Origin of the sequence: Xenorhabdus aichiensis, from assembly GCF_028598775.1 — a bacterium.
Lineage (GTDB): Bacteria > Pseudomonadota > Gammaproteobacteria > Enterobacterales > Enterobacteriaceae > Xenorhabdus > Xenorhabdus bovienii.
The window spans coordinates 1-57,062 of record NZ_JAQRFO010000026.1; the positions used below are offsets into that span (position 1 = coordinate 1).

Consider the following 57,062-nt stretch of genomic DNA (forward strand, 5'->3'; position numbering starts at 1 on the left):
GCCAAGCGCAGAGGAATAAGTTAATTAATTTACTGAATGTCATAGAACGAAACATTAACACCACCACCGCTTGCCTTGTTGCAGTCAGATATCAAGGAAAATAATCGCTATGGACAAAAACAGTATCGCTTCAGTCTTATCCGATTTGAAAAACAAAGCATCCAAAAATATTGAGAAGGAAAAAAGTAAAGTCACTCACCCTGTTAACGTTCCCAATTGTTCGGGAAAAGTGGGTGATCCGGGCGTGAAATGCAACCAAAAATTCAGTCATCAGGTCAAATTATTGCCGATTGATAATCAGGTTAATGTGAGTAATGTTCCTTATGCATTTATTTCCATCCCCGCCAGAGGGTTTGGTAAGACAAATGGAAAAGGTGAAACCGACCGTATCATGACCCGCCAGCCCGAAGAAGTGACCGTACTGGTCGGCAAATTAGCTAAAAGTTATGAAAGAAGGGGCGGGAATTTTGGTTCATTAAAGGAACTTGAAGAAAGAAAGATCAGCCTGATTACGAATACCAATGATCCAACCACTGAAAAACCTTATATCAGTGGTTATGATTATATTGCCGTGATAGGTGCCAGAACAGCGCCCCATGAACTTAGCTTGGGAGCAGCTAAGAGAACAATTACGAATCAGGAATTCTTTACAGAATCACCTGGAAATCAGTACCGTTTTATTAATTCTGGATTACATCAGTTGCCGCTTTTCCCTAAGGCAAGTCAAGATCATGCTGTGCAACGTATTATGGTGGTATTTCAACAGGGATACACACAAAAGGATATTGAGAGGATTAATGATTACACAAAGAAATTAGGCGGACGTATTATTTATGTGAAAAACAAACAAGGACTTATTGACTTTCTAAATCAGAGAAAAGAAAAGAAAAGACTTATTAAGGAGATGGTGATCTTCAGTCATGGCATCATTGATTATGCCACTTTTCATTATAAAGGGGAGAATGTAGAGGACGGGTTGTTTGGACCAAAGGAGATTGAAAAGGTCTATGAGTCGGTATTTGATTTCGATGCTAAAATAACGACTTATGCTTGCCGGGCGGGTATTTCAATTGATAACGGGTGGCCTGGAGATTTTACAGGGATACCTGATGCAGGACAGATTAAAAGTCCCGCACAACGAATGGCAAATACCTGGGATGTTGAGGTCAAAGCTTTTGAAAAACGTTCTACATATGTGGGCATTTATGGAGCTGAAGAGGAAAAAAAATATAATTCAATAATTGATAAGTATGAGGCTGCTAATAGAGCTTATAAATATGCATTGGCTAAAGGGAATAAAAATGCCAAACCACCAGAAAAACCTAATGATTATGATATAATGAAAAAGCGAGTTGAGGGTGTTAAGACAAGAGAATATAACGAAGATCATGGTGGTGGCCCTATTGAACCGAATGGTTCTTGGCGATTGCCGGGGACAGGAGATTCACCAAAAGGATTGAAAAATGGTCTACAAGATTATAAACCAATAGAGTGGACTTTATGAGTTTGCTAAAACAAAAAATCATCACAATAGTGTCTATTGTAGTAGTCTTAATTTTATTTTTTTTAGGGGGTTATCATATGTATATACAAAAATATCAGATGTATGTTAGGGTTACTTCATATGATGAGAATTCGTCTGAATTTCCTAGCAAAAAAGTTTGGTTCGATGCCAGTGAATGGCTAAAATCATCACAATATATTAAAGTCCATGATACCTATCTAATTAATAATAAATTTATACCTATTAAAAATCTGAATACTCTGAATATCACAATGACATTACAGGATGAAATTGATAGTTCAAGAAAATTCTCTGAACTCAATGTATTGAAAGATATGGAAGCTATAAAATTCTTACATTTAATGCAAGATAAAATGAACTATGAATATATATACACAAAGTTTGACAAAGAATCATTGAAACCAGTGTTAGATTTCTTTTTAATTAAATTTCCTTATAAAGAAAAAAAATATGAACTATTAGTGATGAGAAGGATATATGAAAATGAGTATGTATACGATCATTACGATTCTGTTTACAGGGAAGGTGAATGGCATAAGTACAATAAAGATATCATGACATACAGAGATTATCTTGTAGGAAAAATTGATTCATACAAACAATAAATTTTAAAAACTATAGTTGCTGGTATTTTCAATATGATGAAAAATATATTTTACCAGCGGCTATAAGTATTAGCTTTTATGATCGGAGATATCATAACTATGACAATAGAATTTAATGAAGACCAATGGAATATTCTAAAAAAACATTCATTCAATGCTTATATTGATGAATTGGTAAAACATTGTAATGAATCTTATCCCTATCTTGAAATAAAATTAGGTAAAGATGGCTTAAGAACAGCACTGGAAAACGCAGTAGAAAAATCTAAAAACGATAGATTTGATCAACGTGGTGCCGTTCAGTTTTATATTGATATGCTTATTTTGTTTGGTACGGAATTTCAGGCTGACCCGCAATACACATGGATAAAAACAATCCTTGATAATCACTCCCATCTTGGGCAATTAGAAAAGACAAGTCTGCTTTATCATGAAGTCACTCGATATTTGAATGAAGTACATGGCGAACAAGATGAATACCTGAAAACCAGTATACTTAAATTTCAAAATATCAATATTGAACGCTTAAATGTTCAATGGAATACCTATGAAAGTAATGTAGATGCGTTGTTGAAATCTCTGTATCCGCAAAAATATCAATATATTAAACAGAATGATATTAAAAAACTTATCCAATTTGGCGTTGAAAAATCGAATCAGTATGGCATAAAAAATGCTAATTTCTCGGCGTTTTTAACCTTAATAATGTTTTTATTAGGGCATAAGTTTGATCAGGATATTTTCTTGTCTCACTTAAATATAAGGTTATTCAATCAATATTATTCTGATATTGATTTACTAATCATAGAAATGGAAAAGAAAACTAAATATTATTTTAAAATATTTCTTCAATAACATAGAAATATTGTAGAAAATTGCGGAGAAATAAATATGTCAAATAAACCAGTTATCCTGTTAAACGATACAACCGATCATGGTGGTAAAGTGATCACCGCCATTGATGGTTATGTTTATCAGGGCATTCCTATTGCAGGCAAAGGTGATTTAGTTACTTGCCCAAAATGTGAAGATACATTTCCGATAGTAGAGGGGAGCGATTCTTTAAAGTATCAGGGCAAACAGATTGCCTTGGAAGGTATGAGTACAGCCTGCGGGGCAAAACTGATTGCCAGTCAGAATAAACTGCGTGCCTGACATTAACATAAAATTACACAAGCGGAAGTTAGCCTGACTCTCCGCTTAACTCTCATTGTAGCTTGCTTTATTTCGTCTAACTTGAGAACGATACAACTCAGATCATAATGAACGTTCAATTAGAAGTGTGCCGAGACAATAAAAAAAAGCCCCGAAAACGTAAGAAGAGGAATGATTAATGCGTGATAAAGATTTTGAGTATTTTATAAAGAAATAGGGAGAAGCAACTCAACATAGATTTGTACCTACCGAATCTATAGAGAAATGGCTGGAAAAGTTACCCAGACAGCTATTGTATTACTGGAAAATAGAAGGCTGGAACAATTATCAAAATGGCTTATTCAGTATTGTACATCCTGACGATTATGAAGATATTGTTGATATGTGGCTGGAATACACACCCTTTGAGTCAATGGATTCATATCATGTTATCGCCAGAAGCGGTTTTGGTGAGCTTTATCCCTGTGGACAAAGACTGACAAAATATTATCAATATAATATATCTTTAATACTATTTTCTATGATAAAGAAGACTCTTCCAAGAAAATAAAAAAAGAGTTGGATTTTGATATTTCCACTTCTTTCTCAAGTAAAAATACAGATTCACTTGACCTAACCGGAGAATCAAAAACAGGTGTTTTTTCAAAAGCCATAGAAAATTATGGTCTATTGAATGAATATGAAATATTTGGTTTTGAACCCGCCATTGTCTTAATTGATGAAATTAAACTTGAAAATGTGATAAAATTGAATATACATATTCATTTGGATATTTTTCGACAATTTTCTGAACCTGATTGAACCTGATATACATGAATTTTAGTCATACCATCATATATAATTAATTTCCTTCTTCAAATGACTGTTTATACAGCCACTTGAATAGCATTACACAAATATAAATATTAATCCAGCTGTAATCGACATCGTCATAGACCCAAAGATGATACGGGTTAAAACCGTATCATCTTTGGGTCTAAACTGCCACTGATTTAATCAAATAATTTAATGACTATATTATCTTATTTTTTTCTGTATTTCTTTATTTTTAATAAAATCATTTTCCTTGCATCATACGTAGACAGTAAAGACTGGATATTTTTTATTAAATACAAAATAAATACAAACAAAAACGCTGTCGTTATACCAAATAACCATCTTTGTTCCTTTATTAATCTATCTATATATTTCAAAGGTTTTTCACTATAAAAAGAATCACATATTACATTTATTGTTTCAGTAGTGACCTTATTCAATATTAAATCCTTTTGGCTACACGTTTCAGGAGTAACAATCCATACGTTTTTTCTTTTGGCAAATAAACTATATTCTATAGCTTCATTTTTATTAAACCAAAACCACCCGTCATCATTTATTTTTATCAAACCAGCTGGTTTTAATGCTATAGTCAGAAATATTAGTAACCATATAAAAATAGAGAATAAAAATAAAAAAATGATAACTGGGTGAAATTTCTCAACCTTTTTTATTTTTAATCTTTCTATATCTAGATTACTTCCAAGCTTTGATATAATTTTGAAATCCAATTCATATTTATCTATCCAAGATTCAAACTTTTCTTTTTGATTTATAGATACAGCATTTGTATTATAGAAAAAATTAAATTCCTCTATCTCAATTATTTTATTAATCAGGTTATTTTCAGATCTCTCTTTATGTTTAATAACAAACAACCACAATCTATTAAATATAGAAAATCCTGACCTTGATTTAATTCTTATATATAAACATGCTACTACAAAAAATATAAATGACAATACAATCGAGTTTTTTACAATTGAAAACACCGACTCAAAATGAACATTCATGATTTATATATCCCCTTGTTGTTAATACCACCATAGTTAGTTAATACCATGCAGTTACAGATTTATCATATATGAAAATACAAGGCAACATAATATGTAACTAACATGTTATAAGACATTTCGCATCAATAAAATGAAAAGATAAAGCAGATATTATGAATGGACATATTCCAAAAACTCATAAATTCAATCTCTATGACCCATACTAAATATAATCAAAAAAAGCTTACTATGTGACATAATTATAGTAAGCTTTTTACAAAGCGAATTTTTTATTAAAATTTGTTTGCCTACTCAAAAAATAGATTAAAAAAATCAGGTAGGAGTCACACATGCTGGTAACGATATTGACAATTACCGATAACTTCCGAACACGGATTAAGATGTATCTACGTTACATGAACCAGATATGGTAGCTAGCGGAAGGTCAGTACCACCTGTTGTCCTGCTTCATCGTTTCCCGTCAGTCTCACACCATCAGAACGTTGCTGTACGATCACCGGATACAGTGATCGCAGGGGAGTCACTCTGCCCGTATTATCTGCGGTGATAATGCGAAATTTCGCCCCACTCCAGAAAACTGAAGGTCCACGGGTACCAAAGAATTTCAGGTTGGCATTACCGCCCTGACTGTCAACGGCGACGGTATCGGCAACACGTAATGGCGGGATAAATTCCACCGTTGGTGAGATAACCTCCTAGTCATTAATAATGGCTGTTATTGAAGCTGTGCCTGCCTTCTGGCTGATCAGTGCCGCGCGGGCTTCTCCATTTTCATCGGTTTCAATCTGAGCGTCTGCAAAGTGACCGTTATCTGAACGCCACCAGATAGGAATACCGGCAGCGGGCTGTCCGGTCAGGTTTTTCACCGTCACCGTTAATGTGACGCTATCCTGGCCATTGGCAATAATGCGGGTTTTATCTGCACACAGGTTTGATGTCAGCACGTCATCAAACCATATTCTGCTGTGAATGCTGAATGGCGAAATGTTACCTGATCTGATGTATCCGGATACCTTAATTATCGACAACGAAGCGCTCACACTTTCCATGACCTATCGTTACCACGCTGAAATGGACGAGTCCATCCGGTTGATGGAAGCCCGGTTTGAGATGAATCCGGATGCTCCCCTGGTCAGGGTCGATTTAGGCGATGGCAAGGAGTTGCACTATGGCTGATAACTATTTCGCCCGAACAGCAACGCAATGGATGGTCGTCAGCATTGTGCCGGATGTGTGCAAAACGCCGATGGGTGCATCAACGCCGCCCATTCCCTATCCGGTGGTGGCCAAACTGGCGGAAAGCTCTGTGCCGGTCAAATCCGTGCGGGCAAACGGCAAACCCATGGTGGTTTTCGCACAAAGTTTTGTGCCGCAGACACTGGGCGACCAGCCCGGCGTCGCCAATGGCATCAAAAGCGGCACCGTGGGAGGCAAGTGCCATCCTAAAGAGCACTCAAAAAGTGTCCGGGCAGGCAATAAACTTCTGCTGCGGCACGGTGACAAATTCTGGATGAACGGCGCATAAGGAGACGGTTATGGCAAAAAAACCAAAAAAACACCGCCCACGGTGAGTGATAAACCCTTGCTGGAACAAAAGGCGCGCAATGATGCCCCGACGGGGGAAGGCAACACGATAGGTGAAATTGTCGGACAACCGCCTCAGGTCACGAAAGCGCCCGGTGAAGCAAGTCCGATACTCAAGCCCGGCCCACAGAACGAAAAAAATTTCGCCAGTCAGGTGTATGACAGCGCGAAAAACGTGGTTGTTGAGGCAGGGAAAAGCGCTGCTGAAATGGGTAAAGGCGCGGCAAAAGATACCTGGAATTTTGGGGTTGATATCGCGGAACTTGCGTATCCGGCTGCCCAACTGGAGGCGGCACGTGCCATGGAAGACGCGGCAAGGTGGCATGATATTTTTGGCAATAAAGGGCAGGCAAAGGTGTTATCGGAAGCCGCTGAAGAGGCCAGAGGAAGAGCAGCCACCGGTAATCTTGATGAACTCAGGGTGACATTAGACAATCCGGAGCAGGAACTCGGTGCGGTACTGGCTGATCTGAACCCGAAAGGAGCGGTTAAAGGTGTCGTTAAAGGCATAGTCGGGGGCGTTAAGAATATAGGTAAAGCAATTGAAAAAGTGACCGCCAAAGAGGGAAAGAAAAAAACAGTGAATAAGGTTGAAAAACCGAAGGAGAGCGCAGGCAAGCCTAACGAGCCAGAAAAAAAAGGCGGGAAAGTTAAGGGGGCTAAACTAACTAAAGTTCCGTGTTTTAATCCTTATAACAGCAAACGCTATAAGCGATTAAAAACAGAGAAAGAACGTCAGGCATTCCTGAAAGAATATTCTGCACAACTGCGCAGACAGCAGGATGCCATTAATAATATGTCGCCTGAAGAGTTTAAAATTGCACGGGATGCTTATAAGAAGAATAAGCGGAATAGCTTGGCAGGGAAAGCACAGGAAGACTTTAGAGACAGTGCGAAAGGTGAAATAAAAATAAATATATTTAACAGCCAGATAAAAAAAGGAACCTCAGTAAAAGAAGCTAAAATAATATCACAAAACAAAGCAGACGAGATATTCGATGGATTGGCTGCACTGCACGAACCAGACATGGTTGCAGGTGGTTATGGTCAATATGCACCTAAGAAGATGGGTGATACTGGAATTAACAGTGCCATAGGAGGTAGCTGGAGAGGAAAACGAATAAAATCATTAGATAATGCTGCTAAAGAGGCAATTGACAGCGGGTTAGGTGACGCTAAAATGAACGTTCAATTAGAGTTATGTCGGGGTAAGGGGAAAAAATAATGCGAGATGAATTTTTTGAATGCTTCATTGACGATTTGGGAGAAGCAACCCAACATAGGCCTGTACCATCTGAATCTATAGATAAATGGGTGGGAAAACTTCCGGGACAATTATTGTATTACTGGAAACATGAAGGATGGAATAGTTATCAAGATGGTATGTTTAGTATTGTCAATCCTGACGATTATGAAGATATTGTTGATATGTGGTTAGAAGATACCCCTTTCGAATCAATGGACTCTTACCACGTCATCGCCAGAAGTGGTTTTGGTAAACTTTACCTCTGCGGCGAACAAACCGGAATTAATTTAACACTTGATTGTGTTTTTAATACCTTTTTTTATTCTCCCCAAAGAGCTTATAAAAAAGAAAAGAAAGAATTAGATCACGATATATCTTCTTTTTTTGCTGTGAAATCAATCGACGATATTGATTTAAAAGGCAGCGCAAAAACAGGTATTTTTTCCAAATCCGTAGAAAAATACGGCCTATTAGGAGAGCACGAAATATTTGGTTTTGAACCCGCCATTGTTTTAGGCGGCGAAATCAAACTTGAAAATGTCAGGAAATTAGATATGCACATCCACCTCGATATTCTTCGCCAATTCGATGATCCTGATATATTTGAAATTTGATTTTCTATTTCGCTGATATTTATCTATTGACTAAGGTGGCTGTATAAAAAGCCACTTATTTTCTTATGTTAGAATTATGTCGGGGTAAGGGGAAAAATAATGCGTGATGATAATTTCGGTTACTTTATTGAAGAATTTGGAGAGGCTACTCAGCATATAACAGTACCCTTTGGAGCAATAGAAAAATGGAGAGGTAGGCTACCTGATAATTTACTTAATTATTGAAAATTTGAAGGTTAGAACAACTATCAGAATGGTTTATTCAGTATAGTAACTCCCGATGATTATGAAGGTATTGTCGATATGTGGCTGCTTAATACAGCCACCTGCCTCATCTATAATAGATAAATGCTACCCACCACACGCAAATGCCAGCCGATGCCAGGCATTTCGCATCCAGCTATCCGATTCTGCCCAGAATGCCCATTTTGTCTGCGCATCCATTGAACCAGAACTGGCAGAAAGATAATCCGTGGAAACCACATAAAATTCCCTCACCCAGCCTTCATAGTGATAAAAATTTCCCCATTCTTCATAAAGCCGTTCAAGTGCATATTTGGGCGCAATCTGGCTGCCGAGTGATTGGCAAATTTGCGTTGCATTAAAATAAAAATCTTTCGTTATGCCTGAACGCTCGAACCAGGTATCGCTTGTTAAGGTCAGTACCACCTGCTGCCCTGCTTCATCGGTACCTGTCAGTCTCACACCATCAGGACGTTGCTGTACGACCACCGTATCACCGGATACCGTGACTGCCGGAGAATCACTCTGCCAGTTCACCCGGCCTGTATTATCGGCGATGATGATGCGGAATTTCGCGCCACGCCAGAAAACTGAAGGCCCCCGGGTGCCAAAGGATTTCTGGTTGGCATTACCGCCCTGACTGTCAACGGCAACGGTATCGGCAATACGTAATGGCGGGATAAATTCCACCGTTGGCGAGATAACTTCCTGGTCATCAATAATGGTTGTTACTGAAGCTGTGCCTGCCTTCTGGCTGCTCAGTGTCGCACGGGCTTCACCGTTTTCATCGGTTTCAATCTGAGCGTCTGTAAAGTGACCGTTGTCCGAGCGCCACCAGACAGGGATACCGACGGCGGGTTGTCCGGTCAGGTTTTTCACCGTCACGGTCAATATGACGCTATCCTGACCATTGGCAATCATGCGGGTTTTATCTGCATGCAGGGTTGATGTCAGCACGTCATCAAACCAGAGCGCCGGGGCAGTCACCGTCTTATCATCAACCTGAATCCATACCCGATGTTCACCGGCAACAGTGCTGGTCAGTTGAATTTGTGTCACCCCTTGCGAGTCGGTTCGGGTCTCTGCTGATGACAGGACACCGCTGTCGGTGTGCCAGATGACAGCCTGGTTTTCAACCGGTAACCCCAGCGCATCTTCAACAATCGCGGTCAGCACGATAGCTTCCTGCCCGTTTCCGTTGGCGTGGGTTTTATCCGCGATGATAACGGATTGCAACTGACGTTTAAACGTGACCCCGTCCGCCGTGATGATGGTACCTGATATGTCAGCGCGGACACGGGCGACACCGGCTTTCCGGCTGATAACCCGTGCCCGGGCTTTTCCCCTGCTGTCGGTGATAACCTGTTCATCGCCAATCTGTCCATGATCTGTTGACCACACGATTTCCCTCCCCACCATCGGCTGGTCAGCCGCATCACGCACGTCAACCGTGCAAAGCACACTGTCCTGTCCATCAGCAATGGCCGTACTTTTGTCACAGGTCAACGTGTGGGTCAGTGCAGGTAAAAATTCAACCGGTGATGCCATAAGCGTTTCTTCACCGATAGTCACCGACACCTCTGCGATACCAGAGGGTAAACTGACTAATGCGGCGGTGGCCTGCCCGTGATTATTGGTTGTTGACGACAAGGTCAGGAACTTGCCCCGGCTGGTTTGCCACTTAACGGACTGTTGAGGAACGGGAACGCCAGCAGCACCCTTTACGGTGACGGTAAACGTCACTGCATCCTGACCATTGGCTCTGACCTGTGTTTTGTCTGCGGTGATAACAAGTTTCAATACCGCGCTGAAGTGCACCGGCAGGGCCACGGTGACATTATCACCGACCGAGACCTGTACGCTATGCTCCCCATCATAATGGCTGCTCAACAACACCGCCGCCAGTCCCTGTGCATCGGTTTTCTGTGTGGTTTGTGAAAGTTTGCCTTTGTCACTTGACCAGCTCACCGTTTGATCGGGAACAGGTTCACCGTCACGATCTTTCACCATCACGGTATACATCACACTGTCCTGACCGTCCGCCCTTGCCTGCGTCCGGTTTGCGGTAACCTGCACATGGGTTTCCGTCGGCTGGATAAAAAGGGTGGTTTCCGATGGCCGGGAACGATTGCCGTGCCTGTCAATGGCAATACCGGAAAGCCGGATTATTTTATCGGCTGCTTTTGGCAAAAGCAGCCTAACTTTGTCAGGCGTCTGGTGAATAATTTTACCGCCCGCTTGCTGTAATTCATCAGCCCGGAGTTCTAAACGCGCAAGGGGATATTTGGAGGTAATTCGTGGCGTAAAGGTGATGATTTTGCCTGCATCGCCTTTAAGCTGAACGGGAAAGTCCAATGTTATCAGCGTCTGCTTGCGGTAGTCCAGCACCATATTATGCTCCCGGTTGACAAAATCTGTCCGTCTGAATGTCAGGCTGCGTAACGGCGCGACTGCGTTGGGATCAAGCTGTTGTGCCAGGGGGACGCCCAGCTGGTAATTAAGTGCCAGCGTAAAACGGTTATCCCGGTGATCCTGCTTCCCGTGCCGAAAATCCGCGCCCAATGTAACTAACGGCACCGGCGTGTATGTCAGCCCGGCCGTCAGGCTGTAGGGGTTGTACTGACGTCTGCTGTCACCGAATAAATCCACTTGCTGCCCGTAGTATTGTTCAAACACCACCTGCCCGCCCCAGTGCGGCAACACGGGTAACCCGCCTTCTACCCGGATATCCCAGCCATTGGCGGGACGCGCATCATAATCGGTGACTTTTCGGGACGTTTTCCAGCCGGATAAGCGCCGGTAAAGGTTGGCAGAGAGTTTGAAGTTATCGCGCCACGCTTCTGCCCCGATACTGTAGCGATGATGTTGAGCTGGCCACTCAGCATCCCAGAACGTATTAGCCCCCCAGAGCCAGTTATCAGCCAGATAGCGGTATCCCATACCAAGATGGGTGGTCGTCTGACCGTGCCCGGCTTTAACTCCCCACTGGCTGAATGCGGTATAGCCCGGGGTGGTATACCACGGCAGCATCCAATCCAGCACGGCTTCTTTTAACGAAAAAGCGTGATCAAAAGGGAGTGATATCCGGGCATTGCCTAATTGGTTGAGCCACGGGGTTAATGTGGCAGTGACTGCCGATGACAGCTGCTGAGCAGCGATTGATTGTGCGGCGTCGGTGGGGGATTGCGATTGGTGAAGTTGCTGCCCTAATTGTGAGGCGATGTCAGCCAGTTTGTGGGCAGAAAGATTACCTTCGTTTTTCTGTTCTGACGTGGCCTGCCCCTGAAAACTAAGCAATAGACTCAACAGGCCGATAATCAGAAAATTCGCGTTATTGGACAGAGAGAATTGGAATTTTTGCAACACTGACTGTTACCCTTTTCATTGATGATGAAAAAGGTAACATGCCGAAAAAACAGCTCAGCTACTGCGTTTAATTCTTTTTCTCATTGTAAAAATTACATAATTATAAACAAGGAGATAATTAATGAATAGTTTAGAAATGTATCAGGAAGTCAATAATGATAAATGATGATGAACTTTATTCAGAAATTGGTCGTATATTATATGAAGCGGCTCCTGATGATGCACAGACGATTTTACTGGATGCAGAGTTATCTCCCGGAAATGATCATGTGAAGTTTCTATATGACTATATTGATGAAAGTGGGTGTAAAAAGTGGTATTTACCCCCATCACCAAAAACAGATAGAGAGCTTATAGAAAATTTAGCAATGCTGCGTAAATACTACGTAGAAAATAACCTGACTAATGATCATCCCTCATGGTCTGGCTGTTTGGTCACTGTTGATCTTAAGAAGATGAAAATTAATATAGAATTCAAATACGAAGATTGATCTGAAAACACTTCCATCCATCGCATAAAGTTATTCCTTAAATACAGACAGCAAAAGGTAAATGATGAGTTTAGACGATAAAATATATGCTGAAATAGGTCAGTTACTATACAATTCAGCGCCTGATGATGCAAAAAAAATCATAATGGATACAGAATTATCTCCTGAGGGAGATTGCTGTCAGTTTAAATATGATTATATTAACTCAGCTGATGAGATGAATTGGTTTTCCCCTCAAGAGAACGATGGGTTAACAAATGAAAGAATTAGAGAATTGTTAGTTTCACTCAGGCAATTTTTTGTAGAAAACATCCATTTGAAGCAACCGCCGCATTGGTCAGGCTGTATAGTGACCGTGGATGTGGAAAAAATGAAGCTCAATGTCGACTTCAAATACGAAGACTAACCTGAACGCTATCCCGGCCATCGTGCTGGGATAGCGCATCAACCTGCCACCATTGGCATTATTACTCAATGAGCTAAATGTAATGTTCAGTGTTCTACAGAATTAACCTTCAATCCCCGCGTAACATCCATTTTTCTGGCCACCCATACCGCAGCTTCCAGTTCACTGCACTGATGTTCCCGCATCAATGCCCGCCGTTCGGCTTTTTCTTCTTTTTCTGTCATGCCCAGCGCCAGATACAGGCTCGGGGGTACAACCCGGAATAAGGCTTCGATTTTCTTTGCCAGCACCACGCCTTCGGTATAACAACGGGGTAATTTACTGGCAGAGAGCAGCACCGCTTTCTGCTCTTCAGTCAGCTTCTTAAAGCGGGCGATTTGCTCCACCTCATCGGGTGGCATGGTCAGACACAGCCACCATTCGGCCATATTCAGCATCTTTTCGGCGGTGTCAGGATAGTCCGCTAAGTTTTGTGTGGCGAGCCACAGCCAGGCGCCGAGTTTACGCCACATTTTGACCACTTTAGTCATATAGGGTGATAACAGTGGATTGGTGGTGGTGATATGCCCTTCATCAATCACCAGTTGCAGTTCGCGATCCTGATATTGATCCCGTTCAGCCAGGTTATTGACTTTGTTAATCAGCGAGACCATCGCCAGTGCCATCTGCGCCGAGTAATTCTCCCGCGCCAGTGTCCCCAAATCAATCAAGGTGACATCCACTTCCGGCCACGGCGTACCGGGACGGTTAAATAATTCTCCCTCAAACCCCTGTGTAAACATCGACATGGCGCTGGCCATTTCATCCGCCCGTGCCCGCCGGTGTGCAGTAATTAAAGGCTGACCGTGCTCATCCTGCTGGTGATGACGGGCGATGGCATAAAGCGCATTTTGTAAGTCTGACGCCACCATCTGGCCGGACTCGTCAAAGCTGGTCTGTGCCGCCTGCATAATGGCCTCACGAATTAAACCCCGATCAGAGCGGGTCAGACGCTCTTCCTCTCTTTTCTCACCGCCGGTGATCATCAGTCGGGCGGCAATTTCCATTTCGCCCAGAATATCGCGCTGTTCATCAGCTTCCTCTTCCTGTTGTTCATCGGTATCAGGAATATCAGCTTCGTTAATGCGCAATTGCTCAGGACTGAGTTGCAGCAGTTGATGGGCATCGGCAAACAGTGCCAGACTGACGCCACAACCCGGTCTGATACCGATTTTATTGACCGTCAGCCCCAGACTTTCATAGTAATCGGCCAGCAAGCCAAAACTGTTTCCCGCCTCCACAATAAACAGACGCGGCCGGTGTACTGCCATTAACTGGATCAACGAGGCGCACAGTGTGGCGGATTTCCCCGCGCCGGTCGGACCAAACAGCAGTAAATGGGCATTCTGGGTGCGATCCTGTTTGTTCATCGGATCAAAGGTCAGCAGTGCCCCGCCCCGGTTAAAGAAACTGAACCCCGGATGCCCGGTGCCGGTCGAACGGCCTGTCACCGGCAATAACCCGGCCAGATGCTGTACCCAGGTCAGGCGGCTGTACCAGTGTTTTTTGTCTTTCTGCGGGTTAAAGCACATCGGCAGTGCCCGTAAGTAGGCATTCAGCGGTGACACACTGAATTCCGGCCGGACGGGCTGTAATCCTGCTGTCAGCAGGGTGGAGGATAATTGATGCACCCGGTGGTTTATATCATCCAGATCCTTGCCCCTCACCAGAAAGGCCAGCGCACTGCGGTACAATTTATGCCGCCGCCCCAGAAGTTCCTTCACTTCCTGCACATCCTGCCGGACGCGCAGCGATTCAGTATTTTCTCCCACCGCATTTTTCGACAGCCGGGTAAAGTCCTCTTCCAGTCTGTCCTGTGCCTGCGCCACAATGGTCAGCGAAACCACCGTCCCTGCCGGCATCATGTCCATCAGGGCATTGATATTGTCGCCCCGTTTCACTTCGCCTGTCAGTGTTCCCGGTTCCGGCGGACGGCGCAGACGCTCAACCAGCACCGCTTTATGCGGCAACCCGTCAAACCACCAGACGCCCGCGTCGGGATCAGACACCGGCGGGGTGAACCACAGGCTTTCGGCAAAGTCATTACTGACGGGGAGATCCGATTGTGTAGGGGCTTCATAACTGACGGTACGGTAAAAATCGGCTTTTGCCATCCCCCAATCCGGCACCGGATTAAAATGACGCAGCAACCAACGGTGGATCTGCCCGCCATGTTGTCGGCGGGCAATCACACCGGCAGAAGCCAGTGATGAAACCAGCCGCTCGCAGACCTGATTGAGCGCAGCCACCGCCGATAAGGTCAGATGGTTGACAGGGGATCTGCGCCCGTCAGGCAGCCACCGGTAAACCACCATGCGGGTCTGGCGCTGCTGGCCCCGCCACGGTTGCCCGGTGATTAAGCTGTCCTGAAATATCCCGTCAGGCCGGGCAATGCTGTTCAGGTGATGCTCAGATTCCGCCAGAAAGGCGTCAGTAAACAGTGTTCCCTGTGCCCAGGGTTTCACATAGCCCCGCAAGGTGTTGAGATAGTCAGCAGGATCATCTTCATCCTGACAAAAAAACTGCACCACCCACGGCGAAATATCATCTTCTTCCAGACTGTCCTGGATCGCATCTTCCAGTTGATCCCGGATTTCAGTCAACCGCTCAGCGGGACGGCCTTCGGTAGCAATGGATTCAATCTGATAGACCGCGCCGACGGAAATCCCGTCATCCAGCAGCAGGCATTGTTCTTTTTCCAGATATTCCACCCAGGGCAGGTAATCAATAATAGAAGGATTGGCCTGATAAATGGCGGCTTCATCCGCTTCACACAGCTTGCCGGGGCGGTTCAGTGCCTTGAGTTTTTCCATTACAGTGCCTCCGTGCGTTCACCCGGCAGGGCATACTGTACCTGCTGATAAAACGGGAATACTGTACTGTAACCCGGTATCGGCGTATTGCCAGCGACCAGATGCGGAAAAACATACATCACCATATCGGGATTGGGTAAGCGGGGAAATTGCTGGCTGATTTCCTGCGCTGCCGAACGGCTGTAATGATAAGGTTCTTCCAGTGCCCTGAGCCGTTCAGATACAGTTAAAGAACGGCGCAGTGTTTCCCTTGCCGATTCGGTGGCATGACCTGCCTTATTCCCCTGCCACATTGCCAGTACTGTCTGCTTTCCGGCAGGGAGTAAGGCGTCTTTCGAAGTGGTACATCCGACTAATAGCCCTGCCAACCCCAATAGCCAATAATATTTTATTTTCCGCATACGGCAGCCTCCGGGGTGCCAAGGACGGTAAACGTGGCAAATTCCGGGTGTACCGCCAGCTCTGATAAGGTAAAAGGCAAAGGTACCCACTGTTCAGGCGCCATGCTGACTTTACCGTCAACCACTGCCTGCCACTGGGTTTCGGTCAGGCGGAAGACAGTAAAATCACCGTCACTCAACGGCTGACATTTTCTGTCGGTTGAGAGATACAACCGACACTCTTTTTTGCGCACCGCACGCCAGTAAAGCTGCACCCGTGCGGGTTCAGTCAGTGACATCACCGACACTTGCAGGCAATACGGGGAACCCGCACTGAATATCCACTGAGAAGGGGTCTTTTCCATTAATCTAATGCTTCCTGATTATCACGTTGGGCTGGCTCACTCACGCCGTAGCGCACCTTACGTCCTTCCGTTTCATAATCAATCGCCAGGCGTTGTGTGATATGCACCACAACACGGGCACCGGGCGGGACGTAAACCGCATCAAACGTCTGGTTGTAGCGCTGTTTGAGCCATTCACTCATGTCATTCATGCCACCTGACATCGCTTTGCCTAATGCGGCCTGTCCGGCATTGCCCGTTAACGCGGTCGTGATACCGCCTGTGCCGTTGGTCTGGGCGGTACGCTGACTTTCACTCAGGGCATCGCCGGCCGAATTCATGGCCGAGAGCGCAAACAATGTCGGCAGATAAGTGGCGGCGTTGGATTTGCGTTCACCGCTGATACAGGGAATGCCGTTTTCATCGGACAGCCAGCCGATGCCGTTCGCACTGCCGTGGGTGTTTTGCCCTGCCCCCGGCAAGGTACGCACCGTGCCGTCCTGAAAGACAACCGTGATGGAATTAACCTGACCACGCACGCAGGAGAGTGTCCAGTCACCACTGGCCGAGCCGGACACCACCGCCCCTTCCACCTCCGGCAGTTCAATGCCGTTGGCCGTCAGGTTGTCTTTACCGATAAGAATTTTGAAAGGATAAGGGTCGGTCACTGTCCCATTTACAGGGACACGGCCTAATAATGCGGTCATGGCCTGACTACCGACTAACGTGGCATTTTCAGGCAGGGTATAGATTGGCTGTTCATTTTCTTCCTTTGATGGGTTTTGAAGCGATGGGCTTTGGGGTTTATTTTGCCCGGTAGCAGGTTGTTCACTTAAAAAAGAGGCCGGGAACTGCGCCGTGGCTTTTCCACTGCCGGGGGTTTGTATGTCTGCGGGCTTTTCATCGGCGGGTGTTATCCAGATAAGTTCATTCTGCCCTGTGCCTGAATTGGCAGAATACGGAATACTTCCCGACCCAAGTGGTATCGGACTGTCCGGCGCAGACAAAGGCGTTGAATTCAGCCGTTCTGTCAGTAAATCAATCTGTGCCAGCAATCCCTGCTGTTCATCCTGTAATTCACGCCGGCGCTGTTCATCGTCCTGCCGGATAGCTGCCACCGCTGCGTCTATCTGACCGGCGACATCCTGACGCTGATTTTTTAACTGGTCATTTTCTTTCAGGATATCGGCATTCTGCTGACCTAAGCGTTGCTGCTCTGACCGCACTTTATTGAGTGTTCCCACCAGCGTACGCAAGGTATCTTCCGGCGTATCACCGCCGACACCCAGCGCCTGTAACTCCTCCGGTGACAACGTGGACAGAACATTATTCTGGGGTGTGTTGGGTGCGGTACTGTCTGTTGAGCTGCAACTTTTGATGCCGATAAACCCGCCGACCATCAGCACCACCGGCACCAGGATTTTCACCAGACTGTTGGATTTAACCTGCATGACGGCCTCCCGGTTTCACCGTTACCGGCTCAGGGATAAAGGCATTATCCGGCTGTCCTCGGATCACAAGATACAGCACTGTGGTATCTTCCGGTGTCCCTGCTTTGCCCAGCCAGCGATGCTGAAACGTCGCTGCCACAAACTGCCCCTGCAAAGCCCGTGGGTCGAGCGTGATGTTGCGTTTAGCCGTATTACGCAGTTTCAGGGCTACCACTGTGTAATTTTGCACACCCCAGCCGACCAGCGGGGAAACCGCAATCGGTTCTGAAGGGTAGAGTGTCGTGATGGATCCGGGTAAATGCAGATTGACCGGGTGGATCCCCGTAACCGGCTCGACGGTACGCAGCGGGGCATAAAGCTGCTGAGCGGCATAGCGGGTTAATATCACAGGCGCGGGAGCCGAACGTGCTGATTTTCTCTGATGCGGTGACCCCTCTTTTGGAGCAGAATTTTTTTCATCCGGATAAAGAATGCGGACGGGTTCCGTTGACCCCATTTTGGTGGCGGTAATATCCAGTAAGATAATTTCGCCGTTTTCACTGTCCTGCAATTGCAGACGGGTAGACGGAAAAGATTGGCTGGCTTTCAGGTAAATCGCCCCGCCTGCGCTCTGCACCCGCAGTTTATCGCTGAGTGACGGAGACAAACCAACACGGACATTTCTGTCTGCGAAAATAATCCGCTCCTGTCCTACTTTGAGGGCAATGGATAACGGAATGCGTTCCCATTTCACCAGTTCATCGGCCTTTGCCCCGAGGCTGAACAACAAAAGGCTGACCAACCCCAGCCAAAAACAGGCAGAAGAGCAAGATTGATATCTTTTCATTGGAACACGCCCTTTTTCTCTTCCACAGGTTGCGGCATGGCTTCCAGACGCTGCGGCATGGCTTCCAGACGCTGCGGCATCCCGTCGTAACAATCCAGTGCCAGCCCGAAAGGATTACGCTCCGCATCGCCCTCCCAGCGCACCACTTTCAGGGGATAGCGCACCAGCGCCCGTTTGACAGATTCGGCGTGATAATATTCATCAGCCACCAAATCCAGCCGCACCACCCAGTTATCCCGGTTACGCACCGTCACACTTTTCGTCCCGTAGCCCCGGCCGGGGATCTCATACACCACCCGCACCCGATCAAGCAGCTCACCACTGTCGGCCCGGGTTTTGGCATCCGCCTGCAAAAAATCCTGACAGGCGGGGGTCAGATAAGACGACAAGGCCGCAATTTTAGCCGGGTAGTCCTGTGCCCCATTTTTCGGCCAGGCGTTCAGTTGCTGGAAAAGATAAAACGCAAAACTGTAGACACTCGGCGCAGGCACTTCCCACCACGGGCGGGTGCTGCCGCTGCGTAAGTCCGGCGGATTATGGATGGTGAGACTACGCGGTGAGGCCATCCAGCCCGTGAGCGTAATCAGCAAGACCAGTATCAGCACCCCGCAGGCAAGCCGCAGGGTCAGGATATGCTGGTCACGGTTTTTCAGCGCATGACGAAATCGGCTCATCGCAGGCTCCCGTTACGATGAGTCAGCCTGCTTCGACGCAACGACCAGCCCTGAGCCGCAATAATCAATGCCGGATCACCGATACCCATTCGCCGCTTTTTCTCTTCCAGCTTCAGCCAGAGATAATGTTCCGGTTTGCCGCGCTTAAGCTGAGCGAGCCAGCGGCCGCCGAAACTAATCAATAACAAGGGCATGAACAGCATACCCGTCGGTATCATGACCCAACCAGCTAACGGGATAAAAGGAAGGCTCACCATCAACCCGAATGCCAGCCCCAGCAAAGCGGCCAGCCCCATTTCCGGTGTGGTGAATCCGCGAAATACGACCGGTTCGGCATTTAAGCGATCGGGTAAAAACGGGATCGTCTGCATCAGCAGTACCTCAAAAGATAATGCCGGCCGATTTCGCCAGCAGCCAAATCACCGCAACCAATAGCACCACGCCGACCACGATGATCGAGCCAAACTGTGTCCAGGTGGCTTTGCCGTCCCGCACTTCCGAAAAGGTTTCAACCGCCGCCGAAGCGACCTTAAAGAACGCCACTGCTGAGAGGATCAGCCCGCCAATCACGATGCCATCCTGGGCATAACCTTTCACCTGTCCCAGTAATCCGCCTCCGCCACCACTTTTTGGCGGTTCGATAGCCGGCAAATCGGCCCAGGCGGATTCACAGGAAAAACCGAACAGCAAAAGAAAGGTGCTTATTCTGGTTATCAGGTTCGTGCTGATACGACGACAGACAGTAAAAATTGACTTCATATTCAATCCATTCCTTGTTCATTATGTTCGTTGCATCAGCTGGCAAACATCCAGACCGCAACCACCAGTAAGATGGCGGTTCGCATAGCAAACTGGCTGATGGTCTGGTTACGTACTTTTTCATTCGCCCAGCCGTTCCAGACATCCACCGCGGCCCAGGCCGCCCAGAGAAACAGGGTGGCCAGGAAAAATCCGACGCAAACCAGATACAGAAAAGTGATATCAAAATGCCCCGAGGCCACGGTAAAGGCAGTGCGTTGTGCCTCCGTCATTACGGGCGTTCCTGACGGTAATGACCGGATAACACGTTTGATTCCTGCTGCTGGGCGCGGGAAGGGGTCAGGTAGTGATCAATACCGGCTTTGATGGTGTCGAGATCCGCTTTGATACGGAGGTAATCAAAGTAATAACGAGGACGTGTTGAGATGTCAGCCTGCTTTTCAGCGAGGCTTGCGCGCTCCAGTGCTATCTGTACCTGCTCAATCAAACGCTTTGCACTCGCCAGTTCGTCTTTCTCGGCAGCCTGCGCAAGCGGTACACACAATAGGATTAGACTCAGCAGACAGGCAGAACGGGACAGGGAAAAGCAACCGTGCATAAACATTCACCTCGTTACGGATTTCAGGATGCCGAGGATGCGGGGTTTTTTAGGGCAGATCAGCAATAAACCCTTTATGCTTTGATGAAAATTAGCTAAATAGTCTGGCTAACTTATTCAGCCAAAACTTAATAATGAAGGAAAACACATGCTGCGGATTGATTTAAGCGTCCCTGATGAGGAATACGAGCAGGCACGGAAGCTGGGTGCGCACTGGGATGCCGTCGAACAAATCTGGTATATCGACAACAGCATTGACCCGACGCCGTTTATCAACTGGCTGCCGTTCTACAATGTCCATGCAGAATACTGGTATCTCGCCCAGACTCAGACAGCCTGCCCGCACTGTCAGGAAAACACCACCGTCACGGCCTGTATGCTGCCTGCCGGACATAAGCTGCTGGAAGCGGACAGCGACGATGAACCCAACACAGAAATTGACTATACCGAGCAGGACAGACCGGCGTTCTTGTTTTATCTCGCCGATCTTCCTACCCTCATGCGTAACGTGCTGCCTGGCTTTCACCACCGCCTTCGCAAAGTCGTCAGCCAGCCGCTACAACGGCAGCACTGGATAAACCACTGCGAACACTGTGATGCGCCGCTGGATGATACCGAACTGTTTACCGAAATTGGCGGCGCGTTTTTTCCAGCATCTAAGGAGCAGGCCGCAAGGATTCAGTTACACCGTATCGATCAGCCGTTTGTCGGGTATTGTGAAGATATTTCGCATCATCACTACCATTTTGACCCGAAGCAGGATAACCGTATCTGTAAAGCGTGTGACTGGTTTGAATGGATGACGCAGGTGGTGAATGCACCGTCAAAATACCAGCATTAGCCTGAAAGACTGACGCGCCGCGGGGCGGCTTGTCTGCTGACGCTGGAGTGCAAAACAAAAAATGTTTTGCACTCCAGCATCCAGCGCACATCGTCGAGTAGCGAGCACGTATTACTACGCACCCGCCCTCTAAGAACCGTACGAGCGACTTTCACCGCATACGGCTCAAGCCTTTATAAACCTGCTTAGCAGGCCAGCGTGTTGACCGAAAATTCGCGCTCATGAACCTCATTATGGCAAGAAGGATGGAGTAATACTCTGTTTCCGATGACATCTCTGCCGCCCCGATGGCGAGGCACCAGATTGTGCTCCTGCCAGCCTGTTTCTTGAGTGATTGGCATTTTACACAACGCACAACGTCCCTGTTGTTCGCGATAAAGAATGAATATTTGCCGACGATACCGGAGCTTATTCATCATCCGTTTCGTCCGCAACATTTCACCCTCTTGTTCCCATGCCGGATCAAATGGATTGTACTTCCCCTTCACCTTTAAATGGCGTCGTATCGGGATACTTGAGATATCATACAGTACCCCTTCCCTCGTTCCACTTTCTGCGTCAGAGGCGAAGACCCAGTCCCGGTTACCTATGGTGTGAAAATAGCGATCTTTCACCCATTGAGCTCCTTTCTTCTGATGTCTCCGTCTGGCCCATTGCCAGAGCATAAACCAGATCTGTGCATTCACTTTATGAAGCGTCGATTTGGCTACCACGGGTTGATGGTACTGTGCCCAGCCTTTCAGTAGGCGGTTAAGAATGTGGATAAGATTCACCTGCTTCGCCGCCCGATTGGCCGTGATTGTCTCCTTAACTTTTTGACAGAATGCTTGCACATTCTTCTTGGCGGGTTTGATCAGAAGCTTTCCGTCGTATTTGCGAAAATTCCACCCCAGAAAATCAAAACCCGTATCTATATGTGTAATGTGTGTTTTTTCCTTAGACAACGTCAATCCCCGTTCGGACAGAAAGCCTTCAATCCAGGGTTTAACCTGCTCTTCCAGCCTTTCTTTCGAACGGCAGGTGACTACAAAGTCATCTGCATACCGCACTACATTGATCTTGTTTATCCGGGCGCGTTCCTTGCCGATGTGTTTCTTAAGCAAGGCTTCTAATCCATCCAGAACCATATTCGCCAGTGTTGGGGAGATAATCCCACCCTGTGGGGTTCCTTCCTCTGTTGCTGCCAGATCCCCCTGATACACGACACCTGATTTTAACCAGTTGCACAGCACATTCTTATCCATAGGGATATGTTCGAGCAGCCACTCATGGTTGATATGATCAAAACACCCTTTAATATCCGCTTCCAATACCCATTGTGGAGAACGTTTTTTCGACAGGCAACAAAACAATTGTGCCATTGCGTCTGCCGTTGAGCGTTCTGCTCTGAAACCATAGCTGTTTGGATCACCGGTTGTTTCTGCCACAGGAGATAATGCCAGCAGATACAACGCCTGCGTAGCGCGATCTTTCAGGGTAGGAATGCCCAGAGGGCGATGTTTACCCTTTGATTTTGGGATGAAAACCCGACGAAGAGGACTCGCCTGATAACCCCGGCGTTTTAACGTCTGGGCGGCTTTCCACTTCGCTTCTGGTGTTGACCATAATTTTCTGTCAACGCCGGGGGTTCGTTTGCCGCGACTTTCAGTCACTCGCCGAACCGCCAGAAATTTGGCGGTTCGGGAGCGAACCAACATCCGTTGCAACGCTTTCACTTTGCGCCAGTTGTTGGCCTTACACGCTTTCGCAATCCGGATCTGTAGTGCTCTCACCGTTTGTTCAACATGACACCAATCGATATCGTGCCAGCAGAGTAAACCGTGGGAAAGCGCAGACACTGATGTTGCCGAGTGCGCTACCATGCTGCTTTCCTCCATTATCGTCAGAGTGTTACAGGTTTCATGCGATTAAAGACCAGATGGAAGTGGGCTCACTTTCGCGTCAGGTGATGTTTCAACCCGTATTCTGGCTATTACGACCAGACCTTCGCTTTCTCCATCCTCCTTTACCCGCACCGTCAATAGCATTCCTTACGGTTTGCCTGCCCCGAAGGCAACGATACGGGCTTACCGTGTTCCTCACCAATTACACGACTGGGTTAGGATCTGCCTATTCACCGGTGGCTTTGATGACGACGTGCTCCCACTATAAACAAGAGCAACCAGCCACATACCCTTTTGGTCAGTGCCTGACAGCAGCTTTGGCACATCAAAATTAACGATGTTTATCAGCAATTCACTTACATTATCCCTACCAGTCAGCCTTGCGCCTTACCCCGATGCTGCTTCGAGGATCGCAATCACCCCCTCACAGGGATGATCACACCTAACGGTGGCTACTTTCCAGAGGAGCTTCAGACAAAACCGTTACCCGTAATGCCTGTCCTCTTGGGCTACTGTTGGTCGTACAACAGGTCAATCTTCATTCTGATATTGAATGTTTGACAATAACTGGCGAAGCTTATAATTTATTTCAAATCAACGTATCCAATTGTTTTATAATTGAAATAAATCTTCACGTCGCACCTTTATATATTTCTTAAACATCGACGCTGTTATCACCACCGCCATGCCCAATACTATCGCCGCCAGCAATAATATCACTGTAAGGTAGATCACATCCAGCTAGGACAAATACAACACACAAGTATCGTACAGACCTGTTTAATTCCCCGTTTAGCGTGATAGTAAACAAAACTGGATTCATCTCCCGCGCCATAACGTCGTAAATTCCACTGCTTCAGCTCATCCACCAACTCGACCAAAATCGCTAATATAAACAAGCAGCACCAATTTAAAAGATAAAAGGTATAGATTATGAAAGATGTTCAGAGAATAAATGAGCAATATAAAATGAAATATTAAATAGAGGCGAGCTATGGGATATTTACAATGACCTTAACATAGCAAATATATCGAGGATAATTATATGACAAATATCTTAGAAATGCTCGTCAAGGCAAATATGTCATCAGTTGACAATGCCAATGATTTAGTTTCCGTCACAAATATTCGTCTCGAAAAAGGATCTGATGGGGTTAAATACATATTAGCTGACGCACAAAACAATACAAATCAGATATTAAAATATGTGTTTGTTCATTTCAAACTTTACGAAGGGGAAAATCTGGTTGCTATCAATATAAGTTATATTCTAAATCTTGGCCCAAAAGAAAAGTGGAAAATAAACTCGAGGGTAGACCCTTCTATAAAATTTGACTCTGTCAAACTCGGTGCAATAAACGTTTATCAATAATTATTTCTGACGCGCCGCTTACACGGCTTGTCTGCTGACAGTGTTCGACAAAACAAAAAACCGTTTTGTCGATCACTCTCCAGCGTCTTCAGCGTCTTTATCAAAGATATTTTTTAAACATCGACGTTGTTACCATCACCACTATGCCCAATATTATTGCCGCTGGCAACAATATCATCGTGGGATACACCACATCCGGCCAGGATAAATACAATACACACGGAATGGTACAAGCAGGCTTAATTCCTCGTTTGGCATGATGATAGACAAAGCTCGATTCATAGCCTGCCCCGTAACGCCGTAAATCCCGCCGTCCCAATCCGTCAACCAGTGCGACTAAAAACACCATCACAAACAGCGGCACGGATAACACCAGGATCGCGATTCGGATCAACGTCACCATGGTGATAAACACCGTGGCCAGCCCATATTGCTGTAAATAGCCCGATACTCCCTGTAATACCGTATTGAATTCACGCAGAAAATCATTGCGGCTATTGAGTTGATACTGCCGCTGACCCTGTATCCAGTGCATAAAACCACTGTCCACAAACAGCCAGTTATAGATTTGCGCCAGCCAATCAGAGACCGTTTGTGCGGGATTTGACAACAACAGGCTCTGGGTAAATTCCGTGGATAAAAATTGCAGCTCGGTTTTCATCATCGTCTGGCTATGAGAGGCACCTTGTTCTGGCCAGCAAAAAGTCATACCAAGATATTCCAGTAACAAACTAAATAACCAGGACATCACAATAAACCCAGCGATTTGCCATGGCCATTCCCATAACACACAATACAGCAAACCATGCTGACGAGGCGGTTGGGAAGGTTGGCGGGATTGATTTTCTGACTGTGCCATGACCGGAAATTACCCCCTTCTCTTCCCACCAGGCTTCACTGGTACGGTAGTGCCGTCGCATCTGTTCGGCGATTTTCTGCAAACTCGCCGGCATCAGGGCATCGTCGTCATCGCCTATAGGCAAGGGCATCCGAATTTTCCATAGCTGCCCGCCTTCCAGTAAGGCGAACGCCTGCCCTTTCGGTAAGTTAATCATCTCAGCAGGCATCACCAGCGGCGTTTTGACTGTGCCTACCCTGTCCTGCGTGGACGAGGTGAAATCCTGCCCCTGTTCAACATCGGCGATATCGGCATGTCCTGAGACCAGGGTTTTACTGTAGATTTCCACTTCGGGCAACTGGCTGGTGAGCAGCTCTGCCGTCCGGTTATCCCGTACCCGCAGCATAATCAGGGTATTGAAGTTACCGATCACCTGCGCGGTTTTAGCCGGGCTGCCGATACGGGCTTCGATATCCGATGAAGTTTGGGTATAGGCCGTGACCTGCATGCCCGCACCACCGCCTTTATTGATCAATGGAATAAATTCATCGCCCATTAGCTCATTGAATTCATCACAATGCAGATTAATCGCCAGCTTCCCGTCCTGGCGAACCGGCAAGCCCGCATTCATACCGTATTTATAAATCTGCCCGGCCACACTGACCAAATCCGCAAACATGCTGTTTCCTACCGCAGAGGCCACATCGCTGTCAGACAGCGCATCCAGGCCGATATAGACAATCCCGTTCTTGCGGATCACCTGTTCCCAGTCGAAGATAGGGCGCAGATCCGCCATATTGAGATAATCCGGTGATAACAGTTCTGAGATTTTTCCCGTGGTCAGTTTTTCCAGCAGGGGCAACAGAGAGGCGACAATTTTATCAAAATAGGTACGATCATAACGCACGGCAGAACGTAATCCGTCCAGAATGGGGTCATAGAGTTGCTTACCCGCTTCTGAACTCAGCGTGACTTCCATCGCCCAGAGTCTAAGCGCATCCGGCTGTCCCTGCATATTGCGCGGGATGTCTTTTTCTTTCAGCTTGCTGAGGTAATGTTGGATTTGTTCCAGCAGCGCAGGCTGCCTGTCTGCCATCACTTTAGTGGCATAGAGCTGATACAGTTCGCTGATATTATTGACGTAACGCGTGATAAGCGTGTAATCCGGCCGGTGCCCCAGTGCAACTAACGCGCGGGCGACAATATTGACAAACCGCCAGGCAAACTCACGAAATGCCTCACTGTTCCCTTCACCACTCAATTGCCCCGCCAGACGGGAAGCGACTTCCGAAACCCGGCCAAACCGCCCGACGGCATTATAACGCGCCGAAATTTCCGGCCAGCCCAGATGAAAGAGGGAAAGTTCACTGCCACGTCCAGCCCGGTGAGCTTCCGCCCAGATACGTCTTAACAGGTCGGCATCCCCTTTGGGATCAAAAACAATCACTACCTCACCGCGCCGAATATCCTGCATAATGAGCAATTCAGCCAGCCGGGTTTTTCCCACCCGGGTAGTACCCATCACTAAGGTATGCCCGACCCGTTCGCGCAGATCCATAAACACCTCGGCTTCCTGTGGTTCAATACCGTGGATCACAGGATTGCCGCCCACCGGAGGCAGTGGTCGCACCGGATTTAACGGCGAATCTTTGCGTAACAACGCTGATAACCTAGGCCAGCGGTATTCGGTACGGCGTTCCAGTACCCGGGCAAGCTGATAGAACCGGGATGGCTGCACAAATCGTTCGACCTCTGGTCGCCGCGTATCCTGCAAACGCTGGGTATGCTTCTGCTGCCAGCGAAATCCCCTGCCCAGAAACAAGCGCTGATGACTGACGGGAATTTGCTTTGTGCTCATCAGGTAGCGTGGCAGACGGCGCAGGTTTCGGCGATAGCGGATAACCTGAATGCCCTGCCATGTGCGGATCATCGACAATATTGCAAAACCACCGGCCATCACATAACTGATTGACGGTGCCAGTGCAATCGCCCACGGTGCCCGGATGCAGATAAATGCCGCCACAGCTGAAACGACAGCAGTATTCAGTTCTACCGCCGGACGCAGCAAGGCTTCAACCACATAACGACGGCTCATAGTGAGGGTTGCTGTGTGAGTGTGCTTTCAGTGATCAGCACCGGATAATGTTGCAGTTGCAAACGACTCGCCAATTCTGAACCGGAAGCCGGCGATAACAGGATATCCGGTGCTAAGGTGCGCAATGACTGTAATCCTGCTATTGTACTGACATTAACAACCAGCCCCACCGCGTGCAATTGCGCAAGCCGTGCTGCATGCTGGCTTAGCCACTGACGTGAATCGGGATCATCGCCAATCAGAAATAACGCCCCAATGCCTGGTAGTTGCAGTGATCGGCTTGTTACCTTTCCCGGTGTCAGTTCCGGTGTTTTGACCGGCAACATGACCGCTTCACCCAATACTTCTGGCGAGAAATGTTGTGGTTGTACAGAACGATAACTCGGCTGGGCATTAATGCTTTCATAAAAGGGCGAAGCATCTTTGCCGCCTAAATCGGCAATCACGTTAAGTTCAGCCTGGCAAGTATGAATCCATAACAGACCGATGATAGGCAACAGGTTCAGCCGTTTCATTGTAATGACGTGATATGCCATCCCTGCTCCCCCTGTCGTAATAATACTGGCATCAGACCCTTGCCAAACCGGAACCAATACCCCGCATCATGATTCAGTGTAATTTGTCGATTATGTACCCGTTCCACAGGAATATGATGATCTTTGGCCCATTGCCGTAAAGTGTCATCATTACTTTGGCTGTCTACCAGATAGATATCAACGGGTTGCTTTGCAGCCAGGACTTCGGCCAAACGGGTTTCACATTGCGGGCAATCTTTGGCTCTGACAAACAATGCCAGCCGACCATTGGTCGCACGCGATTTTTCCATATTGACCGGCAATACATCCGGAAACAGCCGCTGCCAGGCGGCATCCACTTCCCGCTGGAAACGCAGCTCTTTTTCGGTACGGGCAAACTCTGACTTAACCCACTGTTCAGCATAACGGCGGCGCTCGGTATCGCTTTCGGCTTCAATACCTAATGTCGTTAACGGATCAAGCCCTGGCGACTGGATACTCCGTGGCCCACTCATCAGGTGCTGATAACGCTGATATTCATCGGCACTTAACTTCCACTGTTCAGCCTGACTTTTCAGGGATTGCTGCTGGCTTTCTGTCGTGTGCGTCTGCTGCGAAGCTAACGGTGTGGGTGTTGCTGCCCACACAGAATGGCTCAGCAGTAACCACGTCAATAGGCCTGTTCGGTGTAATTTCATCAACGCTCTCCCGACTGAGTGGGTTTAGCCGTAACTGGAAGCTGATAGCCCTGTCGTAAATGGTGGCAAACCACACGCTGTACCTCATCCACTTCCAGTTGCCAGGCCGGACCAGCCATCACCTGCAATGCCGTACGCAACCGAACGGGGCCTAACTGTGCGTGTACTGACGGCAGCGGCTGGCGATATAAGATTTCATTGGTGTTTTCAGGCGCACACAATGTGTAACCGGATTGACGCAGTGCATAACGCATGGCATCAGCAACAGTGGGATTCTGGGAAACTGGAATATGGATATCAATCAACTGGGAAAGTGGGTCACGCTGCACCGCTGTCGGGTCGGTACTGACCAGTAAATAACGCCCGTAGCGAACGATTTCAGGCATTTGCTGATAAATATCCGGTGAAACCGATTGGATGTTTCGTGTCAGCGTAACGGAAGAAAAGCTATTTTGAGAAGGCTGAGGTAGCGGTTGCTTTACTGGAACGGTACATCCCGCCAGTGTGACCGCGATTAAGCCGATTAACACAGTTATTTTCATGCCAAATAGGTTCCTGCTCAGTCGTAAAATAATCCTGACTATGCAAGGAACCCTGTGATGTATTCAATGAACAACTCAACTGTGTTTGCTGAAAATAAAAATGCTGAAACAAACAATAATGAATAAACCCTGAAAAATATTATCGCACTAAACGTTAGGGTTTATATCAGAGTATTGTTCAGCCACTGGCTGATATTCATCGACTGATTGACACTCATCAGCCGCCTGACAGTCTGCAACTGGTTGGCGTACTTTTCTCTCAATAAAATTACCGTAGTCATCGAAATAACGGCTGGGCCAGATTTCAGCGGGGTCCATTTCCAAGCGGGTTGCGATGATCCATTCCCCTTTGGGCCACGGGCGGGATAAGGTATTTGCCAGTGTGGAAGAACTGAGTCCCGATTCACGGGATAAAGCGGCGAGTGTGGTACCACGTTTGCGTAATGCACAAATAATTTCGGCTGGGTGCCAGTCTTGGTGAGTGTTAATCATACCTGCTTCCCCTTCTGTTGATTATTTTGGTGGCGATTCAAAACAGGGATTCTCAGGTACCGGAGTTATCAGCCGGTGAGGCAAAGCCTCCCCTGTCTGAACCGCCATTGAAGGGGCGATAACAGACACACTGGTAGAAACTTCCTACCAGTGGATAACTTTGAGGCCTGAGATTCCTCACTACCGGATTTTGCCGATAGCTTTTTTACTTTAACTGATTGAGTTATCTAATTCAATAATCGAATGTGTAAGTATAATCAGTAAAATTAAGTAATTAGTTACCCGTTAGTTCAGCATCATCTCTAACAATAAGTATAACCACCGAAAGGTACGCTTCAGAGAATAGTGCGTCAGCTATCAGCGGGTTATGTTAACATTGACGATAACTGTGTTGATGCATGATTGAATCGATAGTTACCCCCTTGTCTGATACTGAAGTAAAGCATTTCAAAGGAGGAGATATGACAACATCTTTAGACAAGCTCACGATTAAAGGGTTTAAATCAATCCATGAGCTGAGTGAATTTGAACTTAAAAACTTAAACGTGATTGTTGGCGCTAACGGCGCAGGTAAAAGTAATTTGATCTCCTTTTTTAAAATGCTGCGGGCATTAATAGACGGTACATTAAATCGCTATGTACGCGATAATGGTGGCGCTGGCGATTTACTCTTTAATGGCAATAAGGTCACGCAGAAAATGGATTTTGAAACACGCTTCGGGGAAAGAGGATTTCGCTTTAAATTAGTCCCCACGCCAGCAGATAGCTGTGCAATTGAAGATGAAGCCTGCTATTACGCAAAAGATACTACCGGATGGTGGTCACTGGGGGATAGCGATGATGGCAGGTCCAGAATGGTCGCTGAAATCGAGAACAATTCCTCTGATGCACCGTATTCAAAACCTGTCTATGATGCCATCGCTTCCTGGCAGATTTACCATTTTCACGATACCAGTGCGACAGCTGGAATGCGAAAATATGAAATTATTCAGGATAACAAAACATTACGTACAGATGCTTCTAACATTGGCGCATTCTTATTAAAACTCAAAAATGAGGCGCCAAATGAGTATAAATCGATTGTAAATGCCATCAGGTTAGTCACACCTTTCTTTGATAACTTCATTCTGGAACCGCGTCAGAGCGGTCAGAAAGAAGAAGTTAACATTAGTTGGACGCAGAAAGGCTCAGACTACCCGATGCAACCTTATCATTTATCCGATGGTTCAATACGCTTTATTTGTCTGGCAACCGCATTATTACAACCCAATCCTCCATCGACCATTATTATTGATGAACCAGAACTAGGGTTACACCCTGCGGCCATTGTTATCCTTGCCGAGTTAATTCAACAGGCGGCTCAGCGTACCCAAGTCATTATCGCCACTCAATCCCCTATTTTAATCGATCAATTCTCTGCTGAAGATATTGTCATCGTGAATCGTAAAAAGGGAGCTTCACGTTTTGAGCGTTTAAATGAAGAAGATTTTTCTCAATGGCTCGAAAACTATTCTCTGGGCGAATTATGGGCTAAAAACGTCATTGCCGGAGGGCCGACTTATGAGTAATTACATCGAAGTCATGGCCATCGTTGAAGGTAAGACAGAACAGATATTTATTGAAAAGATACTTCAACCTTATCTGGCTGAGAAAATGATTTTCATCTCTGCCACACAAGTTTCTAAACCCGGACAAAAAGGTGGAGATGTGCGTTTTTCAAGAGTCAAGAAAGACATTGAGATGCATCTGAAACAACGTCCAGATACCTATGTCACAACCTTTATTGATTATTACGGCACCAATGAATGGCCGGGATTAGAAACGTTAAATAGACAGTGGGAACCAAAGAAAATCGCTGAACATCTGCATCTGTCAACACAGAATGAAATTCACCAATTTCTATTCACACAGAGAGCCGATGAACGTTTTATTCCGTACATCGTTATGCATGAATTTGAAGCTTTGCTCTTTAGTGACAAAGAGATACTTGCCAATGAGTTGAATATTCATGTACAAGAGGTAGAGCAGGTACTTCGAGAGTGTGGAGAACCGGAATCGATTAACAATAGCCCACAAACGGCGCCTTCAAAGCGGTTGGAAAAATGGTCAGCAAATGGAACATTTGGCAAAACGACAACAGGGATAGCTATTGCCGAGAAAACAGGCATTCCTAAGATGAGAGAAAAATGCCCGTTATTCAACGAGTGGCTATGTAGGCTTGAAATATTAATGACCGTTTAAATGTGTGCGTAGAATTTAGAATCGATTGACTTACCCAATATTAGAAATAAGCCCTGTGTAACAGGGCAATAGGTTAAACCACGTCAAAATGGGATCTCATCAGACCAATCCAGTTCTCCTTTCTCCTCTTCAGGTAAAGCCGAAAGTTGATCCATTTGTGTTGGTTTTCTCTCCTTTTTATCCGGTTGAGAAGTCTGTGGTTTTTGTGCTGACTTAGCCTGTTGAACAGGAACCTGTTTTGCATCGCCACGGCTCCCCAGCATCTGCATCGTGCCATTGACATTGACCACCACTTCCGTTGAATAGCGATCCTGTCCCTGATTGTCCTGCCACTTGCGTGTTTGTAACTGGCCTTCGATGTACACCTGAGCACCTTTTTGGGGGTTTGCGCCCAATTCAGCGAAAAGTTCCACGAATGAGAATAAATTAATTAATTTCAATATATTACAATGAAATTCATTCTATAAATTTTATCTCTTTCGATACTTTCGATACCAGAGCCAACGTTGATTCTTTTTACTTCTCACAAATGACCATTGCTCATCAACTTCACAGATAAGCTGGACTTCATTTCCCTTAAGAGGAAGGTTGGTCACATTTTTCGGGGAGAGTTTTTTAACGTGCGAATGACGGTGTTAATCCCTATCTTCAGTACACGAGCGGTATCACGAACACCGGAGTTATTCACTGCCATATCAATAATTTGCTCTTTCACGCCGGGATAACAGGCTTGATAGGCATAGTTCAGTTGAAAGGTTTTACGGCAGGCATAGCAGTGATAGCGGGGATGACCAGTACGTCCTTTTCCATGCCCTTTAACCTCTTCTGTTTTATGGCAGTAACGACAAACCACATCAACTTTAGCCATCTCTCACTCCATAATAAAAAGCAGGGAGTTTATCACAATATCTAATCATTGAGAGCATGACCTTTAAGTTGAGATGGATTACCTCCAACTACTTCATTGTTAATAAGGGTTGCCGATCTGTTTCTAAGATTAGGGTTTTTATTCAATTGACCTGCTAATTGAGATGTAGTAGATTCTAAAGAATTATTAAAAACTAATCCTTGTTCTCCTACATTAAATTCTTTATAAACATTGTGAGACACTCTTGAAAGGTTAGGAGTAGCTATATCTACTACGGGGATATTATTAACTTGATTAGCCTGAGTCTTATTATTGTCTAGAATTATAAGGTCTGCAATAGCTAGATTAGTAGAAATGAACAACCCCGCCGCAAGCAGCGGGGTATCAAAACCAATAGTCAACTACAGGGTAGTTCGCCCCAAGGGGCGGGGAATATAACCCTCAGAGATTTAATATTCTTGTTTTTAATAGTCATAAAATTCTCTTTTTAAGTGACATATTTTTTGGTGAAATTATTGTTTAGGATGCCAAACACCATTAATAAGTTCCATTTCTCTACCATCGTGAAAATATCTATTTGCTGCAACAATTATATTTTGTTCTTGGTTAGAAGAATATACGTCTCCAGAGTCTTTCATTAATTGTACAGTAATATTTTCTAATTGACCCTTTGAAGTTGATAAATCTCTTATGTTTACTCCGGCACCTTTTTCGTTACTAAGAAGTATTATGCTTTTATTAGCATACATACCTCCAAGATTACCTGTATCTATAGAAAATCCTGGTTGAGGAGTTTCATTTTCAAATCTGATAGGCATCCCTGGAACCTTCATACTCATGGAATTAGGTCCTATCATCGCTGTAATAGTATCAGCATTAATTTTTCCATTTACTTGAAGAGATCTACTGAAAACAACAAGGTTATCAGAATCTAAGCCTTTTACTCCAATAGTAACTTTACCTTTAGTTACTTCTAAACTAAGTAAATCTTTTTTATTGAAAACAGGTTTACCAGTACTAATAAAAGACTCTCTTATATTTATGAATTTAGCTCCATCAATAAAGACACCGTTTGGATTAGTTATTACTAATTTAGCATCTTCCCCAACTATTTCTATAGCTCCTTTAAGTTGAGATTGATTACCGCCAACTACTTCATTAATGATTAAGCCAGCAGTCCTATCCTTAAGATTATGATTTTTCTCTAATTGACCTGCTAATTGAGAATTAACAGAATCTATAGAATTATTGAAAATCACGCCCTTTTCACTAACATTGAACTCTTTATAGGTATTTCTGGACATACCGTTAAGAGTTGGAGTAGCTATGTTGATAACTGGTATATTATTAACTTGGTTAACTTGAGTGTTAAAATCATTAGGAATGATATCATTAGCAAAAGCTAGGTTAGTAGAAACTAACAAAGTTAATGTAGAAATCTTTGTAAAAGTTTTAAAGTTTTTCATAAAAGCCTCTTTTTAGGTAGATCTGCTTTGATTTAAATCAAAGCAGATCTAATAATAATGAAATAGGTTTAATTGTTATATTCTAAGTAAGTCTCCTGTATAATCAAGTGGGATTTTACAAGCATAACCTCTACTAGAATCTACAACGCTTCTTAAATATTCATTAAAAGTTAAACCAGTATCTACTATTGTGTCATAGTTAGTATCAAGATAATAAACTAAATCAGGATTATCTGAATCAGTTAATAAGAAATAATGCAAAATTCCTTCATTTTCCATTGAAATAAAGAAAGGTTTTTGTTCTACTAAATCAAATCGTTGAACTTCTCTTAATCCATCTTCACATCCTATTTGAAATTTTATCTCATCTCTGATATTAGCAGTTTCACTATAAAAACTTAAAGGTTGATTTGAAAAAAAACCTCCACTGCAACGCCCCATGTGAATTAAAAAATCAAGTACTTGACCTTGAATTTTAATATCATATAAACGTTCTAATTTTACTATATCTTCTTCTGAATAGCCCTTAATGTAAGTAATATCTATAGTCAACTCTGGGTAAGCAGAATGTAGATATTCTATTAATTCTGTTTTAGTCATTTATAACTCCAATTAATCTACTGACCATAAAGATTGTAATTTATGAAAATAATCATTCAATAATTTGGCATTACATTTTTTACTGAAAGAGAACTTTCTATAAAAAGGTTTATAATTGATATCTTCCTCCAAATTCATAACAGTGTATATAATTAACTTAAGTTCTCCATAGGAGAATCTAAGGTTATAGAATATTTCATTGTTTAAATGTTCTTTTTTCAAAATTATATTTGTTTTATGTGAAATATTGGATTGTATATAATCTGATATTTCTAAAAAAGCAGATCTATACCAGGACAATTTATCTAGGTTTTTTTCTTCAATCTCTTCAGATTTAAGCAAAATATCATGTAAACAATCCCTAAGAATAACTAATTCTTCATATGTCATTCTGATAGTATAAAAACTAACTCCAGATACAGTTTCTCTATTTAAGGTCTTCATATTGATTTAAGGTCTTTATATTGAATTTATCACTAGATATTTAGGGTTTTCTACCGGTTGTACCCTCAAATATATTAATAATAAAATCTTTGTTTTGATCTGCAAATACTTTGCTATTAGGTTTACAGCCAGCACACATTCCTGGAGATGTAGCACTAGTATTCTGAATAGACATATTTATATCTACTTTCTTACCTTGAAAATTATCTTGAAAATGACTAAATAATTTTTGTTCAGCGTGATTAAAGTTAGTTTGCTTTCCATTAGGAGCTGGTGGTATAGAACCACTATCTTTTCTAATCACATTAAAATTAACCCCCTTAATATTTACGACATTGGGAGAATTGCCTGACCAAGCTGTACCATTTACAGATAAGTAATATTCTTTTTTACCATTAACTGTTACTGATGCTGCAGCATAACTAACAGCTGCATCAGGTTTTTGGAATTCACTTTTAAGATATTTTGTAGTCCCCGCTCTAAGCATATTAGGCTCTAAATTCATATCTTTAAGCTTACTTAAATCATTAACTCTATGATTCCCTTTAAAGAATTTACCCATACTTCTAAGAGAATCATTGTAAATCCTAGTAGCTTCAGCAAACTTACCATTTTTAGCAAGAGTTTTTATAGCTTCAACGCTTTTATCAGCTGCTTTTCCTAATTTTGCCCAAGGGGCTGCTGATGCCGCTGCAATTATATAATCTGTTCCTGTTTCTGCATCTTTAACATCTTTAAGTACTGAAAGAGGACTAAATTCTACTATAAAATTACATAAAGTTGCATCAACTAAACAAGCATCTACAGCATCTTGGAGAGATCCTTCGGGGAATATGCTTCCAGGTTTACCTTTATTGACGAACAGTCCCATAGTATGTTCATCATGGTTATATATTATAGTCAATTCGCCAGCATTAGCTCCAGCATAAACACCTTCAGGAGTTCCTGTAATAGCTGCACCAGCTAAAGCTCCTACAATCTTACCTCCTATTTGAGTGGCTCTAGAATCATCAAACGTATTTCTAAGACTATCAGCTGCTAAAGAAGCAGCTAATGCTCCCGCTGCGGCAGCTTTACCATCATTTCCTCCAACTTCTGCAATTATAGCAGATAGTGCAGCATGGCTAAGCGCTCTTCCAACTTCAGTTAACTGATTCGCATATTCACCTATTTGGAAAGCTCCTTCAGCATGAAGTTGACTAGTTGAATTAGATAATAGAGCGGAAACAAAATTATCTTTAAAACTTCCACCATTAATAGTAGTGTTTATTCCAGAGCTAATCAAAGACTGTCCGGCAACTCTCTGGGCAGTAGCTACCCAATCTTGATTACTTAATAGAGGCATACTTCCTCTATTAATAGCTGCACCTCCTTTAGTCCCTTCACCCCAACCCATTGCAGAATCAAATCCAGCTAATGCACCTCCAATAGCCGCTGAAGTAACTATAGATTTTATAGTACTACTACTTCCCATGTCTTTAAAAGTTTTAGATAAATTACCCTCATTTTCAGCTAGAGAAACCGCTGCTTTACTAGCAGCCGCTGCCATACCTGCTGTAATAGCTCCTTGAGCTGCTGCACTGCTTCCAGCTATAGATGCTGCATAGGGAGCAGCGTAACCAGCGGTGACTACAGCTACTACTACAGCTATTACTGCCCCTACAACCGGATTTAAGTTTTTATTGTTAATGTTCCATTCAGAATAAGCATCTTGTATTTTATTCCATTCAACATCATTTCGTTTGCTTATATCTTTTATCCAAGACATACCATAACCATCGCTTAGTAAGTCAATGGCATCTTGAAGATTTTGATTATCCTTTGTTTTTATATCAGCATTAATACCGGTAGCATTAACAGTAAGTGTTCCTCCAATATTAATTTGAGGTAAATACCAAATATTTTCTTGGTAACCTTTATTTCTTTGCTTAATGTAAAACCCTTTAGACATACTAAGTTCTTGTTCAAAATCTAAAGAACTTACAGCTTTGAAGTTAACTTTACCTTGAAGACTAGTTAAATTAGTATTTTTGCCGGCTTCTATTTTACTACCTTCAAAAGTAACATCATCTCTACCTAAAAAATTGATATAACCGGTAGGAGCAGAAAACTCTGTAACAACTGGGGTTGAAGTTTGGTTAATTTTCTTAAAAGTTTTCTTTCCACCTAACCAATTTCGCTTTACAGACTCTGTTTCATATTGCGTTGTTTCGTTTAAAGCTTGAGCATAGATGTAACCGCCTTTAGCAGAAATATCCATAGTTCCAGAAGCTATCGCATTTCTTAAAGTAGTGTCTGAAATAACTGATGAGATATTTTTTAGTCCTTCAACTGCTAATTTAGTAGCTTGAAATAAAATATTTCCTTCAGCGGAAAGCGTTAATAAACCTTTGGCAGATAATTCTGTTGATTCAATAGTTTGATATTCGTAGCTATCATTACTTCTAGTATATTTTTCTTTTGGTAAAGCTCTAAGTCTAATGTCTCCTCCAGAAAGTATAGAAAGATTTTCTCCAGAGATTAATTTAGATCCTGAGGTTACGACATGATCATTAGCGATTAAATTAAGATTTTTACCGGTTTTAATAGAAGTTACTAAGTTATCTGTAAGGAAATAATTTAAATCTGGACTTAGTTTACCATAATTATACCGATCAAAACCTATATATTCTCCTGCTAATATTGTAGTATTTTCTTTAGATTTAATATCGGCAGCTTTTAGTATAGCCGACCCTCCAGCATTTAATGTGACATTGCCCGAGTTAATAGCAGTAGTTAAGTCTAAAATTTCGTGAGAATTAGCTCCAAATTCAGGTCCGAGATTCACAATTGTGTAATGGAGGTCATCAGGAGTGTTAGGTATAATTCTAGGCCCTTGGGCCATAACTTTTACTGAAAACATAATATCCCCAAAAGAGGTATCATTTCCAATAGAAGTAAGTCTATCATCACCATAAATTAGACCAGAGCTAGAAGAATTTCGAGTTTTTAAACTAAATAAGATGTCTTTTCCAGCAGTTAAGCTAACACTATCGGAATCTTTTACCGATACATTATTACCATTGCAACCATTTATTGATCCCCCTAAACAATTTATCTGAACACCGCGTAAAGCTAAATTATTTCCAGCTACCATAGAAACGTTGGAAGCATTAATATAGCTTCTAAAAGAGAAGGGGCCTCCAACAAAATCTTCTGCTTTTTTATTATGTGCAGGTCTGATTGTAAAGGTTCTAAGCTCTTTATCATTATTTTCGACGTTAATATCCCTTCCAGCGAAAATTGTTACTGTATTTCCATTATCTGTAGAACTAAAAACTGCAGTGTTCTCTAAAACGACATCTCTTCCAGCAGAAATTGTTAAATCTTTATCTGCTCTTATAATGCTACCTAATATTGGAAAAGTATCGAAATCAAAAGGTATAAAAACGTCACCATCTTTCTTGAGTCTTTTATTATTATTGTGTTTATCATTAGCATCTGAATCACTAATGCCATAAATTTTAACATCTCCATCTTTACTAAGTAGATTCTGAGAATCTCCTCTTAATTTTAATCTCCTCAAATCTATATTGTTGCCAGCTATAATCGATACTTCATTTTTAGCATTTAAATCAGTTTTTATTCCCTTTACAGAGTCATTCGCAATGATTTTTAAAGTATCATTAGCAGTTATTCTTCCATGAATATTAATGTTATTAGCGTTTAATACAATATCTTTACCTTTAATAGAATCAGAATCAGACCCTCCTTCGAAAGTTGGCGAATAAAACTTTTGATTATCTATTTTGAAAGAGAGATTATTAAATAAACTAGAATTTACATTAATTGAGTTAGTAAAATCTAAAAGAAGTTTATTTCCAGCTGTTAACTGTGGTGTTATATCATATTTTCTTCCAGAACCATAATGAAAATCGCTTATATATTGATGATTTAAATTTTGTCCAGTAAGAAGTAAATCATTTTTTGCCGTAATATTTGCAGAATTGTTAATATTATTAGCATTGATATATAAACTATTACCTGAAGTTATTCTTTGATCAAAAAATTTTCCATTCTCTATACCATTATTTTCTAGACGAGTAGCTCTAAGTATTATGTCTCCATTAAGGCTATTAATATTTCCACCTAAGTTTTTAATTGAATCAGATTTATCTCCATATAAAGTTTTTTGAGCCCATAGATTATCTTTCGACGAGATTAAAGAATTATCAAAATTTACAATATTATTGCCTAACAACCATATATCTTTACCACTAGTTATTTTAGTATTATTTTCTATTCTATTTTTGCTGGCTAAAACTATATCTTTTCCAGCGTTAATCTCAGCTTTATCGCCAGTAAAAATATTATCAGCTCCTATGTTCAAATTAGAGCTAGCTGAAATATTTCTGTTATTATTAGGGAGATTGACAAGATTTACATTTCCATTAACGTTAATAGAAATATCTCCCCCATTAGACCTAATATCAGAACCAGATGCCTTTAGGCTATTTAAATTAACGCCAACTCCTTTTTCAGTAGAAAGTATGTTAATTTTATTAGCATACATCCCTCCAAGATCAGAAGTGTCTATAGCTAGTTTTGGAGAACTTCCTTCACCTTTAATATTTGCAGTTAAATAATTGTTACCAAGACCTCCATAATTAATTTGATTGGTTCCTTGAATTGTATTGATATTATTTCCTTGACCATTTATCCTACCAGATAAATTTAAAGTTCTACTGATTATATCTATAGAATCTACAGTATCAAAACTGCCATCTAAGCCATCACCCTCAATATTAATTTGACCTTTAGTTACTCGTAAGTTATCTAAAAATCCATCATTATTTAAAGTAGGTTTACCTGTAGTTAATGTAGCAACGGACATATTAAGAAAGCCGCCGCCATCAACAGTAATACCATTGGGGTTAGATATTATCACTGAAGCTCTATCGCCAGCTACTTCTAACGGTCCTTTAAGCTGAGATTGATTACCCCCGACTACTTCATTAATGATTAAATCTGCAGATCTATCTTGAAAATTAGGGTTTTTATCTACATCTCCTAATATTTCAGATACTGCAGTATCTATTGAGTTATTTAAAACTGCACCTTGCTCTTCGACATTAAATTCTTTATAAACGTTATGAGAGATCCCCCTAATATTAGGGGCAGCTATATCAATAACAGGAACATCATCAATTACATTTATTTGAGTTATGTTATCATTGGAGATAATTGGATTTGCAGCAGCGATGCTGATAGGATAAATACCTATTAGATATATCAGAAGATAGGTTAAAGCTTTTGTAAACTGATTAACATTATCAGGATTATTGGGTTTTTTCATAATTTCCTGCCATTAGTTCATTTAGAAAAAAATTGCAAGAAATTATGAAAAGTATATAAGTCTCTTGCAATTAATAGAATTACTTATACTTCTTAACTAAGACTGGTAAATATTAAATTGGCTCCCATCTATTTTTATCATCAGACCATTTTAATTTTGTTCCATTATCATTTAAGTTATTAGCATTTATAGTTATATTGTTATTATCATTTCTAAAAACCCCATTAATATTTACAGTGCTACTATAAGGGGCGTTTATCTTAATCAGGTTTTTTCCATCTAAATCATTTAAATTAACTCCGGTTCCTTTATCAGTAGATATCAGTACGATTCTATTAGCGTATATTCCACCTATGTCACTAGTATCTATTGAGAATTCAGGTTTAGGACCTTCAGATTCAATCCAAGTATAAGTAAGGTTTTTCATATCTGTTAAAACACCGCCAGCATGAACAGAAACATAATCTCCTTCAATATCTCCATCTATCTTGATAGTTTTGCTAAACAAATTAAGATAGTTAACATTTCTAGTATTTATCCCATCTTCTCCAATAGTAATATGTCCTTTAGTTACTTTAGACTCCTCTAAATTTTTTCTTTTATCAAAGGTAATAGTTCCAGTGGTGAAATTAGCTTCACCAATAGTATCACTGAAAGTAAGTCCATTAATTGAAATACCATTAGGGTTAGATATTATCACTGAAGCTCTATCGCCAGCTACTTCAATCATACCTTTAAGTTGAGATAGATTGCCTCCAACTACCTCGTTAACAATTATTCCGGCTGGTCTATTTCTAAGATTAGGGCTTTTATTTAGTTGTCCTACTAGTTGAGATGTAGTACCATTTAATGAATTATTGAACACTAAACCTTTTTCAGAAGTATTAAATTCTTTATAGACGTTATGAGATACTCTTGAAATATTAGGAGTAGCTATATCTATTACGGGTATATTATTAACTATATTTACTTGAGTTCTATTATCATTAGGGATAACTGGATTTGCAAAAGCTATATTTATACTCACAAGGGATGTTAAAGAAAACAACACTCTTAATTTAAATTTGTTTTTAATGGTCATAATAATAACCCTATTGATTAAAAATTAAAAGAAGTAGACCAGTGGAAAACCCTGTTATCTGGTTTAAGATCTGATGAGTATTTTAAAGGTTTTCCAAGTGTAATTGAATGATTACTTATCTTATTATTCAAATTTAACCCTAAAGATGTTCCTACTAAAGTATCTCCTTCTGCAGATTTAGCTATTTCTTCTTTAAGCCATCCAGCATCTAAAGAGCTAACTAATGAAATATCACCTAATTTTGGAATACTTGCTACTTTCCAATTAACTTCATTTCGCCAATATCCTCCTGAATTTCCAGTAACATATTGTTCTTTAAAACCTCTGACAGAATACAATCCACCTATAGACATTCTTTCGCTAGAATATAAATTTTTTGGGCTATATTGACCATAAACAGAGGTAAAATAATAAATATCTTGAGTTATAGGTTTATAATAACTCAAACTCCCTGTTAATTTTGTAAATTTACTTTTAGGGTTGTTTTTAAACTCATTATCTTTAGTGGCACCTAGTATATGTAGCCCTTGAACTATTGTTGGGCTGGATCTAAAGTATCCACCTAGTAATGTTGAACTATAATTAAATCCTAGATTTACTGTGCTTAAATCTGAACCACTAGCTAGTTTATATTCTCCTAAAATATTTTCGGCTTTTCGTTTAGTTAATCCCATATTTAAGCTTAATTTTTGTTTTCCATCTCGATATAAAGTTCTATTTGCAGTTACAGAATGAGAATTTCCTTTTCCCATATATCGAAATGATCCAAAATCATTTATAACAATATTTTGATATGATTCATTTTTTGAATATTGATAATTAAATAACCAATATCCATAAGGTATGCTTACTCCAGTATTGAAATACCAACTTCTATAACTGTTACTAAATCCAGTATCTTTATTACCATAGAATGTCCAAGAATCTGCCAAATGTAGTAAATTATCTATTTGTAAAGAAGTATTAAATTGATTATTACCTTTATTTTTTTGACCATTATTGTCAAAACTTAAATCTACACTGATAGGTAATCTGTCTGAATCTTTTTTCAAAATTACATCTGAGTACCCGGGCTTATCTGAAGGCCGAATATCTATTTTAACTTGATAAGAAGGTAGCCTATTTAACTGGTCTAATCCTTGCTCTATATCTCTTAAGTTAAGAATATTTTCCTTCATGTTTGGAAAAGCCATTTTTAATTCTAATAAATTCTCACCATCTAGTAATATATTATTGATTTTCCCTTCTATGACCTGAATAGTAAAATTATCTCTAGATATATCCAATATACTTCTTGGTTTTATGAAAGCTCCAGAAGTAATATAACCTTTTATCATGTAATAATTAGATATCTCAGCTAGTAAAGACTCAATATCTTTTTGAGTTAAACATTTAGAGATATTTTGTTCTATTAGCGATTTTTGCTTAGATTTTGGAAAAATAGTAGCGCCTTCAATAACGATATCGTTGATTATCTGACAAGATAATTTAGATTCTTGAGCCTCTGGCTCTTTCGATTTATTAAATTTAAGATCTGACCCTAAATCTTGTTGTTTTTGGGACTCCTCTAATACTTCTTTTTGTCTTTGCTTAATAATCTCTTGATCCGCCATAATAGAGGTATTAGCGGAGCTTGGAATAGAGGTATTAGCTTGACTAGAAGTTAACATAATCAAATAGAAAAAAGAAGATTTAACGCAGTTTTTAATGAACATAAAATTTGAAAAAATCCGTTTCTTTTTAAATTATTAATTATGTAGGTTTAGTTTAAATATCCGCTTCAACAACTATTGGGAAACCATTTGTTTTGAATGTTGCATTTTCTTTATTTAACTTATTAGCAAATATAAAGAGAGAGTTATCGCCTCTGAACTGACCAGAAAGATTCGCTGTTCCTCGGATTTCCGCCAATAAAGATTCTGTACCGGTTAAATTACTTAGGTTAACTCCGGTTCCTTTTTCATTAGATTTCACGATAATTTTATTAGCATAGATACCTCCTAAAGCACCAGTATCTATTGAAATTTCAGGATTACCGATGCCAGTACCCGCTAGTATAGAATTAGTATCTAAACTGACAGTTTTACCTGTAATCATTCCGTTCAAATCTATAGCTCTACTTTCAATAGTTAAATTATCAACATTAGTACTATCTATACCTTTCTCACCTATAACAACTTTACCTCCAATTAATTGAAAAGTGGCAGGATCACCTTTGTTTACTATAGCATGAGTAGAAGTACTTAATTGAACATGGTTGGTATTAGAAAAACTAGCTCCGTTAGCCACAATCCCGTTTGGGTTAGCTATTAATATTGCAGCTCTATCTCCCGCCACTTCTAGCATACCTTTAAGTTGAGTGAAATTACCTCCAGTAACGTTACTAACGATAACTCGAGCTGGCTTAGATAAATTAGAATTTTTATTTAGTTGTCCAGCCAATTGAGATACAGTGCCATTTACTGAGTTATTTAAAACCATACCTGGTTCGTTAACGTTGAATTCTTTGAAGTTATTAAAAGAAAACCCTCTATCATCTGGGTTAACTATATCAACAACTTCAATATTATTAACCATATGTACTCGAGTTTGATTATCGTTAGGAATACTTGAATTTGCAAGAGCCGAAGTTACAAAACTTAGAGATACTATAGAAGTTAATAAAGTTTTTACAAAAATTTTAGAATTTTTCATAAAGTTTCCATTTATTTTTAACTTTTTCTAAATAACTGTTATTTTGACATTAAATAAATAAATAAATAAATAAATAAATAAATAAATAAATAAATAAATAAAAAGTTAGTTGTTTTAAACAACTAACTATATTCTAAATCTTGCCATAAATGACTATTTTAGTAATTTTTCGCAATCTTCTTTAGGAAGAATTCCTTCTTGACATAATCCAATTATTGGAATCTCTATTACTCCACCACCAGTGTCAAAATTTGGGTTAGTGAAATTACTGTTTTGAAATAAAGTTGGAGATGCTGAAGCTATACCTGCAAAAGAAAATAAACTAACTAATAAAAATTTACTAATTTTCATAATTTAATTACCTCTTTGTTAAAACATTAAGTAAAACATATTAATAAATATAGAAAATATTGTTAAGTAAGTCAATAAAAAATTATTTTAATAAATAAAATTTAATTACTAAAAGATTCTTTTAGTAATTAAAAGTTACCGAACGCCACCGGCACGGCACCTGCGCCCAAATCCGCAAACTGTTCGTTTTCCGCGATACCGTAGCCCAGCAGCGCAGAGGGCTGCCCCAGTTGCAGGCCCGGCTGCCACAGATATCAGCATTATCGCTGGTCGTCAATCATGTTCCAATCAATACTACCGTGAACGCCCCGAATGAGTTTGAGGGGCATTTTGCTTTTGACCTGCTCTATAACAACAGCAGTGATATCCAGCCGCTCTCGGTTTCGACGGATAATCATGGGATCAATAATGTCAATTTTGCCTTGCTGGATATTTTCGGTTACCAGTTTGCCCCTCGTTATGCCAAGTTCAAAAAAATCTTTGAAGAATTGTTCGATATCACCTTGCTGGGTGAAAAACTCCATATTTCTTTGAAAAAACCGATAAAGAACAAGTTAATCATGGATGAATGGGAACGTATCCAGCATATTGTTTGTTCATTGAGCCGCAAGGCAACCAATCAGAGTATCGTGGTCAGAAAGCTGTCAAATGGCAAGAGAACTCACTCGACGTTGTCTGCCCTACGTGAGTATGACAGGTTAGTTAAATGTATCTATTTGCTTGAATACATGGACAACCAGACACTGAGACAGTTTGTGCAACAGGCATTGAATCGGGGAGAAGCCTATCATCAGCTCAGAAGAGCCATCGCGTCTGTCAATGGAAATCAGTTTCGAGGCGGAAATGATTATCAGGTTGAACAATGGAACGATTGCGCCCGTCTGATTGCCAATTGCATTATCTACTACAATTCAGCCTTGTTATCCGGACTGGTAGAACGATTTGAAAAACAAGGTAACAGTGAGGCAATTGAAATACTGGCCAATCTCTCCCCAGTGGCCTGGAGCCATATCCAGTTGGCAGGGAACTACATCTTCGCAGAACAAAGCGACACATTCAGTCTTGACAGTCTGCTAGAAAATGTAGACCCGCTGCTCGAATCAAAGATGGATGATAGTGATGAGTATGATGTTTACGAGGAAGCAGGCTGATCATTTTCATTTAAAATTTTGAAATAATTAAATAATTTTAACATCATGGAACTTTTCGCTGAATTGGGCGCAACCCCCCTTTTTGCAGGTACTCCGCCGCGATTTCCGCTAACTTGCCGAAGATCACCACCCGGTGCCATTCGGTTTTCTCCCGAGTTTCGCCGGTTTGTTTATCCCGCCAACTGTCCGAAGTCGCCAGTGACAGTGTTGTCACCGTGCCACCCTTTGGCAGGTAACGGATTTCCGGATCTTGCCCCAATAATCCTACTAAAATGACTTTGTTAATGCCGCGCGAAGACATATCAATTTCCTCCCTGTTACACTAACTTACGTTGCGTCCAGCACCCTTTTTTCAGGGCAAATTCCGCCTGCTCACAGTGGGCAAAATATTCCACGGATTCACGGGAGCACGGTTCCCCCTCATCCAATGTGCCGATATAAAATCCTGCACGGCTTCGCAACACGGTTAACGGTAACTGCTTATGGCAATATTGCAGTGCCAGAACACCAATTGGTGTAATATTCATCTCTGTATCCTGTTGCCTTTGATAATAAAAGGACTGCCCTGAAACATCAGGGCAAGTCGGTGGGATAAAAGGAATATCAGAATGAGTTTTCTGCATATTCTGCTTGTGCAACACCATTCTGTGGTGGCGTCGAGTCGGACTGTTCGGCCTGATACACTTTCTCCTGACCGATTTTGATCCAGTCAACCTTTATCAAACGGGCTTTCAGACTGACGCGCTGTTCACCGGCATAATCGCCGCGTTTCAGGGTAAAAATATCGGTGGACGGGTTGCTTAAGGTAAATCCCAATAACACTTTTTTATCCTCATCCACCGATTTCTGGCAACGACCGATCAGACTGGTCGCTTCTTTACCGACCACGGTAATATCAAAACGCACATAGACTGGGTTATCACCGGGACCATTTAATGCATTGATCACACAGCTCAGGAACGTACCGCTGGCGGTGCTGACATGACGGATATTATTCAAGTAGCCCAGCCCTTTGATATTCAGGTTGAAATAGTCGTTTTTGGTTAACGATGTTGCGTTCTCAGACATACGATGTTCTCCATGGAGGTAAAAAATAAGGAATGACGGAGAAAATCCTATCCCCTGACGGGAATAGTTTTTCCCGCCGGGCGTCAGACGTATACGTTGCTGACGTTCTGATAAAGAATAATGAACCTTCATTGCCGCTGAGTTGGCAATATCTGCTTCCAAAGGGGTGCAAATGTACCGCGTTGAGGCGCTCCCTTTCAGGCTACGGGAGTTTTACAGCCACCCAAAGGCGATCGTTGCAGGCTCACCGATCATTTAAAAAACAGGTTGATTCTTAAAGCATCCCGTCAGCGCGTCAATCAACAACCAGATCTTCAAACTTTCTGATTTGCCCGCCTGGCTTTACGCGATTGGGTTAGCGCTTTGGCATTCAGCATTCCTTTACAGCCCGGGTAGTTCACACAGCTCCAGAACGGCGAGGTTTTTCCCTGCCGCTGCCGCATCCGGCTGCCACAGTTCGGGCAGTTCGGGGTTTTCGGTAACGTCAGGTGCAACGGCTGGGCCTTGCCTCGTTCGACTAAATGCAAAAGCCATTGCGCCTGTTTCTGCATAAAAACAGCCAGCGACGTTTTGCCCTGCGCAATATCATCCAGCGACTGCTCCCATAATGCGGTCATGCCCGGACTCGTCAGTACCTCCGGCAACCCGGCAATCAGTTCCCGTGCCAGTGGCGTCGCCTGAATCGCTTTCTTTTTATGCTCAATCAGCTGGCGTTTAAACAACGTATCCAGAATCCCAGCCCGGGTCGCTTCCGTGCCTAACCCGGCACTCTCACGCAAGACCTGCTTTAATTGCGGATCACTGACCAGACTGGCGGCATTTTTCATCGCGGCAATCAGAGTGCCTTCGGTAAACGGTGCCGGTGGTTTGGTGTGCAATGACTGAATGCTTGCTTCAATAATCTGACAGCGATCACCCTGATGAAATCGCGGGAGTGGTGAATCAGTTTCCGGTTTTTCCTGATCCTCCGGAAGTTTTTCAGTAAACAGTACCTTCCAGCCCGTGAGCACATTGACCCGCCCTTTTGCCCGGAAAAGTTGCCCGCCGATATCCAGCGTCACCTCGGTGACATCCGTTTCCTGCGCTGGCAGAAACTGCGCCAGATAATGCTGACGAATAAGCTTATAAACCTTTAACTCATCGGTCGTTAACCGGGTGAGATCAAAGGCGTGACGTGTGGGAATAATGGCATGGTGCGCCGTGATTTTTTTGTCATTCCAGACGCGGGAAACCAGTTGTTCGTCCAGCTGGCTGATAATATCGGCCATCGCCGGATCGGTTCGCACCAGTGCTGTAAGCACCACCGGAATATCAGCCTGCATGGACACGGGCAGATATCCGCAATCCGTGCGTGGGTAGGTCGTGGCTTTATGGGTTTCATACAAGGACTGGGCAATCGTCAGCACCTGACTCGCCCCCATGCCCCAGAGACGGGAAGCCGTTTGCTGCAATGTCCCCAAATCAAAACAGAGCGGCGGCGGGCTTTTCTCCCGTTTTTTACTGACGTCCATCACCGTGGCCTTCGTTGCCTGCTGGCAACGTTGTTGCACGGCCTGCGCCACGGCCTCCCGGGTACAGCGGTTTTCTTCGTCACCATCATCCGCGGCGGGTAGCCATTTAGCCTGAAAGTGGGTATTGTCTTTTTCCAGCTTTGCCATCACCTGCCAGTAGGGTTTTGGCACAAACTGATCTATCGCCTTATCTCGGTTCACCACCAGTGCCAGTGTCGGCGTCTGTACCCGGCCAATGGACAAGACCTCACCAAAACCCAATGCCTGCGCTTTCAGGGTATACAAACGGGTCAGATTGATACCCGTCAACCAGTCGGCTCTCACCCGCCCCAGCCCTGCCTGATAGAGTGCTTCCGTCTGCTCACCCGGCAAGATGGCCGCCAGTGCCTGCCGGATACTGGTTTCATCCAGTGCCGACAGCCACAACCGCCTGACCGCACCGGTGAAACGACAATATTCCAGCAACTCGCGAGCAATGACTTCCCCTTCACGGTCGGCATCGGTGGCAATAATGACCTCATCGACCTGTTTCAATAACTGCTGAATCACTGCAAATTGATCGGCGGCCTCTTTTTTTACCGTCCACTGCCATTGCACAGGCAACACCGGCAACACATCCATCAGCCACGGCGGGCCAAATTGCTCACCATAATGTTCGGGTGCTGCCACCTCCAGCAAATGCCCGATGGCCCAGGTGACAATAATACGGGTACTAAAGAGAAATCCCTGCCCGCGCTGTTTCACCCCCAGAACTTTGGCAATGTCTTTGGCCTGAGAGGGCTTTTCACACAAATAAAGCTGCATCTTTCCACCTCCATTAACCTTGTTCTGTGGAACGTAATGGGGAGGAAAACTCTGAACTCTGCTTGCCTGACAAAATATCGGGATGCGGTTCACCCAGCAGTTTAATGGCGTCAAGCCCTATCGGGGTTTTCTCAGCAATATCTTGCCGGGTGACAGCCAGTGAACGGTAAGAACGCACAAGGCCGTAAATCTGGCGAATGGCACGGCTGCCGTTGTGCAGAAAGGCATCCCGCTCTGCACGTGAAATCAGCCCGTAATGAAAAGCCTGAAACGTTTTCATCGCCAGCTGGTCGTAACCAACCAGCAGCCAGACACAGCGGTAGCCTAACGGCGAATGACTGTAAACCCCGATATTCAGCGGTTCGACAGAGGAAACGGCGGATAAGGTGATCTGCTTCGGTACGGCATTCAGGGTATCCTGCAAAATGGCAAGACTCTGTTTAAGATTGGCAGAAGCCGACGCCAGTGCCTGCTCCAGTTTCACCAGCCAGACATCGGCATACGGATTATCCGCAGCGGAATCCACACTAATGTTGCCCGCCCGTCTAATGACCTGCGGCATCCCCAGGATCTCCGCAACCTTATGCGTATTGCTGATTTCTTCCCGTCGGCGCCCCGCCCACAGCCGGATAGCATAGTGGGTATGCAGTTCAATCGTTAACGAGGATGTTAAGACGCCTGCGCGTAAACGCGGCTGAGATGCGGTTTTTTCTTCTGCATCAGACATGCACAAAGACTCCTGTTTGACCTTGATAAGTCAGTCAAACTATCAGGGCAAAACAGGCTGTGACTCAATGAATAACCAGTTATGAGAAAAAAGAAAAATACGCCATTGTATAGAGAGTGGAAAGATGTCTTTTTAACCTTTTTTGCCTCAGGCACCAAAGTATGATTTTTAACCTTTTTTGCCCCGGGCAACAAAGTATGATTTTTAATCAACGTGATCACTCTGGTATTTTGCCCGTGTCAGTCGTTGGCGAATGTCTTTCACCACGCTGCTGACGTGAGCGGGTGAAGAGGGTGAGACAGGGCGCTCAGTTTTTTGAGTCAGCTCAACACGCGCTTTTACAGCTACTGACCCGGTGGTAGCAATTTCAGTCAGCGCATACAGCTTTCCCTCTCGTGCCCGTTTCATCATCGTCAGCAACCAGCCGACCGGATTGCCGATTTTCCCTGCCCGTAACGCCTTATCCAGACAATTCAACACGGTCTGCGCCTGTTCAGCGGGCAGCGCCTGCAACTGGCTGTTCAGCATCGTCACATCTTCCGGCTCCAGTTGTCGACACAGCCCTTCCGGCAGAAAAACAGCGGATTGCGGATCTACGTATGTTTTTTTATTCACATTCTGTGTAAAAGAACGTACATAACGGTTCGGTTTAGTTGATCCGCTATAACTCGTTGATTTCAGGCTGAGTTCGGATACCGAATTCAGCTCAGCCTGCCCCTTTGACTGACTCAGTTCGGTTTCCGAACCCGGCTTAATTTTCCTGAGTTCGGATTGATGATCTTCTTGTTGAAGAGACTGACGCATCACTCTTTGCTGCGGCGTCTGCACGGCATTCAGCCGTTCTTCCAGTAAACGGATATGGCTGTGGCGATGGCGCATCAGCGGATCTTCTTTGATGTCGGTCAGAACGTCCCGGGCCGTCTGGCTGATAGTCCGATTTTTGCTGCGGCACGCTTCTGCTACGGTATCCAGCCAGTGGGGATCGAGAATTTCAGCATCACGACAGGTCAGCGGTTCATCATGCTGGGCATAGATGTTGCCCCGTACCCGACCATGCTCATCACGGATACGTTTGCATAAACTCAGCCAGCCGGTTATTCGCAGCATCAGTAATACCCGGCTGACTGTTTCACGCGATGCCTTGCCTTTATAGGGGGACGCCAGCAGGACCTGCAATTCGTCATAGCTGGGGAAAACCGCGCCTTCATTTTGCTGGGCATACAGACGGATCATCATCCAGCCGGTTTTATCCAGCGGCGACAGGCGATCATCCAGCAACAGGCGGCGGGGATAGGCATCCTGAATATTGCCCATAAACAGCAGACCACTGCGAAGTTGTGAGACGTCATCGTCTGTGCGTTGTTCCAGACGCATTTTCATCTTGGCAATCGTGTGTGCAATGAGGCTGTCTGCTGACAGGTTTATCATGATCCCGTTTCTCCGGCATTAGTCTTTAACTCTTTGTCTGTAAAAAATAATGTCAGGGCTGCACCCTGTTACGCTGAACAAGATGCAGAATGACACGACTTCAACACTGACTATTTACGAATTTCATTGTTGTAACGTTCATGGAGCATCAGCTCCCACGATTGCCCGTTATCACGGCTTAACAACCGCCAGAACAACCCCACATTGATTTTCAGATATCCGGTGCCTTTTTCTTTCAGCCGGACGTAATTACGTGCACCCCGCTGGTAGCTGCTCACCTGATGTTGCACCTTGCGACACAATGACCGCGGTGTCGTCAAGGGCACATGCAGGCCGGGCATGATTTCCATTAATTTTCCTGACATCGTTTCCTTTTTTGTTTATTTTTAACTGATTGCCTTCATGCCTGTTTTTTGACAGGTCCAGATGTCTCGCTGTGCTGCCAGTCCTTCACCGCATGCCAGACAGCCGTCAGCGAGAGTTGATGATGTGCAGCCATCTCCAGCATAATATCCAGCCCTTCGGCGCTGTCCGCATCGGCAATCTTTGCCACCTGCCAGCGCTGCCACAGGTCACTGTTTTCCGCTTCCGTCAGGGGCGATCCGCGCCCCGGCCGCACGGTCATGCCGGCAATGCGTCGCCGGGCAGCAATTTCCAGACTCGACAGGCCAAAAAAATAGTGCATCAGTTCAATAGAGCCGCCTAATTCCAGTGCCCGGTCAATACGTTGCATCCGTTGCTGTTCAATACGTGCCTGATGTAAGATGCGGGCCAGATTGGCGTGATGAATATGAACGCTCAGCACCGATACCGGGCTATTGCCCAGATAATGCAAATCCTCAATTGTCAGGCGCTGCAACATCAGCATTTCACCGGGCGCCAATCCCAGTGCCTCACAACGACGGATATAGCCGTTCTTCAAATCCATCACCAACTGCATCAGCAGGCTGTTGGTTGCTTGCGATAAATGATTCATCTACTTCCTCCAATATCAGGCCAGTCAAAACGTAATGAACAACACATTGGAAAACAGACACCACGCACCGTACCGGTATCACGACATCGTTATTGCCTCCGGCGCTATCTGGCGCTGAAGTTCACGCAAACGGCGGAGCACCCGGATAAGACGCAGGAACTTCACAGTCTGGGTATCATCCAGTAACGGCATATCCTCCCGTCCGGCGGTGCCGAGCAGAACAGCGGTCAGCGTTAATTCCGTGGCGTCAGTTGTGTTTTCTCCGGTCAAGCTGAACAATAAACGCGAAAAAGCCCGGGCTTCCTGCGCATTCACCAGACAAAAACCCGCCGCGCTTTCATCTGAGGCAGGTAACAAATCACTGTCACAGCCCATCACTTCGGTCAGCTCAAATGCCAGCCGAAAGGCCATATTCTGCAGATGCTCGATATCGTCCTGCATCGGGGAAATATCCCAGACCGAACTGACCGGCTCCAGCCCGGTTCGGGCAAAGTGCAGGCATTCAACGTCGGGAGCAGGCAGAACAGATTCAGGCGGGTTATCCTCGCTATCCGGCTGATAAGGGGGAATAACCGGATTTTTTCGGGGAGAGGGGGCAGGTGCCTGTGTCTTATCGACCGGAGCGCTTTCCGTATCAGGTGCCTGCTCCCTGTCAGTGACAGATTGAGTGATTATTCGCGGATTCGATTCCCTGTTTTGCACTCGAATTTGATTAGCGTTATCCGGCTCAGACGCTTCCGGTATCGATGCTGCGTCAAATATCGTTGCCTGCTCACCAAAGAGCTGGCGGCGGTTGCTTTCTTTCGGATCTAATTCCAGTATCCAGCGGTCATAATTGAGCTGAGGGTGTGGCAGGGCCTGCAATAAATCGCCAATCAGTTCATCCCGGAACATCTCCGGCGACCAGTCTTCCAGCGCATCAAACTTACGACAACAGAAACCAAAAACTTCATTAAAGGTCAGGACGGGTTCCGGGTTTATACTGAAAACATGCTGTTGCCAGACCGTCTCGGCATCCTGCCGTAATGACAGTAACACACGGATTTGCGGCACGTTCAACCCCGAATTCAGCAGATTAGGTATCCACGGGTACAGGTATTGCACGGTATCTTCCATCCGGCTGATATAGCTGATACTTATAGGAAAACCGGCTTCACCGAGCAGCGCAGACAACTCACGCAGGGTGATTTTCTGCTGTTTCTGAGCTTCATACAGGGTTCTGGCCTTACAGACGCCTAATGCTTTCTCAATAAAACTCAGGTCGCCCCGCAGTTCGTTTTCCGCCAGATGCCCGATCACACACTGTAAACGCCCCGGCCACGGCTTAAACAGGCAATGCAACCGGTAAAACCGCTCATCCCCGGTTTCCTGCCACAGCTCAGACAGGATCTGGTAACGCGTATTCCCGCCATCACTGAAGATATAAACCTCGTCACCGTCCGGATCGCGGGTGACTTTCGGCACCGTATCCAGCCCACGGGCTTTGATCGAGGCTTTAATATCGTCATAACGGGGATTGCGGCTGGTGCGGGGGTTATCCGGATTCGGGCGAAGTTGATCCAGCGTTAATACCATTGGCATTTCCGCCATCGGCTGGCCATCATCGAGCGTGACGACTGCCTGTCGCCCCTGCTGTAATAAGGCATTGCCTAAATTCAGTGTATTGCGTCCCATCTTTACCTCCCGCTGCCATCGAAATCAGAAAAACGGGTATATTGCGCCTCAAACCGCACACGTACCGTGCCTGTCGGTCCCTGACGCTGCTTACCGATAATAATTTCGGCGATCCCAACATCTGGAGTGGCCTCGTGATAGACTTCATCGCGGTAAAGGTGCAGGATCAAATCAGCATCCTGCTCCAGCGAGCCGGAATCACGCAGGTCACCATTATTGGGGCGTTTATCCGGACGGTTTTCCACCTGCCGGTTAAGCTGGGACAGCGCCAGCACTGGGCACTCCAGCTCTTTACCTAACGCTTTCAGGCTGCGGGAGATATCGGCAATTTCCTGAGTGCGGTTTTCCTGTCCGGGGGCGCACATCAGCTGGAGGTAATCCACCATAATCAGAGCAGGTTTACCGTATTTGCGGGTATAACGGCGGGCACGGGCACGCAATAGCGCCGGTGTCTGGTGGCTGCAATCATCGATAATCAGGCGCTGATCCCACTGGCTGAACTGCTCCAGACTCTGGCTTATCCGTCCCCACTGCTCGTCATCCAGTATCCCATTGCGCAGGGCACTTAAGGCAGCCCCACCTTCCATAGACGACAGACGCAGCATCAGTTGCGCCGTCGGCATTTCCAGACTGAAAATCTGCACCACCGCATCGTCCCGCTGTCGCAGGGCACCAAGGCAACAGGCCAGACCCAGTGCGGTTTTGCCCATCGAAGGACGCGCGGCCAGCAAAATAAGGTCACCCGCCTGTAAGCCACAGGTCATTTCATCCAACACCTGAAACCCGGTCGGCGTGCCGGTGATCCCGTTGCTGCCCTGAATGCGTTCTAGGTGAGCAATCAACGCCTCCGCCCCTTGCAGCAGGGTGACTTCCTGCTGCTGTCTGGCCGCCCCTTTTTCTGCCAGACTGAACAGCTGGCTTTCCGCCTGTTCGGCCAGGGTAGCGGCCTGAACATGGGGTTGAAAAACATCCACGCTGAGGGATTTGCCCAGCGCCAGCAACTGACGCAACTGACTTTTTTCTGCCACCATGCGGGCATATTCCACAATATTGGCGGCACTGGGCGTGTTTTTACACACTTCCGCGACGTAGGCAAAGCCCCCAACGCTGTCCAGACGCCCCTGATGTGCCAGTAAATCAGTCAGGGTGAGCAAATCATACGGCGTGTTTTTTTCCGTCAGCTCGGCTATCACCTGATACATTATCCGGTGTGCCGGAAAATGAAAATCTTCCGGCGTCAGAAGCTGAACAAGGTCATCCCAGCGCTCATTATCCAGTACCAGTCCGCCAATCACGGCAACTTCCGCATAATAATTGCAGGGCTGGTCTTCGCTGACGGTCTGTATAAAATCATGCGGAAAATCCATCAGCGGCCTCCCTGCTGACATAGTTCAGCGCCGCGATTAACCGCTGTTGCAGTTGGCGGGAAGCCACCCAGAACAGCACTTCGTTGGCGGTTAAATACTGCGGTTTACCCTGCTCCCAGCCGCATTTCAACAAGGCCACATTATCCGGTGTCCCGGGCATCAGTGACAACGCACGTAATTCTTCTTCACTGCGGGGACTGAAATGTTCAACGATGTCAGGCGAAATGCCCCAGACAACCGGTAATAATGCCTGAAATTTTGCCAGTGCTGTTTTACGATCCGGCGCATCGACAAACACAAACCACTCATCCTGTGTATCCGTAAACGGCAATTCGGCATTGTCATAACAAAAGCAGACAGCACGCCAGATAACATTCATTGCACGTCCCCCGTGGGTTGGCTGACCAATACGGCATCAAACTTTGCGGCCCATTCGGGGAACAACTCACAGGCGAGAGTATGCATGGTTTGCGCCGCCGCCGGACTTTTGCGAGCGGTTTTGTATTCCAGACGATGAACAGGCTGGGCACGGACATGCCCCAGTTTGTAGATATCCAGCAGATCAATGCGAGTGCTCAGCAACTGATAAACCTTTCTGCCACCCAACGCTGACGTGTCATAGCGTTGCTGTTCGATAATATCGGTCAGTTCATTGAGTGTATCGCGATCCAGATTGGTGCCTTCAATGCCATTGGCCAATATCTGAATAAGCGGAAGCTGAATGCCGTAATTTTCAAATGGCTTGAGGCGGGTCAGCATCCGCAACGTGCCGCGCAGAAACTCCCGTACATCGGGCAAAATCGGTTTGATTATCCCCAAAACATACTGAGTTGCAGTCAGTACGACCAGTTCGGTCATCACCCCGGTCGCCCCTTTGGAATCAATGATAATGACATCATATTGGTGGAAGCGCGGATGTTGCAGGATATTACGCAGGCGCAGGCGGCCATCCGGGGCATGCAGCATGGCCGTCGGCAGAAGCTCATCAGGATCATTGGAGACAATAATATCGAGATTGCAGATCGCCGAGCGGGAAATGAAAACGGATC

The 57,062-nt window shown here is 44.2% G+C and carries 59 protein-coding genes and 7 pseudogenes (1 of these 66 running past the window's edge); 20 read left to right on the top strand and 46 right to left on the bottom strand.

Annotation, left to right across the window (positions count from 1 at the left end):
* The first annotated feature begins 109 nt into the window (after positions 1–109).
* The 6 genes and pseudogenes from PSI22_RS12430 (at position 110) to PSI22_RS12450 (ending at position 4,086) form a co-directional block, all read left to right on the top strand.
* Positions 110–1,504: a hypothetical protein gene (locus PSI22_RS12430; protein WP_273580045.1), complete on the top strand. Its 1,395-nt coding sequence runs from the start codon at positions 110–112 to the stop codon at positions 1,502–1,504.
* A gap of 77 nt (positions 1,505–1,581) precedes the next feature.
* The gene (locus tag PSI22_RS12435) at positions 1,582–2,130 is read left to right on the top strand and encodes a hypothetical protein (protein WP_273580046.1); all 549 of its coding nucleotides are present in this window, start codon (positions 1,582–1,584) and stop codon (positions 2,128–2,130) included.
* Positions 2,131–2,229: 99 nt separating this feature from the next.
* Positions 2,230–2,985, top strand: a complete 756-nt coding sequence (locus PSI22_RS12440; protein WP_273580047.1) for a hypothetical protein — start codon at positions 2,230–2,232, stop codon at positions 2,983–2,985.
* A 36-nt stretch (positions 2,986–3,021) separates the two neighbouring features.
* Positions 3,022–3,285: a PAAR domain-containing protein gene (locus PSI22_RS12445; RefSeq protein WP_038209223.1), complete on the top strand. Its 264-nt coding sequence runs from the start codon at positions 3,022–3,024 to the stop codon at positions 3,283–3,285.
* Positions 3,286–3,517: 232 nt separating this feature from the next.
* A pseudogene (locus tag PSI22_RS21510) lies at positions 3,518–3,835 on the top strand (GAD-like domain-containing protein); the annotation flags it as partial.
* An 8-nt stretch (positions 3,836–3,843) separates the two neighbouring features.
* Positions 3,844–4,086: a T6SS immunity protein Tdi1 domain-containing protein gene (locus PSI22_RS12450; RefSeq protein WP_051869190.1), complete on the top strand. Its 243-nt coding sequence runs from the start codon at positions 3,844–3,846 to the stop codon at positions 4,084–4,086.
* A gap of 221 nt (positions 4,087–4,307) precedes the next feature.
* On the opposite strand, the gene PSI22_RS12455 is transcribed toward PSI22_RS12450, so the two are convergent.
* The 3 genes from PSI22_RS12455 to PSI22_RS12465 form a co-directional block, all read right to left on the bottom strand.
* A complete protein-coding gene (locus tag PSI22_RS12455) occupies positions 4,308–5,114 on the bottom strand; it encodes a DUF6216 family protein (protein WP_273580048.1) in 807 nt (268 codons plus the stop codon).
* Between the two features lie 416 nt (positions 5,115–5,530).
* Positions 5,531–5,794 (bottom strand): hypothetical protein, encoded by a 264-nt coding sequence (locus tag PSI22_RS12460; protein ID WP_273580049.1) that lies wholly within the window; start codon positions 5,792–5,794, stop codon positions 5,531–5,533.
* A gap of 18 nt (positions 5,795–5,812) precedes the next feature.
* Entirely contained in the window at positions 5,813–6,061 is a 249-nt protein-coding gene (locus tag PSI22_RS12465; RefSeq protein WP_038209232.1) for an Ig-like domain-containing protein, read from the bottom strand.
* A gap of 40 nt (positions 6,062–6,101) precedes the next feature.
* Here PSI22_RS12465 and PSI22_RS12470 point away from each other — a divergent pair, with 40 nt between their 5' ends.
* The 5 genes from PSI22_RS12470 (at position 6,102) to PSI22_RS12490 (ending at position 8,786) form a co-directional block, all read left to right on the top strand.
* A complete protein-coding gene (locus tag PSI22_RS12470) occupies positions 6,102–6,293 on the top strand; it encodes a hypothetical protein (protein WP_273580050.1) in 192 nt (63 codons plus the stop codon).
* The gene (locus PSI22_RS12475) at positions 6,268–6,642 is read left to right on the top strand and encodes a DUF4150 domain-containing protein (RefSeq protein ID WP_230579738.1); all 375 of its coding nucleotides are present in this window, start codon (positions 6,268–6,270) and stop codon (positions 6,640–6,642) included. Before PSI22_RS12470 ends, PSI22_RS12475 begins: the two co-directional genes overlap by 26 nt.
* 42 nt (positions 6,643–6,684) lie before the next feature.
* Positions 6,685–7,926 carry a polymorphic toxin type 15 domain-containing protein gene (locus PSI22_RS12480; protein WP_273580051.1) on the top strand — a complete coding sequence of 414 codons (1,242 nt, stop codon included), beginning with the start codon at positions 6,685–6,687 and terminating at the stop codon, positions 7,924–7,926.
* The gene (locus tag PSI22_RS12485; RefSeq protein WP_273580052.1) at positions 7,926–8,561 is read left to right on the top strand and encodes a GAD-like domain-containing protein; all 636 of its coding nucleotides are present in this window, start codon (positions 7,926–7,928) and stop codon (positions 8,559–8,561) included. Before PSI22_RS12480 ends, PSI22_RS12485 begins: the two co-directional genes overlap by 1 nt.
* Positions 8,562–8,660: 99 nt before the next feature.
* Entirely contained in the window at positions 8,661–8,786 is a 126-nt protein-coding gene (locus PSI22_RS12490) for a hypothetical protein (protein ID WP_273580053.1), read from the top strand.
* 126 nt (positions 8,787–8,912) lie between these two features.
* On the opposite strand, the gene PSI22_RS12495 is transcribed toward PSI22_RS12490, so the two are convergent.
* A complete protein-coding gene (locus PSI22_RS12495; RefSeq protein WP_273580054.1) occupies positions 8,913–12,170 on the bottom strand; it encodes an Ig-like domain-containing protein in 3,258 nt (1,085 codons plus the stop codon).
* A gap of 155 nt (positions 12,171–12,325) precedes the next feature.
* Between PSI22_RS12495 and PSI22_RS12500 the strand changes: the two genes are divergently transcribed.
* Positions 12,326–12,661: a hypothetical protein gene (locus PSI22_RS12500; RefSeq protein ID WP_273580055.1), complete on the top strand. Its 336-nt coding sequence runs from the start codon at positions 12,326–12,328 to the stop codon at positions 12,659–12,661.
* 61 nt (positions 12,662–12,722) lie between these two features.
* Positions 12,723–13,067, top strand: a complete 345-nt coding sequence (locus tag PSI22_RS12505) for a hypothetical protein (protein WP_230579611.1) — start codon at positions 12,723–12,725, stop codon at positions 13,065–13,067.
* An 86-nt stretch (positions 13,068–13,153) separates the two neighbouring features.
* Here PSI22_RS12505 and PSI22_RS12510 read toward each other — a convergent pair whose 3' ends face one another.
* From PSI22_RS12510 to PSI22_RS12555, 10 genes are read right to left on the bottom strand one after another with little or no spacing between them, the layout of a single operon-like run.
* Complete coding sequence (locus PSI22_RS12510) at positions 13,154–15,919, bottom strand: conjugative transfer ATPase (protein WP_273580056.1); 2,766 nt, start codon at positions 15,917–15,919, stop codon at positions 13,154–13,156.
* On the bottom strand, positions 15,919–16,320 hold the full coding sequence (locus PSI22_RS12515; protein WP_038203082.1) for a TIGR03751 family conjugal transfer lipoprotein: 402 nt from the start codon (positions 16,318–16,320) through the stop codon (positions 15,919–15,921). The genes PSI22_RS12510 and PSI22_RS12515 overlap by 1 nt, the downstream gene beginning before the upstream one ends.
* Positions 16,308–16,664, bottom strand: coding sequence for a hypothetical protein (locus PSI22_RS12520; protein WP_273580057.1), 357 nt, complete (start codon positions 16,662–16,664; stop codon positions 16,308–16,310). Before PSI22_RS12520 ends, PSI22_RS12515 begins: the two co-directional genes overlap by 13 nt.
* Complete coding sequence (locus PSI22_RS12525; protein ID WP_273580058.1) at positions 16,664–18,094, bottom strand: TIGR03752 family integrating conjugative element protein; 1,431 nt, start codon at positions 18,092–18,094, stop codon at positions 16,664–16,666. Before PSI22_RS12525 ends, PSI22_RS12520 begins: the two co-directional genes overlap by 1 nt.
* A complete protein-coding gene (locus PSI22_RS12530; RefSeq protein WP_273580059.1) occupies positions 18,084–18,920 on the bottom strand; it encodes a TIGR03749 family integrating conjugative element protein in 837 nt (278 codons plus the stop codon). Before PSI22_RS12530 ends, PSI22_RS12525 begins: the two co-directional genes overlap by 11 nt.
* Complete coding sequence (locus tag PSI22_RS12535; protein ID WP_273580060.1) at positions 18,917–19,594, bottom strand: PFL_4703 family integrating conjugative element protein; 678 nt, start codon at positions 19,592–19,594, stop codon at positions 18,917–18,919. The genes PSI22_RS12530 and PSI22_RS12535 overlap by 4 nt, the downstream gene beginning before the upstream one ends.
* Positions 19,591–19,965, bottom strand: a complete 375-nt coding sequence (locus PSI22_RS12540; protein WP_038181466.1) for a TIGR03750 family conjugal transfer protein — start codon at positions 19,963–19,965, stop codon at positions 19,591–19,593. Before PSI22_RS12540 ends, PSI22_RS12535 begins: the two co-directional genes overlap by 4 nt.
* 10 nt (positions 19,966–19,975) lie before the next feature.
* A complete protein-coding gene (locus PSI22_RS12545; RefSeq protein ID WP_273580061.1) occupies positions 19,976–20,353 on the bottom strand; it encodes a TIGR03745 family integrating conjugative element membrane protein in 378 nt (125 codons plus the stop codon).
* A gap of 35 nt (positions 20,354–20,388) precedes the next feature.
* The gene (locus PSI22_RS12550; RefSeq protein ID WP_012989740.1) at positions 20,389–20,625 is read right to left on the bottom strand and encodes a TIGR03758 family integrating conjugative element protein; all 237 of its coding nucleotides are present in this window, start codon (positions 20,623–20,625) and stop codon (positions 20,389–20,391) included.
* Positions 20,625–20,951, bottom strand: coding sequence for an integrative conjugative element protein, RAQPRD family (locus PSI22_RS12555; RefSeq protein WP_046336178.1), 327 nt, complete (start codon positions 20,949–20,951; stop codon positions 20,625–20,627). Before PSI22_RS12555 ends, PSI22_RS12550 begins: the two co-directional genes overlap by 1 nt.
* A 148-nt stretch (positions 20,952–21,099) precedes the next feature.
* Here PSI22_RS12555 and PSI22_RS12560 point away from each other — a divergent pair, with 148 nt between their 5' ends.
* Positions 21,100–21,792: a DUF5710 domain-containing protein gene (locus PSI22_RS12560; RefSeq protein WP_273580062.1), complete on the top strand. Its 693-nt coding sequence runs from the start codon at positions 21,100–21,102 to the stop codon at positions 21,790–21,792.
* Between the two features lie 185 nt (positions 21,793–21,977).
* Here PSI22_RS12560 and ltrA read toward each other — a convergent pair whose 3' ends face one another.
* Positions 21,978–23,654, bottom strand: coding sequence for a group II intron reverse transcriptase/maturase (gene ltrA, locus PSI22_RS12565; protein WP_273580063.1), 1,677 nt, complete (start codon positions 23,652–23,654; stop codon positions 21,978–21,980).
* A 56-nt stretch (positions 23,655–23,710) separates the two neighbouring features.
* On the opposite strand from ltrA, the gene PSI22_RS12570 reads away from it, so the two are divergent.
* Positions 23,711–24,010 (top strand): hypothetical protein, encoded by a 300-nt coding sequence (locus PSI22_RS12570; protein ID WP_071826617.1) that lies wholly within the window; start codon positions 23,711–23,713, stop codon positions 24,008–24,010.
* 396 nt (positions 24,011–24,406) lie between these two features.
* Here the strand turns inward: PSI22_RS12570 and PSI22_RS12575 are convergent, their stop codons facing one another.
* Positions 24,407–24,544: an IncC plasmid conjugative DNA transfer DtrJ family protein gene (locus PSI22_RS12575; protein ID WP_230580599.1), complete on the bottom strand. Its 138-nt coding sequence runs from the start codon at positions 24,542–24,544 to the stop codon at positions 24,407–24,409.
* A gap of 176 nt (positions 24,545–24,720) precedes the next feature.
* Here PSI22_RS12575 and PSI22_RS12580 point away from each other — a divergent pair, with 176 nt between their 5' ends.
* Positions 24,721–25,047: an FxLYD domain-containing protein gene (locus PSI22_RS12580; RefSeq protein WP_010846393.1), complete on the top strand. Its 327-nt coding sequence runs from the start codon at positions 24,721–24,723 to the stop codon at positions 25,045–25,047.
* 100 nt (positions 25,048–25,147) lie between these two features.
* Here PSI22_RS12580 and PSI22_RS12585 read toward each other — a convergent pair whose 3' ends face one another.
* The 6 genes and pseudogenes from PSI22_RS12585 to PSI22_RS12610 all read right to left on the bottom strand — a co-directional run bounded on the left by PSI22_RS12585 (position 25,148) and on the right by PSI22_RS12610 (position 30,227).
* Positions 25,148–25,906, bottom strand: coding sequence for a TIGR03747 family integrating conjugative element membrane protein (locus PSI22_RS12585; RefSeq protein ID WP_038223421.1), 759 nt, complete (start codon positions 25,904–25,906; stop codon positions 25,148–25,150).
* Positions 25,907–25,913: 7 nt separating this feature from the next.
* Positions 25,914–27,980, bottom strand: a pseudogene (gene traD, locus PSI22_RS12590) (type IV conjugative transfer system coupling protein TraD); the annotation flags it as partial.
* On the bottom strand, positions 27,977–28,516 hold the full coding sequence (locus PSI22_RS12595) for an integrating conjugative element protein (protein WP_273580064.1): 540 nt from the start codon (positions 28,514–28,516) through the stop codon (positions 27,977–27,979). The pseudogene traD and the gene PSI22_RS12595, both read right to left, overlap by 4 nt.
* Entirely contained in the window at positions 28,492–29,193 is a 702-nt protein-coding gene (locus PSI22_RS12600) for a TIGR03759 family integrating conjugative element protein (protein ID WP_273580065.1), read from the bottom strand. Before PSI22_RS12600 ends, PSI22_RS12595 begins: the two co-directional genes overlap by 25 nt.
* Positions 29,193–29,735, bottom strand: a complete 543-nt coding sequence (pilL2, locus tag PSI22_RS12605) for a PFGI-1 class ICE element type IV pilus protein PilL2 (RefSeq protein WP_038194394.1) — start codon at positions 29,733–29,735, stop codon at positions 29,193–29,195. Before pilL2 ends, PSI22_RS12600 begins: the two co-directional genes overlap by 1 nt.
* A 147-nt stretch (positions 29,736–29,882) precedes the next feature.
* Positions 29,883–30,227 (bottom strand): helix-turn-helix domain-containing protein, encoded by a 345-nt coding sequence (locus tag PSI22_RS12610; protein WP_038258112.1) that lies wholly within the window; start codon positions 30,225–30,227, stop codon positions 29,883–29,885.
* A gap of 398 nt (positions 30,228–30,625) precedes the next feature.
* Here PSI22_RS12610 and PSI22_RS12615 point away from each other — a divergent pair, with 398 nt between their 5' ends.
* Together PSI22_RS12615 and PSI22_RS12620 are read left to right on the top strand one after the other, a co-directional pair.
* Positions 30,626–31,795, top strand: coding sequence for an AAA family ATPase (locus tag PSI22_RS12615; RefSeq protein WP_273580066.1), 1,170 nt, complete (start codon positions 30,626–30,628; stop codon positions 31,793–31,795).
* Positions 31,788–32,468: a DUF4276 family protein gene (locus PSI22_RS12620; RefSeq protein WP_038194401.1), complete on the top strand. Its 681-nt coding sequence runs from the start codon at positions 31,788–31,790 to the stop codon at positions 32,466–32,468. The genes PSI22_RS12615 and PSI22_RS12620 overlap by 8 nt, the downstream gene beginning before the upstream one ends.
* 83 nt (positions 32,469–32,551) lie before the next feature.
* On the opposite strand, the pseudogene ssb (PSI22_RS12625) reads toward PSI22_RS12620, so the two are convergent.
* From ssb (PSI22_RS12625) to PSI22_RS12680, 12 genes and pseudogenes are all read right to left on the bottom strand, one after another.
* A pseudogene (gene ssb, locus PSI22_RS12625) lies at positions 32,552–32,848 on the bottom strand (single-stranded DNA-binding protein); the annotation flags it as partial.
* 111 nt (positions 32,849–32,959) lie between these two features.
* Positions 32,960–33,336, bottom strand: a pseudogene (locus PSI22_RS12630) (IS1 family transposase); the annotation flags it as partial.
* 41 nt (positions 33,337–33,377) lie between these two features.
* Positions 33,378–33,737: a two-partner secretion domain-containing protein gene (locus PSI22_RS12635; protein WP_273580068.1), complete on the bottom strand. Its 360-nt coding sequence runs from the start codon at positions 33,735–33,737 to the stop codon at positions 33,378–33,380.
* Between the two features lie 111 nt (positions 33,738–33,848).
* On the bottom strand, positions 33,849–34,802 hold the full coding sequence (locus PSI22_RS12640) for a filamentous hemagglutinin N-terminal domain-containing protein (protein WP_273580069.1): 954 nt from the start codon (positions 34,800–34,802) through the stop codon (positions 33,849–33,851).
* Between the two features lie 75 nt (positions 34,803–34,877).
* Positions 34,878–35,402 carry an SMI1/KNR4 family protein gene (locus PSI22_RS12645; protein WP_273580070.1) on the bottom strand — a complete coding sequence of 175 codons (525 nt, stop codon included), beginning with the start codon at positions 35,400–35,402 and terminating at the stop codon, positions 34,878–34,880.
* A 12-nt stretch (positions 35,403–35,414) separates the two neighbouring features.
* Positions 35,415–35,846, bottom strand: a complete 432-nt coding sequence (locus tag PSI22_RS12650; RefSeq protein WP_273580071.1) for a hypothetical protein — start codon at positions 35,844–35,846, stop codon at positions 35,415–35,417.
* A gap of 40 nt (positions 35,847–35,886) precedes the next feature.
* Entirely contained in the window at positions 35,887–41,181 is a 5,295-nt protein-coding gene (locus PSI22_RS12655) for a DUF637 domain-containing protein (protein ID WP_273580072.1), read from the bottom strand.
* A 112-nt stretch (positions 41,182–41,293) separates the two neighbouring features.
* A complete protein-coding gene (locus PSI22_RS12660; RefSeq protein WP_187649345.1) occupies positions 41,294–42,262 on the bottom strand; it encodes a filamentous hemagglutinin N-terminal domain-containing protein in 969 nt (322 codons plus the stop codon).
* A 17-nt stretch (positions 42,263–42,279) separates the two neighbouring features.
* Positions 42,280–43,932, bottom strand: coding sequence for a ShlB/FhaC/HecB family hemolysin secretion/activation protein (locus tag PSI22_RS12665; RefSeq protein WP_273580073.1), 1,653 nt, complete (start codon positions 43,930–43,932; stop codon positions 42,280–42,282).
* Positions 43,933–44,029: 97 nt separating this feature from the next.
* The gene (locus PSI22_RS12670) at positions 44,030–44,956 is read right to left on the bottom strand and encodes a two-partner secretion domain-containing protein (protein WP_187649347.1); all 927 of its coding nucleotides are present in this window, start codon (positions 44,954–44,956) and stop codon (positions 44,030–44,032) included.
* Positions 44,957–45,109: 153 nt separating this feature from the next.
* Positions 45,110–45,307, bottom strand: coding sequence for a hypothetical protein (locus PSI22_RS12675; RefSeq protein ID WP_273580074.1), 198 nt, complete (start codon positions 45,305–45,307; stop codon positions 45,110–45,112).
* A 131-nt stretch (positions 45,308–45,438) separates the two neighbouring features.
* Positions 45,439–45,561, bottom strand: a pseudogene (locus PSI22_RS12680) (phage major capsid protein); the annotation flags it as partial.
* 45 nt (positions 45,562–45,606) lie between these two features.
* On the opposite strand from PSI22_RS12680, the gene PSI22_RS12685 reads away from it, so the two are divergent.
* Positions 45,607–46,458, top strand: coding sequence for a Tn3 family transposase (locus tag PSI22_RS12685; protein ID WP_273580090.1), 852 nt, complete (start codon positions 45,607–45,609; stop codon positions 46,456–46,458).
* A gap of 76 nt (positions 46,459–46,534) precedes the next feature.
* On the opposite strand, the pseudogene ssb (PSI22_RS12690) reads toward PSI22_RS12685, so the two are convergent.
* The 12 genes and pseudogenes from ssb (PSI22_RS12690) to PSI22_RS12745 form a co-directional block, all read right to left on the bottom strand.
* Positions 46,535–46,759 (bottom strand): annotated as a pseudogene (ssb, locus tag PSI22_RS12690) (single-stranded DNA-binding protein); the annotation flags it as partial.
* A gap of 16 nt (positions 46,760–46,775) precedes the next feature.
* The gene (locus PSI22_RS12695; RefSeq protein ID WP_038194431.1) at positions 46,776–46,985 is read right to left on the bottom strand and encodes a hypothetical protein; all 210 of its coding nucleotides are present in this window, start codon (positions 46,983–46,985) and stop codon (positions 46,776–46,778) included.
* A gap of 76 nt (positions 46,986–47,061) precedes the next feature.
* Positions 47,062–47,526 (bottom strand): STY4534 family ICE replication protein, encoded by a 465-nt coding sequence (locus tag PSI22_RS12700; protein ID WP_038194433.1) that lies wholly within the window; start codon positions 47,524–47,526, stop codon positions 47,062–47,064.
* Between the two features lie 314 nt (positions 47,527–47,840).
* A complete protein-coding gene (locus PSI22_RS12705; RefSeq protein WP_273580075.1) occupies positions 47,841–49,841 on the bottom strand; it encodes a DNA topoisomerase III in 2,001 nt (666 codons plus the stop codon).
* 13 nt (positions 49,842–49,854) lie between these two features.
* Entirely contained in the window at positions 49,855–50,568 is a 714-nt protein-coding gene (locus tag PSI22_RS12710) for a PFL_4669 family integrating conjugative element protein (RefSeq protein WP_273580076.1), read from the bottom strand.
* Between the two features lie 204 nt (positions 50,569–50,772).
* On the bottom strand, positions 50,773–51,996 hold the full coding sequence (locus PSI22_RS12715) for an STY4528 family pathogenicity island replication protein (RefSeq protein ID WP_273580077.1): 1,224 nt from the start codon (positions 51,994–51,996) through the stop codon (positions 50,773–50,775).
* Between the two features lie 110 nt (positions 51,997–52,106).
* Positions 52,107–52,361 (bottom strand): ParE family toxin-like protein, encoded by a 255-nt coding sequence (locus PSI22_RS12720; protein WP_273580078.1) that lies wholly within the window; start codon positions 52,359–52,361, stop codon positions 52,107–52,109.
* Positions 52,362–52,396: 35 nt separating this feature from the next.
* A complete protein-coding gene (locus tag PSI22_RS12725; RefSeq protein WP_038194411.1) occupies positions 52,397–52,972 on the bottom strand; it encodes a DUF2857 domain-containing protein in 576 nt (191 codons plus the stop codon).
* A 78-nt stretch (positions 52,973–53,050) separates the two neighbouring features.
* Positions 53,051–54,646, bottom strand: a complete 1,596-nt coding sequence (locus PSI22_RS12730) for a ParB family protein (protein ID WP_273580079.1) — start codon at positions 54,644–54,646, stop codon at positions 53,051–53,053.
* Between the two features lie 2 nt (positions 54,647–54,648).
* A complete protein-coding gene (gene dnaB-PI / locus PSI22_RS12735) occupies positions 54,649–56,013 on the bottom strand; it encodes an SPI-7-type island replicative DNA helicase (protein ID WP_273580080.1) in 1,365 nt (454 codons plus the stop codon).
* Positions 55,997–56,392, bottom strand: coding sequence for a hypothetical protein (locus tag PSI22_RS12740; RefSeq protein ID WP_273580081.1), 396 nt, complete (start codon positions 56,390–56,392; stop codon positions 55,997–55,999). The genes dnaB-PI and PSI22_RS12740 overlap by 17 nt, the downstream gene beginning before the upstream one ends.
* Positions 56,389–57,051, bottom strand: a pseudogene (locus tag PSI22_RS12745) (ParA family protein); the annotation flags it as partial. The gene PSI22_RS12740 and the pseudogene PSI22_RS12745, both read right to left, overlap by 4 nt.
* Here PSI22_RS12745 and PSI22_RS12750 point away from each other — a divergent pair.
* A protein-coding gene (locus PSI22_RS12750; RefSeq protein WP_370689026.1) for a tyrosine-type recombinase/integrase crosses the window boundary here: on the top strand, positions 56,978–57,062 show its 5' portion. Its footprint extends 425 nt past the window's final position; the window shows 85 of its 510 coding nt (coding positions 1–85); the start codon lies at positions 56,978–56,980; the stop codon falls past the right edge of the window. The pseudogene PSI22_RS12745 and the gene PSI22_RS12750 sit on opposite strands and share 74 nt — an antisense overlap.

What these genes read in the sequence shown, in the direction of transcription:
- PSI22_RS12430 (WP_273580045.1), top strand. Translation starts at nt 110, where the DNA reads ATGGACAAAAACAGTATCGCTTCAGTCTTATCCGATTTGAAAAACAAA.
- PSI22_RS12435 (WP_273580046.1), top strand. Translation starts at nt 1,582, where the DNA reads ATGTATATACAAAAATATCAGATGTATGTTAGGGTTACTTCATATGAT.
- PSI22_RS12440 (WP_273580047.1), top strand. Translation starts at nt 2,230, where the DNA reads ATGACAATAGAATTTAATGAAGACCAATGGAATATTCTAAAAAAACAT.
- PSI22_RS12445 (WP_038209223.1), top strand. Translation starts at nt 3,022, where the DNA reads ATGTCAAATAAACCAGTTATCCTGTTAAACGATACAACCGATCATGGT.
- PSI22_RS12455 (WP_273580048.1), bottom strand. Translation starts at nt 5,114, where the DNA reads ATGAATGTTCATTTTGAGTCGGTGTTTTCAATTGTAAAAAACTCGATT.
- PSI22_RS12470 (WP_273580050.1), top strand. Translation starts at nt 6,102, where the DNA reads ATGTTACCTGATCTGATGTATCCGGATACCTTAATTATCGACAACGAA.
- PSI22_RS12475 (WP_230579738.1), top strand. Translation starts at nt 6,268, where the DNA reads ATGGCAAGGAGTTGCACTATGGCTGATAACTATTTCGCCCGAACAGCA.
- PSI22_RS12485 (WP_273580052.1), top strand. Translation starts at nt 7,926, where the DNA reads ATGCGAGATGAATTTTTTGAATGCTTCATTGACGATTTGGGAGAAGCA.
- PSI22_RS12490 (WP_273580053.1), top strand. Translation starts at nt 8,661, where the DNA reads ATGCGTGATGATAATTTCGGTTACTTTATTGAAGAATTTGGAGAGGCT.
- PSI22_RS12500 (WP_273580055.1), top strand. Translation starts at nt 12,326, where the DNA reads ATGATAAATGATGATGAACTTTATTCAGAAATTGGTCGTATATTATAT.
- PSI22_RS12505 (WP_230579611.1), top strand. Translation starts at nt 12,723, where the DNA reads ATGATGAGTTTAGACGATAAAATATATGCTGAAATAGGTCAGTTACTA.
- PSI22_RS12510 (WP_273580056.1), bottom strand. Translation starts at nt 15,919, where the DNA reads ATGGAAAAACTCAAGGCACTGAACCGCCCCGGCAAGCTGTGTGAAGCG.
- PSI22_RS12515 (WP_038203082.1), bottom strand. Translation starts at nt 16,320, where the DNA reads ATGCGGAAAATAAAATATTATTGGCTATTGGGGTTGGCAGGGCTATTA.
- PSI22_RS12520 (WP_273580057.1), bottom strand. Translation starts at nt 16,664, where the DNA reads ATGGAAAAGACCCCTTCTCAGTGGATATTCAGTGCGGGTTCCCCGTAT.
- PSI22_RS12525 (WP_273580058.1), bottom strand. Translation starts at nt 18,094, where the DNA reads ATGCAGGTTAAATCCAACAGTCTGGTGAAAATCCTGGTGCCGGTGGTG.
- PSI22_RS12530 (WP_273580059.1), bottom strand. Translation starts at nt 18,920, where the DNA reads ATGAAAAGATATCAATCTTGCTCTTCTGCCTGTTTTTGGCTGGGGTTG.
- PSI22_RS12535 (WP_273580060.1), bottom strand. Translation starts at nt 19,594, where the DNA reads ATGAGCCGATTTCGTCATGCGCTGAAAAACCGTGACCAGCATATCCTG.
- PSI22_RS12540 (WP_038181466.1), bottom strand. Translation starts at nt 19,965, where the DNA reads ATGCAGACGATCCCGTTTTTACCCGATCGCTTAAATGCCGAACCGGTC.
- PSI22_RS12545 (WP_273580061.1), bottom strand. Translation starts at nt 20,353, where the DNA reads ATGAAGTCAATTTTTACTGTCTGTCGTCGTATCAGCACGAACCTGATA.
- PSI22_RS12550 (WP_012989740.1), bottom strand. Translation starts at nt 20,625, where the DNA reads ATGACGGAGGCACAACGCACTGCCTTTACCGTGGCCTCGGGGCATTTT.
- PSI22_RS12555 (WP_046336178.1), bottom strand. Translation starts at nt 20,951, where the DNA reads ATGCACGGTTGCTTTTCCCTGTCCCGTTCTGCCTGTCTGCTGAGTCTA.
- PSI22_RS12560 (WP_273580062.1), top strand. Translation starts at nt 21,100, where the DNA reads ATGCTGCGGATTGATTTAAGCGTCCCTGATGAGGAATACGAGCAGGCA.
- ltrA (WP_273580063.1), bottom strand. Translation starts at nt 23,654, where the DNA reads ATGGTAGCGCACTCGGCAACATCAGTGTCTGCGCTTTCCCACGGTTTA.
- PSI22_RS12570 (WP_071826617.1), top strand. Translation starts at nt 23,711, where the DNA reads ATGGAAGTGGGCTCACTTTCGCGTCAGGTGATGTTTCAACCCGTATTC.
- PSI22_RS12580 (WP_010846393.1), top strand. Translation starts at nt 24,721, where the DNA reads ATGACAAATATCTTAGAAATGCTCGTCAAGGCAAATATGTCATCAGTT.
- PSI22_RS12585 (WP_038223421.1), bottom strand. Translation starts at nt 25,906, where the DNA reads ATGGCACAGTCAGAAAATCAATCCCGCCAACCTTCCCAACCGCCTCGT.
- PSI22_RS12595 (WP_273580064.1), bottom strand. Translation starts at nt 28,516, where the DNA reads ATGGCATATCACGTCATTACAATGAAACGGCTGAACCTGTTGCCTATC.
- PSI22_RS12600 (WP_273580065.1), bottom strand. Translation starts at nt 29,193, where the DNA reads ATGAAATTACACCGAACAGGCCTATTGACGTGGTTACTGCTGAGCCAT.
- pilL2 (WP_038194394.1), bottom strand. Translation starts at nt 29,735, where the DNA reads ATGAAAATAACTGTGTTAATCGGCTTAATCGCGGTCACACTGGCGGGA.
- PSI22_RS12610 (WP_038258112.1), bottom strand. Translation starts at nt 30,227, where the DNA reads ATGATTAACACTCACCAAGACTGGCACCCAGCCGAAATTATTTGTGCA.
- PSI22_RS12615 (WP_273580066.1), top strand. Translation starts at nt 30,626, where the DNA reads ATGATTGAATCGATAGTTACCCCCTTGTCTGATACTGAAGTAAAGCAT.
- PSI22_RS12620 (WP_038194401.1), top strand. Translation starts at nt 31,788, where the DNA reads ATGAGTAATTACATCGAAGTCATGGCCATCGTTGAAGGTAAGACAGAA.
- PSI22_RS12640 (WP_273580069.1), bottom strand. Translation starts at nt 34,802, where the DNA reads ATGAAAAACTTTAAAACTTTTACAAAGATTTCTACATTAACTTTGTTA.
- PSI22_RS12645 (WP_273580070.1), bottom strand. Translation starts at nt 35,402, where the DNA reads ATGACTAAAACAGAATTAATAGAATATCTACATTCTGCTTACCCAGAG.
- PSI22_RS12650 (WP_273580071.1), bottom strand. Translation starts at nt 35,846, where the DNA reads ATGAAGACCTTAAATAGAGAAACTGTATCTGGAGTTAGTTTTTATACT.
- PSI22_RS12655 (WP_273580072.1), bottom strand. Translation starts at nt 41,181, where the DNA reads ATGAAAAAACCCAATAATCCTGATAATGTTAATCAGTTTACAAAAGCT.
- PSI22_RS12660 (WP_187649345.1), bottom strand. Translation starts at nt 42,262, where the DNA reads ATGACCATTAAAAACAAATTTAAATTAAGAGTGTTGTTTTCTTTAACA.
- PSI22_RS12665 (WP_273580073.1), bottom strand. Translation starts at nt 43,932, where the DNA reads ATGTTAACTTCTAGTCAAGCTAATACCTCTATTCCAAGCTCCGCTAAT.
- PSI22_RS12670 (WP_187649347.1), bottom strand. Translation starts at nt 44,956, where the DNA reads ATGAAAAATTCTAAAATTTTTGTAAAAACTTTATTAACTTCTATAGTA.
- PSI22_RS12675 (WP_273580074.1), bottom strand. Translation starts at nt 45,307, where the DNA reads ATGAAAATTAGTAAATTTTTATTAGTTAGTTTATTTTCTTTTGCAGGT.
- PSI22_RS12695 (WP_038194431.1), bottom strand. Translation starts at nt 46,985, where the DNA reads ATGAATATTACACCAATTGGTGTTCTGGCACTGCAATATTGCCATAAG.
- PSI22_RS12700 (WP_038194433.1), bottom strand. Translation starts at nt 47,526, where the DNA reads ATGTCTGAGAACGCAACATCGTTAACCAAAAACGACTATTTCAACCTG.
- PSI22_RS12705 (WP_273580075.1), bottom strand. Translation starts at nt 49,841, where the DNA reads ATGCAGCTTTATTTGTGTGAAAAGCCCTCTCAGGCCAAAGACATTGCC.
- PSI22_RS12710 (WP_273580076.1), bottom strand. Translation starts at nt 50,568, where the DNA reads ATGTCTGATGCAGAAGAAAAAACCGCATCTCAGCCGCGTTTACGCGCA.
- PSI22_RS12715 (WP_273580077.1), bottom strand. Translation starts at nt 51,996, where the DNA reads ATGATAAACCTGTCAGCAGACAGCCTCATTGCACACACGATTGCCAAG.
- PSI22_RS12720 (WP_273580078.1), bottom strand. Translation starts at nt 52,361, where the DNA reads ATGTCAGGAAAATTAATGGAAATCATGCCCGGCCTGCATGTGCCCTTG.
- PSI22_RS12725 (WP_038194411.1), bottom strand. Translation starts at nt 52,972, where the DNA reads ATGAATCATTTATCGCAAGCAACCAACAGCCTGCTGATGCAGTTGGTG.
- PSI22_RS12730 (WP_273580079.1), bottom strand. Translation starts at nt 54,646, where the DNA reads ATGGGACGCAATACACTGAATTTAGGCAATGCCTTATTACAGCAGGGG.
- dnaB-PI (WP_273580080.1), bottom strand. Translation starts at nt 56,013, where the DNA reads ATGGATTTTCCGCATGATTTTATACAGACCGTCAGCGAAGACCAGCCC.
- PSI22_RS12740 (WP_273580081.1), bottom strand. Translation starts at nt 56,392, where the DNA reads ATGAATGTTATCTGGCGTGCTGTCTGCTTTTGTTATGACAATGCCGAA.